General features: G+C 69.7%; 51 protein-coding genes and 3 pseudogenes (2 of these 54 cut by a window edge). 13 read left to right on the top strand and 41 right to left on the bottom strand.

Annotated features, from left to right (window positions below):
* A protein-coding gene (locus IPG61_15565) for a deoxyhypusine synthase (GenBank protein MBK6735466.1) crosses the window boundary here: on the top strand, positions 1 to 523 show its end. It extends 914 nt beyond the left edge of the window; only the last 523 of its 1437 coding nucleotides appear in the window; its start codon lies beyond the left edge, outside the window; its stop codon occupies positions 521 to 523.
* 213 nt (positions 524 to 736) lie between these two features.
* A complete protein-coding gene (locus tag IPG61_15560; GenBank protein ID MBK6735465.1) occupies positions 737 to 2629 on the top strand; it encodes a M2 family metallopeptidase in 1893 nt (630 codons plus the stop codon).
* A gap of 108 nt (positions 2630 to 2737) precedes the next feature.
* On the opposite strand, the gene IPG61_15555 is transcribed toward IPG61_15560, so the two are convergent.
* The 3 genes from IPG61_15555 to IPG61_15545 are packed head-to-tail and all read right to left on the bottom strand — an operon-like array spanning position 2738 to position 4840.
* Positions 2738 to 3706 carry a DUF4097 family beta strand repeat protein gene (locus IPG61_15555; protein MBK6735464.1) on the bottom strand — a complete coding sequence of 323 codons (969 nt, stop codon included), beginning with the start codon at positions 3704 to 3706 and terminating at the stop codon, positions 2738 to 2740.
* A gap of 29 nt (positions 3707 to 3735) precedes the next feature.
* Positions 3736 to 4284 carry a hypothetical protein gene (locus IPG61_15550; protein MBK6735463.1) on the bottom strand — a complete coding sequence of 183 codons (549 nt, stop codon included), beginning with the start codon at positions 4282 to 4284 and terminating at the stop codon, positions 3736 to 3738.
* A complete protein-coding gene (locus IPG61_15545) occupies positions 4274 to 4840 on the bottom strand; it encodes an RNA polymerase sigma factor (protein MBK6735462.1) in 567 nt (188 codons plus the stop codon). The genes IPG61_15550 and IPG61_15545 overlap by 11 nt, the downstream gene beginning before the upstream one ends.
* Before the next feature lie 271 nt (positions 4841 to 5111).
* On the opposite strand from IPG61_15545, the gene IPG61_15540 reads away from it, so the two are divergent.
* Complete coding sequence (locus IPG61_15540; protein MBK6735461.1) at positions 5112 to 5684, top strand: DUF642 domain-containing protein; 573 nt, start codon at positions 5112 to 5114, stop codon at positions 5682 to 5684.
* 77 nt (positions 5685 to 5761) lie between these two features.
* On the opposite strand, the gene IPG61_15535 is transcribed toward IPG61_15540, so the two are convergent.
* The 13 genes from IPG61_15535 to IPG61_15475 all read right to left on the bottom strand — a co-directional run bounded on the left by IPG61_15535 (position 5762) and on the right by IPG61_15475 (position 17173).
* Entirely contained in the window at positions 5762 to 6400 is a 639-nt protein-coding gene (locus IPG61_15535) for a CBS domain-containing protein (protein ID MBK6735460.1), read from the bottom strand.
* Between the two features lie 25 nt (positions 6401 to 6425).
* A complete protein-coding gene (locus IPG61_15530; GenBank protein MBK6735459.1) occupies positions 6426 to 7145 on the bottom strand; it encodes an ABC transporter ATP-binding protein in 720 nt (239 codons plus the stop codon).
* Complete coding sequence (locus tag IPG61_15525; protein ID MBK6735458.1) at positions 7138 to 7866, bottom strand: ABC transporter ATP-binding protein; 729 nt, start codon at positions 7864 to 7866, stop codon at positions 7138 to 7140. Before IPG61_15525 ends, IPG61_15530 begins: the two co-directional genes overlap by 8 nt.
* A complete protein-coding gene (locus tag IPG61_15520; protein MBK6735457.1) occupies positions 7863 to 8822 on the bottom strand; it encodes a branched-chain amino acid ABC transporter permease in 960 nt (319 codons plus the stop codon). Before IPG61_15520 ends, IPG61_15525 begins: the two co-directional genes overlap by 4 nt.
* Positions 8823 to 8875: 53 nt before the next feature.
* Positions 8876 to 9790 carry a branched-chain amino acid ABC transporter permease gene (locus tag IPG61_15515; protein MBK6735456.1) on the bottom strand — a complete coding sequence of 305 codons (915 nt, stop codon included), beginning with the start codon at positions 9788 to 9790 and terminating at the stop codon, positions 8876 to 8878.
* A gap of 96 nt (positions 9791 to 9886) precedes the next feature.
* Positions 9887 to 11074 (bottom strand): ABC transporter substrate-binding protein, encoded by a 1188-nt coding sequence (locus tag IPG61_15510; GenBank protein MBK6735455.1) that lies wholly within the window; start codon positions 11072 to 11074, stop codon positions 9887 to 9889.
* Positions 11075 to 11310: 236 nt separating this feature from the next.
* Entirely contained in the window at positions 11311 to 11907 is a 597-nt protein-coding gene (locus IPG61_15505) for a hypothetical protein (protein ID MBK6735454.1), read from the bottom strand.
* Between the two features lie 148 nt (positions 11908 to 12055).
* A complete protein-coding gene (locus IPG61_15500) occupies positions 12056 to 12913 on the bottom strand; it encodes a hypothetical protein (protein MBK6735453.1) in 858 nt (285 codons plus the stop codon).
* 9 nt (positions 12914 to 12922) lie between these two features.
* Complete coding sequence (locus tag IPG61_15495) at positions 12923 to 14968, bottom strand: peptide MFS transporter (protein ID MBK6735452.1); 2046 nt, start codon at positions 14966 to 14968, stop codon at positions 12923 to 12925.
* 138 nt (positions 14969 to 15106) lie between these two features.
* Complete coding sequence (locus tag IPG61_15490) at positions 15107 to 15892, bottom strand: threonine/serine exporter family protein (protein MBK6735451.1); 786 nt, start codon at positions 15890 to 15892, stop codon at positions 15107 to 15109.
* Positions 15802 to 16320, bottom strand: a complete 519-nt coding sequence (locus IPG61_15485; protein MBK6735450.1) for a threonine/serine exporter family protein — start codon at positions 16318 to 16320, stop codon at positions 15802 to 15804. The genes IPG61_15490 and IPG61_15485 overlap by 91 nt, the downstream gene beginning before the upstream one ends.
* On the bottom strand, positions 16287 to 16799 hold the full coding sequence (locus IPG61_15480) for an HDOD domain-containing protein (GenBank protein ID MBK6735449.1): 513 nt from the start codon (positions 16797 to 16799) through the stop codon (positions 16287 to 16289). The genes IPG61_15485 and IPG61_15480 overlap by 34 nt, the downstream gene beginning before the upstream one ends.
* Complete coding sequence (locus IPG61_15475; GenBank protein ID MBK6735448.1) at positions 16691 to 17173, bottom strand: HDOD domain-containing protein; 483 nt, start codon at positions 17171 to 17173, stop codon at positions 16691 to 16693. Before IPG61_15475 ends, IPG61_15480 begins: the two co-directional genes overlap by 109 nt.
* 153 nt (positions 17174 to 17326) lie before the next feature.
* Here IPG61_15475 and IPG61_15470 point away from each other — a divergent pair, with 153 nt between their 5' ends.
* Both IPG61_15470 and IPG61_15465 read left to right on the top strand, forming a co-directional pair.
* Positions 17327 to 17851 (top strand): hypothetical protein, encoded by a 525-nt coding sequence (locus tag IPG61_15470; GenBank protein MBK6735447.1) that lies wholly within the window; start codon positions 17327 to 17329, stop codon positions 17849 to 17851.
* 82 nt (positions 17852 to 17933) lie between these two features.
* Positions 17934 to 19424 (top strand): DUF342 domain-containing protein, encoded by a 1491-nt coding sequence (locus IPG61_15465; protein ID MBK6735446.1) that lies wholly within the window; start codon positions 17934 to 17936, stop codon positions 19422 to 19424.
* Positions 19425 to 19498: 74 nt separating this feature from the next.
* Here the strand turns inward: IPG61_15465 and IPG61_15460 are convergent, their stop codons facing one another.
* Together IPG61_15460 and IPG61_15455 are read right to left on the bottom strand one after the other, a co-directional pair.
* On the bottom strand, positions 19499 to 19861 hold the full coding sequence (locus IPG61_15460; GenBank protein MBK6735445.1) for a pentapeptide repeat-containing protein: 363 nt from the start codon (positions 19859 to 19861) through the stop codon (positions 19499 to 19501).
* Positions 19862 to 19946: 85 nt separating this feature from the next.
* Positions 19947 to 21590 (bottom strand): MFS transporter, encoded by a 1644-nt coding sequence (locus tag IPG61_15455; protein ID MBK6735444.1) that lies wholly within the window; start codon positions 21588 to 21590, stop codon positions 19947 to 19949.
* A gap of 485 nt (positions 21591 to 22075) precedes the next feature.
* On the opposite strand from IPG61_15455, the gene IPG61_15450 reads away from it, so the two are divergent.
* Both IPG61_15450 and IPG61_15445 read left to right on the top strand, forming a co-directional pair.
* Positions 22076 to 23227: a DUF819 family protein gene (locus IPG61_15450; GenBank protein MBK6735443.1), complete on the top strand. Its 1152-nt coding sequence runs from the start codon at positions 22076 to 22078 to the stop codon at positions 23225 to 23227.
* Complete coding sequence (locus tag IPG61_15445; protein ID MBK6735442.1) at positions 23172 to 23864, top strand: glutathione peroxidase; 693 nt, start codon at positions 23172 to 23174, stop codon at positions 23862 to 23864. Before IPG61_15450 ends, IPG61_15445 begins: the two co-directional genes overlap by 56 nt.
* Positions 23865 to 23932: 68 nt before the next feature.
* On the opposite strand, the gene IPG61_15440 is transcribed toward IPG61_15445, so the two are convergent.
* From IPG61_15440 to IPG61_15390, 11 genes and pseudogenes are all read right to left on the bottom strand, one after another.
* Positions 23933 to 24343, bottom strand: coding sequence for a T9SS type A sorting domain-containing protein (locus tag IPG61_15440; GenBank protein ID MBK6735441.1), 411 nt, complete (start codon positions 24341 to 24343; stop codon positions 23933 to 23935).
* A 102-nt stretch (positions 24344 to 24445) separates the two neighbouring features.
* A pseudogene (locus IPG61_15435) lies at positions 24446 to 24673 on the bottom strand (hypothetical protein).
* A 6-nt stretch (positions 24674 to 24679) separates the two neighbouring features.
* Positions 24680 to 24847 (bottom strand): annotated as a pseudogene (locus IPG61_15430) (cell wall anchor protein).
* 260 nt (positions 24848 to 25107) lie between these two features.
* On the bottom strand, positions 25108 to 25992 hold the full coding sequence (locus IPG61_15425; protein MBK6735440.1) for a hypothetical protein: 885 nt from the start codon (positions 25990 to 25992) through the stop codon (positions 25108 to 25110).
* 298 nt (positions 25993 to 26290) lie between these two features.
* Positions 26291 to 29035, bottom strand: a complete 2745-nt coding sequence (locus tag IPG61_15420) for a vitamin B12-dependent ribonucleotide reductase (GenBank protein ID MBK6735439.1) — start codon at positions 29033 to 29035, stop codon at positions 26291 to 26293.
* A gap of 606 nt (positions 29036 to 29641) precedes the next feature.
* On the bottom strand, positions 29642 to 30055 hold the full coding sequence (locus IPG61_15415; GenBank protein ID MBK6735438.1) for an arsenate reductase ArsC: 414 nt from the start codon (positions 30053 to 30055) through the stop codon (positions 29642 to 29644).
* Complete coding sequence (locus IPG61_15410) at positions 30052 to 30948, bottom strand: HDOD domain-containing protein (GenBank protein MBK6735437.1); 897 nt, start codon at positions 30946 to 30948, stop codon at positions 30052 to 30054. The genes IPG61_15415 and IPG61_15410 overlap by 4 nt, the downstream gene beginning before the upstream one ends.
* 26 nt (positions 30949 to 30974) lie before the next feature.
* Positions 30975 to 31481, bottom strand: coding sequence for a biotin/lipoyl-binding protein (locus IPG61_15405; GenBank protein ID MBK6735436.1), 507 nt, complete (start codon positions 31479 to 31481; stop codon positions 30975 to 30977).
* A gap of 22 nt (positions 31482 to 31503) precedes the next feature.
* Complete coding sequence (locus tag IPG61_15400) at positions 31504 to 33048, bottom strand: acetyl-CoA carboxylase biotin carboxylase subunit (GenBank protein ID MBK6735435.1); 1545 nt, start codon at positions 33046 to 33048, stop codon at positions 31504 to 31506.
* A gap of 765 nt (positions 33049 to 33813) precedes the next feature.
* Positions 33814 to 35559: a methylcrotonoyl-CoA carboxylase gene (locus IPG61_15395; protein ID MBK6735434.1), complete on the bottom strand. Its 1746-nt coding sequence runs from the start codon at positions 35557 to 35559 to the stop codon at positions 33814 to 33816.
* A gap of 17 nt (positions 35560 to 35576) precedes the next feature.
* Complete coding sequence (locus IPG61_15390; GenBank protein ID MBK6735433.1) at positions 35577 to 36245, bottom strand: OmpA family protein; 669 nt, start codon at positions 36243 to 36245, stop codon at positions 35577 to 35579.
* Positions 36246 to 36335: 90 nt separating this feature from the next.
* Here IPG61_15390 and IPG61_15385 point away from each other — a divergent pair, with 90 nt between their 5' ends.
* On the top strand, positions 36336 to 37739 hold the full coding sequence (locus IPG61_15385) for an amidohydrolase family protein (protein MBK6735432.1): 1404 nt from the start codon (positions 36336 to 36338) through the stop codon (positions 37737 to 37739).
* A 2-nt stretch (positions 37740 to 37741) separates the two neighbouring features.
* Positions 37742 to 38242, top strand: a complete 501-nt coding sequence (locus IPG61_15380) for a GAF domain-containing protein (protein MBK6735431.1) — start codon at positions 37742 to 37744, stop codon at positions 38240 to 38242.
* Between the two features lie 38 nt (positions 38243 to 38280).
* Here IPG61_15380 and IPG61_15375 read toward each other — a convergent pair whose 3' ends face one another.
* The 8 genes from IPG61_15375 to IPG61_15340 form a co-directional block, all read right to left on the bottom strand.
* Positions 38281 to 38817 (bottom strand): hypothetical protein, encoded by a 537-nt coding sequence (locus tag IPG61_15375; protein MBK6735430.1) that lies wholly within the window; start codon positions 38815 to 38817, stop codon positions 38281 to 38283.
* A gap of 61 nt (positions 38818 to 38878) precedes the next feature.
* On the bottom strand, positions 38879 to 40594 hold the full coding sequence (locus IPG61_15370; protein ID MBK6735429.1) for an aminotransferase class V-fold PLP-dependent enzyme: 1716 nt from the start codon (positions 40592 to 40594) through the stop codon (positions 38879 to 38881).
* Positions 40595 to 40617: 23 nt separating this feature from the next.
* Positions 40618 to 40983: a cupin gene (locus tag IPG61_15365; protein MBK6735428.1), complete on the bottom strand. Its 366-nt coding sequence runs from the start codon at positions 40981 to 40983 to the stop codon at positions 40618 to 40620.
* 7 nt (positions 40984 to 40990) lie between these two features.
* Complete coding sequence (locus IPG61_15360; protein ID MBK6735427.1) at positions 40991 to 42526, bottom strand: hypothetical protein; 1536 nt, start codon at positions 42524 to 42526, stop codon at positions 40991 to 40993.
* A gap of 4 nt (positions 42527 to 42530) precedes the next feature.
* Positions 42531 to 43100 carry a penicillin-binding protein activator LpoB gene (locus IPG61_15355; GenBank protein ID MBK6735426.1) on the bottom strand — a complete coding sequence of 190 codons (570 nt, stop codon included), beginning with the start codon at positions 43098 to 43100 and terminating at the stop codon, positions 42531 to 42533.
* A gap of 20 nt (positions 43101 to 43120) precedes the next feature.
* Positions 43121 to 45487, bottom strand: a complete 2367-nt coding sequence (locus IPG61_15350) for a molybdopterin-dependent oxidoreductase (GenBank protein MBK6735425.1) — start codon at positions 45485 to 45487, stop codon at positions 43121 to 43123.
* Positions 45484 to 45984, bottom strand: coding sequence for a (2Fe-2S)-binding protein (locus tag IPG61_15345; protein ID MBK6735424.1), 501 nt, complete (start codon positions 45982 to 45984; stop codon positions 45484 to 45486). The genes IPG61_15350 and IPG61_15345 overlap by 4 nt, the downstream gene beginning before the upstream one ends.
* A complete protein-coding gene (locus tag IPG61_15340) occupies positions 45981 to 46865 on the bottom strand; it encodes an FAD binding domain-containing protein (GenBank protein MBK6735423.1) in 885 nt (294 codons plus the stop codon). Before IPG61_15340 ends, IPG61_15345 begins: the two co-directional genes overlap by 4 nt.
* Positions 46866 to 46958: 93 nt before the next feature.
* Here IPG61_15340 and IPG61_15335 point away from each other — a divergent pair, with 93 nt between their 5' ends.
* Positions 46959 to 48275 (top strand): 8-oxoguanine deaminase, encoded by a 1317-nt coding sequence (locus tag IPG61_15335; GenBank protein MBK6735422.1) that lies wholly within the window; start codon positions 46959 to 46961, stop codon positions 48273 to 48275.
* Here the strand turns inward: IPG61_15335 and IPG61_15330 are convergent.
* A complete protein-coding gene (locus IPG61_15330) occupies positions 48257 to 49195 on the bottom strand; it encodes a DMT family transporter (protein ID MBK6735421.1) in 939 nt (312 codons plus the stop codon). The genes IPG61_15335 and IPG61_15330 overlap by 19 nt on opposite strands.
* Positions 49196 to 49433: 238 nt before the next feature.
* Here IPG61_15330 and IPG61_15325 point away from each other — a divergent pair, with 238 nt between their 5' ends.
* Both IPG61_15325 and IPG61_15320 read left to right on the top strand, forming a co-directional pair.
* A complete protein-coding gene (locus tag IPG61_15325; protein ID MBK6735420.1) occupies positions 49434 to 50741 on the top strand; it encodes an amidohydrolase family protein in 1308 nt (435 codons plus the stop codon).
* Between the two features lie 32 nt (positions 50742 to 50773).
* Complete coding sequence (locus IPG61_15320; protein MBK6735419.1) at positions 50774 to 52003, top strand: amidohydrolase family protein; 1230 nt, start codon at positions 50774 to 50776, stop codon at positions 52001 to 52003.
* 41 nt (positions 52004 to 52044) lie between these two features.
* Here the strand turns inward: IPG61_15320 and IPG61_15315 are convergent, their stop codons facing one another.
* From IPG61_15315 to IPG61_15305, 3 genes and pseudogenes are all read right to left on the bottom strand, one after another.
* A complete protein-coding gene (locus tag IPG61_15315; protein ID MBK6735418.1) occupies positions 52045 to 52452 on the bottom strand; it encodes a DUF814 domain-containing protein in 408 nt (135 codons plus the stop codon).
* A 2-nt stretch (positions 52453 to 52454) separates the two neighbouring features.
* Positions 52455 to 53264 carry an arsenite methyltransferase gene (arsM, locus tag IPG61_15310; protein ID MBK6735417.1) on the bottom strand — a complete coding sequence of 270 codons (810 nt, stop codon included), beginning with the start codon at positions 53262 to 53264 and terminating at the stop codon, positions 52455 to 52457.
* Between the two features lies 1 nt (position 53265).
* Positions 53266 to 53600, bottom strand: a pseudogene (locus IPG61_15305) (winged helix-turn-helix transcriptional regulator).
* A gap of 172 nt (positions 53601 to 53772) precedes the next feature.
* On the opposite strand from IPG61_15305, the gene IPG61_15300 reads away from it, so the two are divergent.
* Positions 53773 to 57671, top strand: partial view of a S8 family serine peptidase gene (locus IPG61_15300; protein ID MBK6735416.1) — the 5' portion only. 172 nt of this gene lie beyond the right edge of the window; the window shows 3899 of its 4071 coding nt (coding positions 1–3899); its start codon is at positions 53773 to 53775; its stop codon lies beyond the right edge, outside the window.

Genomic DNA, 57671 nt, shown 5'->3' with positions numbered 1-57671 from the left:
CCTCGGTTGCGAGCACTCGATCGTGCACGCGGCCTGGAAGAAGGACGTGCCCATCTTCTGCCCCGCCTTCAGCGACTGCTCGGCGGGCTTCGGGCTGGTGCACCACCAGTGGCACAGCGAGAAGTACCTGACCATCGACTCGGTGGCCGACTTCCGCGAGCTGACGCGCATCAAGCTCGAGTGCGGCGAAACCGGCATCTTCATGATCGGCGGCGGCGTGCCGAAGAACTTCACCCAGGACGTGGTGGTCGCCACCGACATCCTGGGCGAGGAGAAGCCGATGCACAAGTACGCCCTGCAGATCACGGTGGCCGACGAGCGCGACGGCGCCCTGAGCGGTTCCACGCTGCAGGAGGCCTGCTCGTGGGGCAAGGTCGACACCGCCTTCGAGCAGATGGTGTGGGCCGAGGCCACGCTGGTGCTGCCGCTGATGGTCAGCGACGCCTGGCACCGCGGCGCCTGGAAGCAGCGCGTGGCGCGGCAGTACAACAAGCTGCTGGCCAGCTCCGCTGCCCGGGCCTGAGCCTGATTCACGGTCCTGTTCCCATGAGGGGCTGCGCCACGGCGCGGCCCCTTTTTCCTGCCGGCGGGCGCCCGGCTCGCGGCCCGGCCACACGGGGCTTTCCTCACCGGGGACCCTGTGGCACAGTAGACGCTGTCCCGCCGGGCGGCGGCCCCCCCCGCCGCCTGCCGCCCGGCCGGTCCCTGACCCCACTCCGGCAAAGGAACGCGACCCATGCAACCGCGCACCCTCGCTGGCCTCGGCATGGCCATGCTCGCGGCCGGCGTCATGTCCATCTGGTACCTGAACCGCGGCGACGCTGGGGCCGGGCCGGAGCCCGGCCACGACCTCAAGCCGGCGCCGGCAACCGTGGCGCCGCTGGTGCCCGCGCTGGTGCCCGAGCAGGGCGGGCCCGAGGACGTGGCCGCCTTCCTCACGCACTACAACGACGAGTACCGGCGCCTGTGGACCGCGGCCGAGGGCGCCAAGTTCGCCGCCGAGTCCGACATCGGCGAGGCCAACACGCGTGCCCGCATCGAGGCCGGCCAGGCCCTGGGCGGTTTCGTGGGCAGTGCCGCGGTGATCGAGCAGCTGGAACAGATGCGCGGCCGGGCCGACGCCACGCCGCTGCAGGGACGCCAGCTGGACGCTGCCTGGCGACTGGCCGCCCACTACCCGGCGCCGGTCGGGGAGCGCGTGGGCACGCTGATCACGACCGAGGCCCAGGCTACCGACAGCCTGTACGCGGGCAACTGGATCCTTCGCGTTCCCGGCCGCCCCGAACGCGTGGTGACCCCCAACCAGCTGGACGACCTCGTCGCCGGCAGCCGCGACCTGGCGTTTCGACAGGCCGCCTGGGAATGCAGCAAGGACGTCGGTCCGCGCCTGAAGGACCTGCTCGTGGACCTGCAGGGCCTGCGCAACGGCGTGGCGCGAGAGATGGGTTATTCGTCGTATTTCGCCCTGGAGACCGACAACTACGGGCTGGGCGCCGACGAGATGCTGACCCTGATGGACGAACTGGTGGCCGGCATCATGCCCCTGTACCAGCAGCTGCACTGCTGGACACGCCACGAACTGGCCGCCCGATACGGGGAACCGGTGCCCAAGCGGATCCCGGCGCACTGGCTGGACAACCGCTACGGCCAGGCGTGGCCGGGCATCGTCGAGGGCGTCGACATGGATCGCATGCTGCGCGATGTGCAGCCCAGCTGGCTCGTGGAGCAGGCCGAGCGGTTCTACGTCTCGATGGGATTTCCGAACCTGCCGCCCCGCTTCTGGTCAGCCAGCGACCTCTACGAATTGCCGCCCGATGCAACACGACGCAAGAACACGCATGCCTCGGCCTGGCACGTGGACCTGGACCAGGACGTGCGCGCGCTGATGAGCGTGAAAGCCGACTTCGACTGGTTCAGCACCACGCACCACGAACTGGGCCACGTGTACTACTATCTGGCCTACAGTCGTCCCGAGGTGCCGCCCATCCTGCGCGAGGGCGCCAACCGCGCCTTCCATGAGGGCATCGGCACGCTGATCGAGTTGGCAGCCGGACAGGTCCCCTATCTCGAGCAGGCCGGCCTGCTGGCACCGGGCGAGGCTCCCGACGAGATCCGCTGGCTCCTCAACCAGGCGCTGACCGGACCGGTGACGTTCCTTCCTTTCGCCTGCGGCACGATGACGCACTGGGAATACGACCTCTACGAAAAGGACCTGCCGCGCAACCTGTACAACACCCGCTGGTGGGAATATGCCGCGCGCTACCAGGGCCTGGAGCCGCCGACGCCGCGCGGCGAGCAGTGGTGCGACGCGGCCACGAAGACCCATGTCATCGACGACCCGGCGCAGTACTACGACTACGCGATCAGCGAAGTCATCCTGCACCAGCTGCACCGGTACATCTGCCGCGAGATCCTGGCGCAGGACGTGCACGCGGCGAACTACTACGGCAGCCGGCAGACCGGGCAGTACCTGGACTCGATCCTGCGCCTGGGCGCCACGCGCGACTGGGCGCAGGTCATGCGCGAAGCCACCGGCGAGGACCTCTCCAGCGCCGCCCTTCTGGAATATTTCGCCCCGCTGCAGGCCTGGCTCGAGAAGGAGAACGCGGGCCGCGACGTCACGTTCTAGGGTGGAAGCGAGAGATAGAGAGGTGGGCGGGCAGTCCTCGCGCCTTCGGCGCTGCGGATAGCCCGCCCACCTCTCTATCTCTCGCTTCCGCACTGAACCTGACGTCGTTTATTTCCGGAGGATGCGGATCTTGCCGTTGAGGGTGTTCAGCTTGATGTCGGCGGCGCCGCTGCCGTTGGTGAAGGTCAGTTCCTGGCCCGGCACGTACTGGTCGGTGCGCTCGGGCTTCTGCCCGAAGGCGTTCTCGATGTCGCCGTTGAAGGTCGTGACCTCGAAGGCGGCGCTCACGTCGCCGGGCACCGAAAGGGTCAGGCTGCCGTTGACCGACTCGGCCTCGATGGTCGCGCCCGAAGCGGGCCGGCCCGACATGGAGATGGTCCCGTTAACCGTGTTGGCCTGCAGGCTCCTGAGGCTGGCGCAGTCGACGCTGGCGTCGCCGGTGACGGTATCCACCTGCAGGTCGGAATCGTCGCAGCGGATCCTGAGGCTGCCCGACACGGTCGACACTTCGGACTCGGCTCCCGCGCCGTCCACCTCGACGCTGCCGCTGACGCTGTCGATCTCCAGCCGACGGCACGCTCCGCGCACGTCGACATCGCCACTGACCGACGTCACCTCGATCACGGCGTCCAGGCCCGAGACATCCACGCCGGCCGCGACCACCTCGACCTCGAGGCGGCAGCCCCGCGGCACCTGGATGGTCAGGTCGGCGCCGTCGTTGATCGTGACCGACTCGTGGTGTTCGCCCTTTCGGTTGCCCATCAGGTTGCGCAGTCCCTTGTGCTGGTTCTTGTAGATGACCTCGACCTCGGCCCGCTCGCCGGCCGAGAACTCGAGCCGCTCCACGTCGTCGCCGAGCGTGCCTGTCACGCTGATCTCGGCCTTGTCCCAGCCGATGACCTTCACCATGCCGGCGATGTTGCTGATCGCGACGCGGCCGTCGGCCGGCATGCGGCCGCTTTCGCTGACGGGTCGTTCGGCCGCCGTCGCCAGGCCGGCCGCGACGAGCACGACGACCGCAACGAGCGCAGTCACCGCGCCGTGGCTGCGAAGTCCCGGATTCGAATGGCTGTTCATCTTCGTTCTCCTTCTCGGTTGCACGCGTCTCAGGTCCGGCCGCCCAGGGCGTTCCGGGTCCCGCCGTCCGCCTGCAGGCGAAGCAGCCGACCGCGCGAGTGGTGGATCATCAGGACCAGTCGGGACAGATCGGGGTCGTCGGGCGCCTGTGCCAGGGCGGCCTGCAATTCGTCGAGGGCCGCTTCGACAGCGCGCAGGCCCTGGCGCGTGGCCACCGGTCCGGACATCGGAGCCAGCGCTGTTTCGCTGTTCGCGGCGGTGCCGCCGGCCGTGGGCGCCTCGGGCAGCCGGGCAACGGGTTCACTTCCCGGGCGCACCCCGGTCAGCCCCGCCCCCACCGCCACGATGACGCAGGCGGCCAGGGCCGCTCCCGCCCACAGGGAACCGCTGCGGGCGGCGGTCCGGCGGCCGACAGCGCGACCGGGGGCACCGGCGGCATCCAGCGCGCGGGAAATGTCCGGCCACAGGTCGCGCTCGGGTGCCACGCCTTCGTCGCGCAGGCGGGCCGCCAGCGCGCTCACCTGCCGGTCGAGCGCGGTGGCCCCTACCGCCGGGCCATGGTTCGGGTCATGCTTCATGGCGACGCCTCTCCGGTTCGCTGTACATGGCCCGCAGCAGGGCCCGGGCACGGAACATCTGCGACTTGATGGTGCCTTCGCTGACACCCAGCAGGGTCGCCACCTCGGCCTGGGGATAGCCCTCGACCTCGTGCAGCACGAAGACCGTGCGGGCGCCCTCGGGCAGCCGGGCGATCAGGCGTTCGAGGTCGACGGCCGTCAGCATGGGCACCACGCCGTCCGCCGAAACACCCCGCGACTGCGCGGCCAGGCGCTCGAGACCGTCATCCTCGCCCGCGTCGACCAGCCAGCGCCGCGCGCGCTGCTCGGAACGCCACTGGTCGCGCCAGCAGTTCACCGCGATGCGGCCCAGCCAGGCCCCCAACGGTGCCTGGCCCGACCAGCCGCCGAGCGCCAGCCAGGCCTTCACGAACGTGTCCTGGGTCAGGATCTCCGCCTGCCCCCGGTCGCCCGCCAGCCGCAGGCTCAGGCCGTGGACGCGCGCGGCGTGACGCCGATAGATCTGTTCGAAAGCCCCGCGGTCGCCCGGCGGCCGCCCGGGCTGCCAGGACCGCATCGGCGACCGGCGTGGCGGGCCGGGCGGCAGGATCGGCGCTGGCGCGATCGGCGATCATGCGGGTGGCGCTCCGAGGGACGGGTGGCGGGTTCCTGACCGGGCAACAGGGATAAGACGATGCAGGCGGCCTGAAGGTTGGCAGGAATCCTGGCCGGGGGCCACATCCCAGGGATTGACTATCCGTGCCAATATGATACGATTTCTCTCTGTTTTTTCTCCGATTTAGCCAGGCGTGCTTCATGATGCGTCGATTTGTGAATGTGGTTTCTTCTTGCTGGCCCTGACCTGGCGCTGGCGGCGCCTGCTCCCGCCCAGGTCGGTGAACGGCTCCTTCGAACCGGAGGCCGGGGTCGTCACCTGGATGCTCGTCTCCGGGGGCCTGGGCACCATCCCGGGCTGGACCACGACCGACAACGGCGTGGAGTGGGTCATCGGTTCGAGCGCCGGGGCGCCGGCCCCGGACGGCCTTCACGCCGTGGACCTGGCCTGCTACGTCTACTCGGCGGGCGGTATCCAGCAGACCATCGCCACGACTCCCGGTGAAGTCCAGACGGTCCACTTCCAGCTGGGAACACTGGCGGCCTCGGGTCGCGACGGCACCTGCGAGATCGTCGTCGACGCCGACGGCCAGTCGCAGACGTTCACCCACGCCAATCCCAGCGGGATCGTCAACTACGCCACCAAGACGTTCGCCTTCCTGGCCGACGGCACTGCCGCCACGCTTCGCTTCCGCTGCCTGCAGAACGCCAACCAGCACTTCGCCTACCTCGACGCCGTCGGGCTCGAGGCGGTCGTCGCCACGGAGGAATCCACGTTCGGCGCGGTGAAGTCCCTCTACCGCTGACGACGGTCGACCCGATCGAAGGGCCGCCCTCCCTGTCCGGGAAGGCGGCCCGTTCTCTTGTCGCTACCCGTGCGGCTTCAGCTGATCGAGGCGCTGCCGTAGGTCTTCTCAAGTTCGGCGCGCAACGGTGCGAAATCGGCTTCGTTGGTCGTGCGGATGACGGCGCGTCGCGATCCGGCGGCCACTCCCTCGTAGGAAGTCATGATGCCGCGCAGGTGGAACCCGTGCTTGCGAATGATGTCGGCGACTTCCTTCACGGTGCCCGGCCTGTCGGCGATGATCACGCAGATGCGGTGGCCGCCGTGCCGGACCCCGGAGATGTCCACCAGGGCGCGGAAGATGTCGCGGTCGGAAATGATGCCGGCCAGCGTCTCGCCGGCCACCACCGGCAGGCAGCCGACGTTCTCGTCGAGCATCATCAACGCGGCGTCCTCGACCGGGGCATCGGGTGCGATCGTCAGCAGGCGCGCACCCATCGCCTCGCGCACCGAGGCCTTCGACAGCAGGTAGTTGATCTCGTAGACGTCGAGCGCCGTGGCCTTCGATGGACAGTACGCCTTGATGTCGCGATCCGAGATCACGCCCACCAGCTTGCCGTCCTTGACCACCGGCAGGTGCTTGATGCCGCGATCGCGCATCACATGCATCGCGTGCAGCACGCTCTCCTGCGGGTCGGCCGTGATCACCTGACGGGTCATCCAGTCCGCGACGAACATGTCTTCCTCCCCCGCTCCCGGGCGGCTACAACCCCAGGTAGGCAGCCTTGACGTGAGGGTCGCGCAGGAGGTCCTGCCCCCTGCCTTCCTTCTCCACGCGGCCGGTTTCCAGCACATAGGCGCGGTCCGCGATCGCCAGGGTCTGCCGCACGTTCTGCTCGACGAGCAGGACGGTGGTGCCCTCGTCGCGGATCCGCTTCACGATGTTGAAGATCTCCTGCACCAGGATCGGCGCCAGGCCCAGCGACGGCTCGTCGAACATCATGAGCCGAGGCAGGCCCATGAGCCCGCGGGCGATGGCGACCATCTGCTGCTCACCGCCCGACAAGGTACCGGAGGCCTGCCGCCGCCGCTCCTTCAGGCGCGGGAACAGGGTGAACACCTGCTCCTTGGTCTGCTCACGGCGCTTGCGGGCCTCGCCGCGCAGGGCGCCGAGGTCGAGGTTCTCCTCGACGCTCATCTCCACGAACAGTCGCCTGGCCTCGGGCACGTGCACCAGGCCGAGCTCGACGAGCCGGAACGGCTCGACACCGCCGAGAGACTCGCCACCGTAGAGGATCTCGCCCTTCCGCGGCCGCAGGATGCCGGAGATAGCCTTGAGCGTGGTCGACTTGCCGGCGCCGTTGGCGCCGATCAGCGCCACGATCTCGGCCCGACCGACGGTGAACGACAGGTCCCAAAGCACCTGGACATCGCCGTAGAAGACGTCGATGCCGCGGACTTCGAGCAGGGGCGCATCAGCCATCAGTCGTCCCCCTCCCGAGGTAGGCCTTCACCACTTCCGGATTCGCGCTGATCTCGGCCGGTGTGCCCTCGGCCAGCTTCTGGCCATAGGTCAGGACCACGATGCGGTCGGAAATCGACATGATCACCTTCATGTGGTGCTCGATGATCATGATCGTGATCCCCCGCTCCCTGATCCGGCGGATGATGGCGATCGACTCCTCGAGCTCGGACGGGTTCAGGCCGGCGCAGGCCTCGTCCAGCAGCAGCAGGTCCGGACCGGTGGCCAGCGCCCGCGCGATCTCCAGGCGCTTGCGCAGGCCCAGCGGCAGGCGCTTGGAAACGGTGTCGCGCACGTCCCACAGGTTGGTGATCTTCAGGATCTCCTCGGCGTGCGCCACGGCCTGGTTGCGGCTCGACGAGCGCAGGAACGCCGAGCAGACCACGTTGTCCAGGGTGGTCATGCGCTGAAGCGGCTTCACGACCTGGAACGTACGCGCCAGGCCACGGCCACAGATCTGGTGCGGCTTCAGGCCCGAGATCCGTTCGCCCTTGAACCGGACCTCGCCGCGCGACGGCGCGTAGAAACCGTTGACGACATTGAACATGGTCGTCTTGCCGGCGCCGTTGGGCCCGATCAGGCCCAGCACCTCGCCCTTGTTCACCGTGAAATCGACGTCCGTCAGCGCCGCCAGGCCGCCGAAGAACCGCGAAACACACTTGACCTCGAGCAGCGCGCTCATGACGACCTCCCCGGGCGCAGCAACCGGCGCAGCTTGGCGGCATCGCCGACCACGCCGTTGGGCAGGAAGATGATCACGACGATCAGCAGCACCCCGAACAGCGTGTGGTGCGCCGTGCCCACCTTGGGAATGGTGCGGATGATCTCCGCGAGCAGGATCATGATCACCGCGCCCAGGATCGGTCCCCAGCGCGTGGCCACGCCGCCGACCATGACGACCATGATGGCCATGACCGAGATGTCATGCAGCGCGAACACGACCTTCGGGTCGATGTAGCCCATGTAGTTCGTGTAGAAGGCGCCTGCAAAGCCGCAGAGCACGGCGCTGAGCACAAGTGCGATCGTCTTGTAGCGCGTGGTGTCGATGCCCAGCGACTCGGCGGCATCCTGGTCCTCGCGGATGGCGACGAAATAGTAGCCCAGCCGCGAGGCGATGACGCGATCGACGAACCAGAAGGTGGCCGCCGCGAGCGCCAGGATGATGTAGTAGTACCAGGTCTTCTCCACCCAGGTGCGCTCGCGGATCATGATGCCCATGTCGCCACCGGTCACCCCGACCAGGTTCTCGGCGACGATGCGCAGGATGACGCCCACGGCAATGGTGGCCAGCGCAAAGAACGGGCCGCGCAGCCGCAGGCAGATGAAGCCGATGATCAGCGCGGCCGCGCCCACGACCGGGATCGAGGCCAGCATGCCCCACCAGCCGGAGATGCCCAGCTTGACGTAGAGCATGCCCGACGTGTAGGCGCCGATGCCGAAGAAGGCGGCGTGCCCGAACGACACCTGCCCACAGTAGCCGGAGAGCAGGTTCCACGACATCCCGATGATGGTCCACATCACGACGAGGATGAAGTTGTGCAGCCAGTAGTTGGCATTGACGCCGGGTATCGCCCGGATGAGCGGCAACGCCGCGAGGAGGCCCAGGATCAGGAGCGGGCGGCCGTACTTCGCCTGCATGATGCCGGGTTTCGACTGGACGATCGCGGAATTCGACTGGACGATGCCGGGTTTCACTTGCCGAACCTCCGCCGGCGCAGCAGCGATGCGACGCCCCCGGGTACGAAGATCAGGACGAGCACGAACACGACGAAGCGGCCGACGGGCGCCCAGCCCATGCCCAGGTAGGTGGCGGTCAGCGATTCGAAGATGCCCAGGATGAGCCCACCGAGGATGGCGCCGACGGTCGAGCCCAGCCCTCCCAGGATGGTGATCACGAAGCCGGTCAGCGTGAACTGGCCGCCCACGTCCGGATAGAGGTAGTAGATGGGCAGGAACAGGCAACCGGCGGCGCCGACCAGGGCCGAGCCGAGCCCGAAGGTGAAGACGCGCATGCGCTCGACGTTGACACCCATCAGCAGCGCGGCGTCCTTGTCCTGCGCCGTGGCGCGGATGGACTTGCCCATGTCCGTGCGCGACAGGAAGAACCACAGCGCCGCGGTGATGACCACCGCGAACAGGAACGACACCGTCCACGGGAATGAGAGCGACAACTCGATCGGCGAATCCTTCCAGAGGTCGGTCAGGTACCAGGCCTTCGTGGCGTAGTCGACCGGCGTGGTGCGGTAGTCCGACTTGAAGATGATCGTCGCGAGGTTGGCCAGCACCATGCCGATGCCCACGGTCAGGATGACCTGGTTCTCGGGCAGGATGGCGTCGACCTTCAGCACGGGATTGATCAGGTACTTCTGCAGCGCCACGCCGAGGATGAACAGCAGCGGCACCGCCACGAGGATCGACAGGTAGGGGTCGATGTGGGCCCAGGCGAACAGCAGGTAGGCCACGTACATGCCGACCATCATCAACTCGCCGTGCGCGAGGTTGATGATCTTCATGACGCCCATGATGATCGTCATGCCCAGCCCGATGAGGGCATACAGACCGCCGAGCAGCAGGCCCGAAATGAGGGTCTGCAACAGGACTTCGATTTTCGCGGCGTTCATATCGCCATCCCGGCCGGGGTCAACAGGTCCCGACCGCCGCCCCCCGACCCGGCGGGGGGCGGCGGCACGATCTGAATCCGGTTACCGCCTGTCGCGCCAGCTCGGCACGGGGTAGACATGCGGCGTGCTGGCGTGCGTCTTCGGCCAGATGGTCTGGAAGTCGCCCTTCTGGACCTGGATCGCGAGCGTCTCGACGAAGTTCTGGTTCTGGTAGCCGTCCCTGTCCTCGAACTTCACGGGCCCGAACGCGGTCTGCAGGTCGACCGCCTTCATGCCGTCGCGAATGCCCTCGGTAGTCCAGTCCTTGGCGCCGGTCATGGCGGCCTTCAGCACGAACAGCGAGGCGTAGGCCGAGGCGCCGTGGTACGAGGGATAGTCGCCGTACTTGGCCTTGTACTTCTCGGCGTAGGCCTTCGCTCCCGGGTAGTTCAGCTGGGGCGTCCACAGGGTGGCGCTGACCACGTACTCGGCGGCGTTCTTGGCGTTGTCGATGAACTCGGGAATCGCGAAGCCGGCAGCGCCGCCCGCGAACAGCTTCGCCTCGAGACGAAGCTCCATGATCTGCTTCATCAGCAGCGAGGCGTCCATGACGTACGACACCATGTACACCACGTCCGGCTTCAGCGACTTGACCTTGGAGAGGATCGGCTTGAAGTCGGGCGCGCCGGCCTCGTACTTCTCCTTCAGGACGACGGTGATACCCAGCTTCTTGGCATCATTCTCCATGGCGTCGGCACCGGAGGTGCCGAAGGCAGTCGTCTCGTAGAGGATGGCGATGGTCTTGGGCTTCACGACTTCGCCCATGAAGCTGACGAATGCATCGGCGTAGTGCGCGTTGACCTGGTTCTGCCGGAAGACGTAGCGGTAGTTCTGCTGCGTGATGGCGTCGTCGGCGCTGGCGACGACCAGATACGGCGTCTTGCGTTCCTCGGCCACCGCGGCAACGGCCTTCGCGCAGGCTGAGGTGTACTCGCCGACGATGACGGGCTGCCCGCCCTCGATCAGCTTCTCGACGATGGCGCGCGCCGTCTCCGGCTTGCCGGTCGAGTCCTCGAAGCCCAGCACGATCTGCGAACCCTTGATGCCGCCCGATGCGTTGATCTCCTCGGCGGCCATCTCGAACGACTTCTTCATGATCTCGCCGAACTTCGCCACCTTGCCGGTCAGCGGCAGCGGCACCACGAGCTTGAAATCGGCGGCGAGGGCGCCCAGGGGCAGGGACAGCGCAAGCATGAGGATGGACAAGCCGATCACGAGGGGACGTTTCATGCCGGTCTCCTTCGGGTTCCTTGGTCGGGGACCGCGACCATTCGGTTTGCGGACGCAGCGGCAACGACAGGCGCGAAGCTTGGACTCACTCTGTCGCGATTCCGCCGCGGCTGTCAATCCGAAATTCCTGCATTCCGGCGGGATTTCGCCGGCTGCAACGCGCCGGGACCCGAACGGATATCGACTCTTAGGATCATTGTCAGGATACGGCGGCGCAGCGACCCGAACGTGCCGCGTCAGTGGGCGATGCGCCCCGATGCCCGGAGATCTTCGAGGTCGGCGATGCGCGCCAGCGTCACGGCCTCGCTCGCGTAGTGGCGCACCGGCCAGCGAACGTCGTCCTCCAGGCGTCGCTCCCGGCACATCCGCACCTGGTGGTCGCGATAGAGGCACCAGGCGGCCTGCGCTTCGGCCAGGGCAACCGCTTCGTCGCCGGCGAGCGACCGCTCCAGTTCGGCGAGCAGGCGTTGCATCATGTGCCCGACCTCGATGGCCGTTTCCGCGACGGTGGGAATCACCCGCGATTTGTCGGCGCCGGGCTCGAGGCCAGCCAACCGTGCGCGTGCCAGTTCCTCCATCTCGAACGCCGTGCGGGCCGAGCGCTCCGCGCGCGCGATGAGCGCGCCGGTCTCGGCGTCGACGCCGGGGCAGATGGAGAGTTGCGACCAGAGACGTCCGCGCAGTTCCCGGAAGCGGACGGCCGCAGCCGCCTTGCGCCTGTTCTCGCGCGTTCGCCGGATGGTGCCGCCGATGACGTCGTTCAGCAGGCCGCCCACGGCCAGCGCGAGCACTGCCGCTGCCAGGAAAGCCTCGTCGTGCAGGAGATATTTCATCGGAGATCGTCCCCGGCCGGTGGAATTCGCGAATCGCCGCGCGGTGACGGGCGCAGCGGGCATCACCGAATCATAAGCGCAGACCGGCGGGGGAAACGGCAATCCCGGGGGAAAACGGGGCGGACGGCCGACCGTCCGCCCCCGAGGCTCAGCCGAGGAAGGGTACCGCCCGGCGCAGCAGCGCCTGGATGTGCTCACCCGTGTCGTAGTCGAGAGTCGAGCCGTGGATGCTGTGCGGGATGCCGTAGATGACGAAGATCACCAGCATGGCGGCGAAGGCCCACCAGCGGCCGACGGGTTTGCCGTCGCGCGCGGAACGGCAGCGCCAGGCCGCGGCAAGCCAGACCAGCGCACCCACGGCCAGCTTGTTGTCCGTCCAGTCGGTGCCGAGGGGCCAGCCGGTCCAGTAGGCGTCGAAGGCGTACTTCTGCACCACCGGCCCGAGGATGCAGCCGCCGAGCAGCAGGAACAGGAACGTCAACTGTGACAGCGGGCGAAGGCCGGAACTGCCACCGAGCAGCCCGGTCAGGCCGCAACTGGTCGAGAAGAACATGCCGATGATCATGCAGGTGACGTGGAAGACCAGCACCAGCGCCGGCACATCGCCCTTGTAGCGGGCCACCGCGGCCTCGTGCTCGGGCACCTGAACCGACTGCCCGTCCTTGGTGATGTGGACGTGGTACTCGAGCTTGCCCGCCATCTTCTGCCGCGGCAGCGTGGCGCGCAGCACCGCGCCGTCGCGGGTCATGGGCAGGTGCTCCCAGGCGTCCTGTGTCGGGTACCGGCGCCACTGCACCTCGGCCGTGACGCCCGGGTCGGGCGCCTCCACGGTGACCGGCATGTCGCCGTTGATGCTGTGCGTGCGCAGGAGTTCACCAGAGGCCCGCGCGCCCGCCACCGTCTCGTTGAACCTCACCTCGTAGGTCGGGCCCGAGATCTTCTGCCAGACCAGGAAGCCCAGCGTCATGACGAGGGATACCGACCAGATCGCAATCGTCCGTTTCACCGGTTCTCCTTAATCGCAGGGGCCCGGCTCCCGCCCGTTGCCGGGCGACGGGCGCCGGGCCCGCGTTGCATCCAGCCTTTGCGCCTTGGGTCGCCCTAGGCGCCGTACTTGCGGATCGCCGCATCCGGGCGCGGCAACATGACGAAAATGAAACCTGCAACCCCCGAGAATGGCCACTGCCGGGACCACGAACATGGTGGTGCCCGGTTCCGGGCCGCTGATGAAGCCGCTCATCTTGTTGCCCACGGCCGTGGAAAGGAACCAGCCGCCCATCATCAGGCCCACCCGGTGGGTCGGCGCCAGCTTGGTCACCAGCGACAGGCCCATCGGCGACAGGCACAGCTCGCCGAAGGTGATGATGATGTAGTAGCCGACCAGCCACATCATCGAGGTCTTGGCGGCGCCGTCGTGCCCCATCTTCGCACCCAGGGCCATGACCAGCATGCTGACGGTGGTGATGAGCATGCCGTAGAAGATCTTGCGCGCCGTGCTGACGGGGCGGCCCGCCTTCACCCGCTGCGCGAAGAACCAGACGACGACCGGCGTCAGCACGACGACGAAGAACGGGTTGAGGAAGCCCGTCAGGAGTTCGGCATTGAGCAACCGCACATAGCGCCCGGGTTCCAGGCGCGGCGTGGCGGCGCCGGCGTTGGCGTAGACGGCGTCGTAGGTTTCCCGCGAGACGACGATCAGCGGCACCTGGCGGTCCTGCACGTTGCGCGTGAGCACGACCTGGCCCGTGGGCTCGGCCTTCTCGGGCGTGACCTTCACGCTGGTCGTCGTGACGCCGTGGGCGTCGGCCGCGGTCGACAGCGCGACGTTGTCGTCAGGAAACACGCGGCAGGCCAGCGATCCGTCGATGCCGGGCGTGCCGGGCCATGGGTTGACCGTGACGTCGAGCGACGGATCGCCGCGCAGCGTTTCAATCGTACCCTGGCTGAGGATGCGCGCGCCGAACATCGCCTCGTTCGCCTGCGGCAGCACCACGAGCGTGCGCTCGTCGGGCCGCGGCACAGCCGGTCCGGCGTTGCCGAAGTAGCTGGGCATGGCCTTCTGCGCGTAGAACTCGGTGGCCGTCGGGATCCACTCGGCGCGGCGATCGGTGCTGCGCTCGGCGAATACCGTCAGCAGGCCGCCGCTCAGGTGCAGGATCATGAAGAACGTGCCGCCGGCGACATAGACCGGGATGAGCGCCGCGAGGCCCGGCTTCTCCTCCGCGTTGGCGCGCCGCACCAGCGAGGCGAAGTAGCCCGCCACCGGCAGCATGCCGATCAGGAAGCCGAACGTGATCGGCCCGATGCTGCCCATCACGAACGGGAGCTTCTGGCCCACGAAATAGCCGATGACGCCGAAGCCCACCGCCGGGGCCAGGATGGTCAGGAACATCTGCTTGAGGCCGAAGTCGCCGGCCTTCACCTCGGGCTTGCGGTCGGCCGCCTCGAGCCGCTTCCAGTTCAGCACCAGGATGACCACGCCCACGAGCATGCCGACGCCGGCCGCGGCGAACGCGGTGTTGAAGCTCCACAGGTTGCGCAGGGGCGCCGCCAGCAGCGCCGAGACCGAGGCGCCGATGTTGATGCCCATGTAGAAGATGTTGAAGCCGGCGTCGCGCCGCGGGTCGCCCGGCTTGTAGAGGTTGCCCACCATCGCCGAGATGTTCGGCTTGAACAGGCCGTTGCCCAGGCAGAGCAGCGCCAGGCCGGCGTAGAACGTGGGCATCGACCGGATGCCGAGGCTGAAGTAGCCGGCCGCCAGCAGCAGGCCGCCGATGAGAACGCTCTTGCGGTAGCCGAGGATGCGGTCGGCGATCATGCCGCCGATGAACGGCGTGAAGTACACGAACGCCATGTAGGTGCCGTAGATCTCGCCGGCCAGGGCGTTGGTGAAGCCCAGCCCCCCGCGCTCGGTATCGGTCACGTACAGGAAGAGGATGCCCAGCATCAGGTAGAAGCCCAGGCGCTCCCACATCTCGGTGAAGAAGAGGGGTTTCAGGCCGTGGGGATGGCCCTTGGCGGCGGGGGGCGCCGCGGCGGCGGCGGACGCGGTCGACGACATGCTGGCCTCCGGATGTTCGGTGGACGCGCGGGACGGGGACGCCCCGGAACGGGAACGCGGGGGACGATTCCCGGAGGGTCATTCTAGGGGGCGCCGCCCCGTGCCGTCAACCGGCATGGGCACCATCAGGCGTACTGCCTACAGGGGGTTGCGGGGCGGCAGGAGCACGTTCGCCAGCAGCAGGCCGGCCACCAGCGACACGCCCACCAGGAGTGCGGTGACGGCGCTGTCGATCCCGCCGACCACATTGCGCTCCATCAGGAACGACAGGCTCCGGTAACCGATGGCCCCCGGTACCAGCATGATCAGCGACGGCACCACCATGACTACGGCCGGACGGCGCCACCGCCGCTCGTAGAGGTTGCCGGCCAGCCCCGCCAGCAGCGCGCCGAGGAGCGCGCCGAACGCCGGTCCCAGCAAATGTACGCCCAGGCGGGCGGCGCCGAACGCCGTCACGATGCCGACGAGCATCCACGGCCATTCGCCGCGGCGGGCCCGGAACAGGACCGCCAGTGCGGGCGCCGTGAGCAGCAGGGCCGGCGCCAGTGTCCAGCCCGGGAGCGCGGCGGGCGCCGCTCCCCGGTTGACGGCCAGGGCGGGCAGGAATGTCGCGAGCTGCTGTCCGAGGCCGACGCCGAGGCCCAGCTTGAGCAGCGTCATCAGCGACCCGGTCAGGCGGGCCGTGCCGCGGACCAGGTGCCCGGCCGCCAGTTCGTTCAGGGCCAGGGTGAGCGTCAGCCCCGGCAGGAGCACGATGATGCTCGAGACGATCACGGGAGCGACGGCCAGGCCGGTCCAGATCGATCCGGCGGCCATCGCGAGGACCGTGGCGGTCATGGCCGCGGCGAATTCGTAGATGCGCCCGACGGTCTCCGAACGCTGGGCGGCCACGCCGAGCACGCCCACGATGAGTCCCACCACCACGGAGGCGAGGATCTCCCCGCCCCGGTCCCGAAGACGAGGGCGGCCGTGCCCGAGGCCGTCGCCAGGGCCACGACACTGAGTGCCGGGCCGTACGGCGACGGCGACGTGGCGACATCGCGCAACCGCACGTGCGCCTGTTCGACGCTGATCTCGCCGCGCCAGAGCGCCTCGACGACCTCGTCCAGCGCCACGATGCGGTCGAGCCGCATCTCGCCGGGCGTCACCCGGGCAAGCGAGGTCTGCTGGCTGCCCGGCTCGCCGAACGCGGAGATGAGCGAGGTGGGTGTCGAGAAGAACTCGGCACGCAGGTCCAGGCGACGCGCCGCCACGCTGAGCGTGTCCTCGAGGCGATGCGCAGGAATGCCGTTCTCGTGGAGCGCGCGGCCCAGGGCGATCAGGAAATCGATACGGGGGTCGACGGTTGGCATGGCAGTCCGGCCGGGCGCGTGGCGCGGGCCAGGGTCTCCTCCGGCGCAAGGGTCACCGAATCGACGATCAGGCGCAGACGATCGGCGTCAATGCCCCAGGGCGCAAGATAATCGAGTTCCTCCGGCCAGGCTTCCGCCTGCAGGTGATCGCCCGCCATCTGCGCCACCATGTCGCCCACCAAGACCGCCAGCACCAGGTCCTTGTCGTGCGGGGCCGCCCAGGGCCGGTGATGGTACCTGATCGCTGCCGCGAGTGGCGCCGGGAAGCCCCAGTTCTCGGCCAGCAGCGCGCCGGCGTCGGTATGGTCGAATCCGAGGGTCTCGCGTTCGCGCTCGTTGACGTTGAACAGGGGGAATGCCGGCACCAGCTTCATGCCGTTGGTGGCCAGGTGCGAGTCGAGTGCGAGCATGCCGATGTCGTGCACCAGGCCGGCAGTGAAGGCCTCACACGAGCGCTCCGGCGCACCCAGTTCGCCCATGACCACCTGGCCGTCATCGCCGAGGTCAGGGCGTGCTCCCAATAGCGATCACGGTCGATGCCGTAGCCGGTCAGGTTGCGGCGCATGACCGGCACCATCCCCGTGGCGAAGGCCAGGGTGAGCACGGCCCGGTTGCCGAGCAGCACCAGCGCCTGCCGCGTCGTACCGACGGTTCCGCGCACGCCGTAGAAGGCCGAGTTGGACAGCTTCAGGACATTGGCCGTCATGGCGCCGTCCTGGTCGAGCACCTGCGCGACCTTGTCCGCAGCGCACGTCTGGTCCTTGAGCAGGTCCAGCAGGCGCACGACGGTGGTGGGCAACGCCGCCAGGTCGCCTGTCGTCGAGACCAGGTCACGGAGCACATATTGAGGCAAGGCGCCCTCCACCATCGGGTTCCCGGAGCCGCTGCAGATATCCCGACGGGGATCGGCAACCGACGTCCGCGGGTTGAGCTAAGTTTTTGCGCCCCTGCCCATTGAAAGCGCAAAGCCGGGTTCGGTTGGCACAGGTCGTGCTTTCCCAAGGGCATGGACCGGCACGCACGATTCATCCTGCTGGCGACCCTGGCGTTCGGAACCGTCGTTTTCGGCGGCACCGTGGCTGTGCTCGCCATGTCCCGGCCCGTGGATCCCTGGGCCGCCATGGCCGGGATCCTGGCTGCCGGGGCCCTGACGGTGGCGCTCCTGGCCATGGCCTGGGCCCGCCGGCGCACTTCCGGAGCCCGCCAGCGTCCGAACGGCGCCGAACCGGTCCGTGACCCCGCCAGCGGCCTGGCCGTGGTGCCCCTGGGTGACGGCCAGGCGGCAGTCATCTTCGACGCGGATGCGGCCGGACCTGTGGCTGCCGCGGCCCCGGACCCCGCCGTCGCCGCCCGCGAGGCGGCCGTCGACGCCGATACCATCTGGGCGGCCATCACCGACGCGGTCGCCGACGCCGGGCGCCCGCCGGCGCCGCCCAGGAACCTGACCGGTCCCGGCCATGGACCCCTCGACTGGGCCCGCCGGCTCACCCGCCGCCCGCCCCCGCCGGCCGACAGCGACGATTGCCGTTAAACCCCCGCCTCCGTTCGCCGAAAATCAGAGCGAGTTGTAGTGTCATTGCGGGCTCGCGACGCAGAGTGGAGTCGGGATCCTCATGGCCGGTGCACGCGCATCACAGAAACCTGCTTCGGGCGGCACGGCCACCGCCGAACCCGCCGGCATGCGCGCCGGCGCCGGCGACGTCAGCGTCTATGTCACGGACGACAAGCTCGGCGTGCTGCTGGATTGCCCCGACCCGCTTCCGGTGCTGGACGAAACCGTGGCCACCGTCATGGAAGCGTTCCGCAAGCTGAAGATCCCCGAATACCCCGATGCCGAGTTGCTCACGCAGATGCTCGCCGTCTGTGCGCATAACGGGCAGGCGCTGGTCGCGCAACCGCTCATCCAGGGCTACGACGCCGAACCGAGCCGTGACGGGCGCCTGGAATGGGCGCGCGATTTCTTTGTCGAGGGATGGGAAGTCGACGCCGAGACGGGCGCCATCGATTTCTGGGCAAGGCTCGACAACCGCGCCGTCACCGCCGGCGAATGGCTGCTGAAGCTGCATCCGCCGGTAACGGGCGAACCGGGACTCAACGTCTTCGGCCAGAAGATCGCGGTCGGACGACCGCAAAAGGAGCGAATGCGCTGCGCCAAGGGCGTGACGCAACGCGACGACGAACAGGGCATCACCTGGTTCGAGGCCGAGGTCTCCGGGCGCGTGCGTCTGAACAACGGCACGCTGGCCGTCGACGACGTCTACGTGGTCAAGGGCAACCTCGGGCTGGCGACCGGCAACATCCGCCACACCGGGACCCTGCAGATCGAGGGCGACATCGAACAGGGCGTGACCATCGAGGTCAACGGTGACGTTGTCGTGCGCGGCATGATCGAGCCGTGCAACATCACGACCGGCGGTTGCCTGCAGGTCGGTGGCGGCATTGTCGGGCAGGAAGAATTCCGCATCTGCGTCGGCGGCAGCGTGCAGGCACGATACATCCGTGACGCCAACCTCGATGCGATCGGCGACGTGACCGTGGGCAACGAGGTGTCCCACGCCGTGATCCGCACGCTCGGGCGCGTCCTGGTGGCCAACGGGCGCATCGGTGGCGGCACGACGATCGCGCGCGCGGGAATCACCGTGGGCCAGGCCGGTGCGGCCGGCGCCACGGGCACGGTGCTGGTGGCGGGCGTCGACTACCTGGTCGAGCCGACCGTGGCCAGGATGGAGGCTGAGCTCGCCGAATTCGAGAAGCGTCGCGGGTTCCTGACCGCCGAGATGGCCCGGCTCCGCGAGATGCCGAGCGGAGAATCCAAGGAGGCCGTCGCCGCCGCGCTGGGCGAACTGGTACGGGAAGCGGCAGCGCTACCGGGCGCAATCACCCAGGCGACCGCGGCGATCAAGCGCTATATCGACGAAGCCGAGGCGGCCTGTCATCCCGAGATCGCAGCACTCAAGGAAGTGTGGTCCGGCACGTCGATCCAGCTGGGCGAGGAACGCATGCCCGTGCGCGCGTCCGTGCGCAAGCCTCGCCTGGCGCGCCTGCTCAACGGCCGCGTCAGGCTGCTGCCGCTCGGCGAGGGCAACATGCCCGACACCGAGTGACGGCGGCAATTCCCCCCGGATCATCCTGACCGCACAATGCCCGACACGGCGCCGGCATTTGCGGCACCTTGCCTCTAGCGGCCGCGCAGGAGCGGGTTGTAGCGCATGCGCGTGCCGAGGTCGACCGAGAGACGGATCTCCTCGGCGGAAAGCTCGGCAGGGAACATGACGCCGGAAACGCGGGCGTTCCGCAGGCTGACGCCCTCCATGCGGGTGTTCGAGAAGTCGATGCCGCGCAGGTCGGCTTCCCGCAGGTAGGCGTCCGACATGTCGAGCCCGTCGGCGTTCATCCCGCGCAGGTCCAGCGACCGCAGGTCGACGCCACGCAGGTCACAGGTGGCGCCCGTTGCGCGCTTGGCGTTGAAGCCCGTGACGTCGTCCGAGCGCAGCAGCTGGTACAGCGGATCCTTCGAGAATGCGGGCCGGGAACTCGGCATGCTGGTCACCTTTCCGGGTATGCCGCCCGCTCCGCGCAGGACGGCTGGGGGTCAGCTTACACCACGATCGGGATCTCTGCGACCATCAGGTCGACACCGGCCAACCCGCCTGCCGCTCGGCTCGACGCGCCGCCGCGTTGCCCGCCGCCGGGTCGACCCGCCACAGCAGCAGGCCGCCGGCCACGAAGAACACCACCAGCGAAGCGACGCCAACCCGGCTGGTGCCGGCCGCCTGGGCCGTCAGCCCGAAGACCAGCGGCCCCACCACGCCGGCCAGCCGCCCGCTGGCGCCGAAGAACCCGAAGAACTCGGCGGCGCGGTGCCGCGGCACCATGGCCGCGAAGAGCGAGCGGCTCAGTGCCTGCGCGCCGCCCTGCACCACGCCGACGGCTGCCGCCAGCAGGTAGAAGTGCAGGGCCGTGCGCAGGAACAGCGCGCCGACGGCGATCAGCGTGTAGCCGGCCAGGGCGCCCAGGACCAGGGTGCGCGCGCCGTGCCGTTTCGCGGCAGCGGCAAAGGCGTACGAGCAGGGCACGCCCACCGCCTGGGTGACCACCAGCGCCCCGATCAGGTGCGTCAGGCCGATGCCCTGCTCGGCGCCGAAGGCCGTGGCCATCTTGACGATGGTGCCGATCCCGTCGTTGTAGACCCAGTAGGCGACGAGCAGCAGGCTGAGGTCGGGATAGCTGCGGATCTCGTTGAAGGTGCCGCGCAGGCGTCGCAACGTCGCCAGCACGCCGGCCGGCGCGCCCGACGATGGAGGCTCGGGCACGCGCCTCAGCAGCGGGATCGTGAACAACATCCACCACACACCCACGCTGATGAAGGACAGGCGCACGGCCTGCCCGGCGTCGGCGAGCCCGAACCAGCCCGGCTTGAGCACCCAGGCCAGGTTCACGACGAGCAGGAGCCCGCCGCCCGCGTAGCCGAGGCCGTAGGCGCGGGCCGAAAGGGCGTCGAGCCCGGCCCCCGTCGCCAGGTGGGGCAGCAGCGCCTCGTAGAACACGATGGACAGGGAAAACGCGAGGCTCGCGGCCGTGAACAGCAGCGCCGCGGCCTGCCACTGCGCGCCGCCCAGGGTAGCCATCAACATGGTCAGGACGGCGCCGGCGCCCGCGAACCACGCCAGGCGGCGCTTGCGATCACCGCGCGCATCGGCGGCCGCGCCGAGCGGTGGCGACAGGAGGGCCGTCAGGAGCAGGCCACCTGCCGTCACGTAGCCCCACAGGGCGGTGGCCTCGGACTCGCCGCGCCCGCCGGCAATGGCCAACTGCCGGAAGAAGGGCGGGAACAGGGCGGCCATGATCGAGGTGGCGAACGCCGAGTTGGCCCAGTCATAGAAGCACCAGGCGGTGCGCGCGGTGTCGTCGACTTCGGTAACGGCTTTCACCAGTAGTACGAGATGCCGGCCTGGGGCGACACCGTCGTGTTGCCGGTCCGCTCTTCGTGTACGAAGTCGAGTTCCACCAGCCACGCCCAGCGCGCGCCCTGGAGCACCTCGACGCCGACACCGGCGCCGTAGTTCCAGTCGGTACCGGCCGCGTAGATGTCGCCGTCCGGACCCACGCCCGTCTTCTCGCGGTGGTAGTAGAAGGCGGTACCGACGGCCGTGAACAGGCGCAGCTGCGAGTCCTGGCGCAGCAGGTAGTGCAGCTGGATGCCGAGATTGTGGCGCTGGTCGTCGCCGGTGTGCCAGATGCCGCCGGCGGCCTGCGCATACAGGAACCATTGCAGCGGCAACCGGAACGACAGGCCCGTGCCGCCGATCTTGCCGTAGTGCATGCCGACCGCACCGGTCAACGTGTCGCCGCCCCGGTTCCAGTCGCGACCGTCGCCGCGGGACACCGCCTGCGCCGGCAGCGCCGCCAGGGTCGTCACCAGCATCGCCAACAGCGCGAGCGCCACCGCAGACGCACGGTGGCCGGATTGCAGGGCGCAGGATCTCATCGACATCGCTCCATCCTCGGTTGGGACCGTCGCAGGCCCGGTGGCCTGGTCGGGGCCGTTGGTCCATCCATCGCCATACTGGCAAAACAGCGCGGGTTCTGCCACCCCGAACCGTCGGCGGTCGTCCCGCGGCCGTCCGTCGACTGCATCCGGGCCCGCGCCATGGGTTGTCGCCGGGGCCGGCCGCTGCTAACCTGCGCCGACCCGTCGACCGTGCGGCGGCGGGCGACTGTCGTGGCTCCCGGTTTCGAAAGGACCCGCACCGTGCTGGCTACCCTGATTCCCGCCGACAGTTCCTGGGCGATCTGGGCGGTGCTGCTGACGGCGGCCGCCTTCGGCCTGCATGTCGAGAACACCCGCGTGGGCCGGCGGCTCAGCGGCGCCATCCTGACCATGGGCTTCACGTTCCTGCTCTCGAATCTCGGCGTGATCCCGGCCGACGGCGTTCCGGCCTACGACGTGGTCTGGGGCCGCCTGGTGCCGCTGGCGATCCCACTGCTGCTCCTGCGCGCCGACCTGCGGCGCATTCTCCGCGAGGCGGGCCCCACCCTGCTGGCGTTCGGCATCGGTGCCGTCGGCAGCGTCCTGGGGACGATCGTCGCCTTCCTCGTGGTGCCGCTCGGCGCGGAGGGCTGGCAGCTGGCGGCCGTGTTCTGCGCCACCTGCATCGGCGGTTCCATGAACTACGCCGCCGTCTCGGAGATCGTCGGGTTGCGCTCGGGCGACCTGCTGAGCGCCGGTGTCGCCGCCGACAACCTCGTGATGGCGATCTACTTCCTGATCCTGTTTGCGCTGCCCTCGTTCGGCTGGCTGGCACGACGCTACCCGCGCCGACTGGTGGAGGCAACGCCGGGCTCCTCCGCGCTCGACTCCGGCCGGAAGGCCGTCAACACGATGCCCGACCTGCGCGGCACGACCACGGCGGTGGCCCTGGGGCTCGTGCTTTGCGCCATCAGCTATGGACTGGCGGCGCTGACCGGCTGGAAGGGCAGCGGTGTGCTGATCCTCACGGCGTTGACCGTGACGCTGGCGACCGCGGCGCCGGGCGCCTGCGCCAGGCTGGCCGGCAGTGACGTGATCGGCACCTTCCTGATGCAGATCTTCTTCGCCGTGATCGGGGCCAGCGCCAACATCGGCATGGTTCTCAAGGTGGGACCGGTGCTTTTCGTCTTTGCCGCGGTGATCCTCGCCATCCACCTGCTGGTGCTGCTGCTGGGTGGCATGCTGATGCGGCTGGACCTGTTCGAGCTTATCATCGCTTCGAACGCGAACGTGGGCGGCCCGACGACCGCCGCGGCCATGGCCGTGGCGCGGCGCTGGGACACACTGGTGCTGCCGGCCATCCTCTGCGGCACGCTGGGCTATGCCGTGGCCAACTTCATCGGCGTGGCGGTCGGGCACTGGCTCAAGGGACTATAGACGGACGCGGCGGCAGGCGCCGCGCCGGGGAACGGGGATCCGCTTGAAGAACGTCATCCTGATTTTCGCGGGCGCACTCGTGGTGGCGGTCGGCATCGTCGTCATCGTCCTGCGCGGCGCGCTGGCCGGCGGCGCGCAAGCGGCGACCGGCGAGGCGCCCGGCACGCTTTGGGCCTTCACGCCGAACTCGCTGGAAGGGAAGCCTGCGGCGCTCTCCCAGTGGAAGGGGCAGGTCGCACTGGTGGTCAACACGGCCAGCAAGTGCGGGCTGACGCCGCAGTACAAGGGCCTCGAGTCGCTGTATCGCGAGTTGAAGGACCAGGGCTTCGTCGTGCTGGGCTTCCCCAGCAACGACTTCATGGGCCAGGAGCCCGGCACCGCCGAGGAGATCCGTTCGTTCTGCGACACCAACTACCAGGTCAGCTTTCCGCTGTTCGCCAAGGTGAAGGTGAAGGGCGACGGCAGGAGACGGCCTCTACTCGTGGCTGACGGGCGGCGGCCTCGAGAGCCCACCTGGAACTTCACGAAGTACCTGGTGGGCCGCGACGGCAAGGTCATCGCCCGCTTCGGGCCCAAGACCGCGCCCGACGATGCCGAGCTTCGCGCGGCGATCACGAAGGCTCTCGGCGGGGCCTAGGCGCCTCCAGCTGCCGGTCTCCTGCCTCGATCCTGCGCCCGGCCCGCGAACTGCAGGCCGGGCGCCGTCTATTTGAGGAGCGTCAACGAACGGAAGTCGTGCCCGTCCCCGGTCTCCAGCCGGCCCAGGTAGAGGCCGGCGGGCAGCAGGCGACCGTCGTTCGCGGTCCCGTCCCAGGTGACATGGTGGCGGCCCGCCGCATACCGGCCGCGGACCAGTTCGCGCACGAGGCGACCGCGGAGATCGTGGATGCGCAGGCGCACGTCGGCGGCCGCCGGCAGTTCCCAGGTGATCGTGGTGCCCGCATTGAACGGGTTGGGGAAGCAGGGCAGCAGGCGCGGGCGCGCCGGCAGCGGCAGTTCGGGATCGTAGCCTTCCTGCAGGCGCTCGCTCTGCGCCGCCAGGGCGTGGTTGTAGCCGGCGGAGATGGACTTGAGGCGGACGTTGGCGTGCGGCAGCGCCTGCCCGCCGGCGCCCATGTTCCCCCAGGCCGCCACCGTCGCATCGTCCCGCAAGGCGAGGCTGAAGCGCCCCCCGGCGCTGACGGCGGTCCAGGCCGGGTCGGGTGGCGGCACATCGCATTGCCCGTCGTCGTTGTTGCCCCAGGCCACCAGCGTGCCGTCGGCCCGGAGGCCGACGCTGTGCGCCCAGCCGGCCGCGATCGCCACAAAGCCGCTGTTGGGCGCCGGCACCGCGCACTGGCCCTCTGCGTTGCTGCCCCACGCCGCGATCGAGCCGTCGGCGCGCAGGCCCAGGCTGTGGGCGCCGCCCGCGGCGATCGCGACGAAGCCCGCGTTGGGAGCGGGCACCGCGGTCTGGCCCTGGGTTGCCTGGCCCCAGGCGAGGATGATCCCCCCGGCAGCCAGCCCGAGGCTGTGCGAGCCGCCCGCCGCGATCGCCGTGTAGGGGAACGGCAGCGCCGGCACGGTGCACTGCCCGTCGGCATTGTTGCCCCAGGCGGCGACGGTGCCGTCGCTGCGCAGGCCGAGGCTGTGCGACTGGCCGGCAGCGAGGCTCGTGAAGCCCGCGTTCGGAAACGGCACCTCGCACTGGCGCAGGTCATTGTCGCCCCAGGCCAGCACGAAACCGTCAATACGCAGCGCCAGGCTGTGCGCGAAGCCGGCGGCGACGACGACGAACTCGCGGTTGGGCACCGGCAGGCCGCACTGGGCGTCGTCGTTCAGGCCCCAGGCATCGGCGCCGCCGCCCTTGAGCAGGCCCACCGTGTGGCCGAAGCCGCCGGTCACCGCCGTGTAGAACGCGTTGGAAGAAAGCGGCACGCCCTGCCCGTGGTCGTTGCGCCCCCAGGCCGCGAGCGAACCGTCGGCCCGCAGCGCCAGGCCGTGGTCGAAGCCCGAGGCGATGGCGACGAAGCCCGCGTTCGGCGACGGCACGACGAGCTGTCCGACATCGGAGCGCCCCAGGCGGCGACGCTGCCGTCGGCGCGCAGCGCCAGCGAGTGCTTCCAGCCGGCGGCGATCGCGACGAAGCCGGTGTTGGGCACGGGCACGTCACACTGCCCGTCATCGTTGCGTCCCCACGCAGCGATCGTGCCGTCCGCGCGCAGAGCCAGGCTGTGGAAGCCGCCGGCCGCTACCGCGCTGAAGCCACCTTCGGCCGGCGCGCTTGAGCACTGCGCGAAATCGTCGCGTCCCCAGGCCGTGACCCCGCCTGCGGCGCCGAGCACCAGGTTGTGGTAACCGCCGGCGGCGATCGCGGTGTGGCCGGTGTTCGCGCCCTGACCGTTGCTCACCTGCGGCGCCGTGCCCTGCCCGTGTTCGTTGGCGCCCCAGGCGTGGACGGTGCCGGCGGCGTCCAGGGCCAGGCTGTGCAGGTAGCCGGCCGAGACAGCCACGAGGCCGCGCACGGCGACCGGCGGTGTCGCCTGGCCGAACCAGTTGTAGCCGGTGGCGACGAGGGTGCTGTCCGGTCGCAGGCCCAGCGTGTGGTAGCCGCCCGCCGAGACGGCGCGCAGGTCGGCCAGTTCCTCGCGACCGGCCACCACGGCGGCGCCCCAGCTGACGACCGTGGCCCCGGCCGGGGGCGTGCCTCCCAGCAGCACGCCCAGCGCCAGGGCGCAGAGGAGCGGCGTGAACCGGAGCCGGTGCTGCGCGCCCATCGTCTGCATCAGCCGGCAACTCCTGGTGTGTGTCCTGCCGCCCACGACATACCCTGTGTGCCCCTCGGAGTCCATCGATCCTGCCGACGCCGGCCCGCCGGCCCGTTGGCCGCGCGTTTCAAGATACGGTGAAATGCAGGACCGTCGCCCGTGCGCGTCGGCGACGGCACTTCTCCCCCTGCGGCAGGCCCCCAAAGCCAGGAACCCGGCAGGGATCCTTCCCCGCCGGGTTCCGGCAGCCATCCTGGCCGCGGTTCGCTCCGTCTTCACGGAGGCGCCCAAAGGCACCCGCCGTGATCGCTGGCTGCTAGGAGCAGCCGGTGGTCGTCCCGCAGTTGATGCACTTGTAGCAGGAGCCGCTGCGCACGGTCAGCGAATCGCAATTCGGGCACGGCGGGCTGTCGGTCTGCGCCTGGATCGTCATGCGCGGCTGCTGCATGGTGATGCGCGCAGGGCCGCCCGCCGACGCAGCCATGGCCTTCTGCGCCTGGTCGACGGCGCGGGCCTCGACCGGAATGGTCGCCTCGGTGCCGTCGTCATCGCCGGCGTGCTCGCCGAACTTCAGGTCCATCCAGCGGAAGATGTAGTCCATCACCGATTTGGCGATGGGGATCTCCGGGTTGCTGGTGAAGCCGCTCGGCTCGAAGCGCGCGTGGGTGAACTTGTTGATGAGCACCTTCAGCGGCACGCCGTACTGCAGCATGATCGACACGCTGGTGGCGAAGCTGTCCATCAGGCCGCTGACCACGGAGCCTTCCTTGGCCATCGAGATGAACATCTCGCCCGGCTTGCCGTTCGGGTACAGGCCGACGGTGATGTAGCCCTCGTGCCCGCCGATGTCGAACTTGTGCGTGATGGCGCGCCGCTCGTCCGGCAGCCGCACGCGCTGGGGCTTGGGCGGGGCCAGCGGCGCCTCGGCCACGACCTCGTCCTTCTTCTTGCCCGTGTTCAGCGGCTGCAGGCGCTTGCTGCCGTCGCGATAGATGGCCACCGCCTTGAGCCCCATCTTCCAGGCCTCGAGGTACGTGGTCATGATCTCGTCGACGGTCGCCTCGGGCGGCAGGTTGACGGTCTTGCTGATGGCGCCCGACAGGAACGGCTGCACGGCGGCCATCATGCGCAGGTGCCCCATGTAGTGGATCGAGCGCTGGCCGTTCGCGGGCCGGAACGCGCAGTCGAAGACCGGCAGGTGCTCTTCCTTCAGGCCCGGCGCGCCCTCGATCGTCTCGTTCTCGGCGATGAACTCGATGATGGCCTCGACGGCCTCCTCGTCATAGCCCAGCTTCTCGAGCGCCTCGGGCACCGAGTTGTTGATGATCTTCATCATGCCGCCGTCGACCAGCTTCTTGTACTTCACCAGGGCGATGTCGGGTTCGACGCCGGTGGTGTCGCAGTCCATCATGAAGCCGATCGTGCCGGTCGGCGCCAACACCGTGACCTGGCTGTTGCGGTAGCCGTAGTCGTGGCCCAGGGCGTAGGCGTCGCGCCACACCTTCTCGGCCTCTTCCAGCAGGCCTTCGGGCACGCGATTGGCGTTGATGCCGTTGACCGCCGCGCGGTGCTTGCGGATGACCTCGAGCATGGGCTCGCGGTTCTCGGCGTAGCCGTCGAACGGGCCCATCTCGCGGGCCAGCTCGGCCGACGTCAGGTAGGCCTGGCCGCACATGAGCGCGGTGAGGGCCGCCGCGTAGTCGCGACCGGTGTCGCTGTCGTAGGGCAGCCCGCGGTTCATCAGCAGCGCGCCCAGGTTGGCGTAACCGAGGCCCAGCGGCCGGAAGCGGTGGCTGTTGGCGGCGATCTCGGCGCGCGGGTAGCTGCTGTTGCCGACGACGATCTCCATGGCCGTGATCATCACGCGCACCGCATAGCGGAACGCGTCGATGTCGAACTCGCCGTCGGCCTGGCGGAACTTCATCAGGTTCAGCGAGGCCAGGTTGCAGGCCGAGTCGTCGAGGAACATGTACTCGCTGCACGGGTTCGACGCCCGGATGCGGTCGGTGTTGGGGCAGGTGTGCCAGTCGTTGATCGTCGTGTCGAACTGCACGCCCGGGTCGCCGCACAGGTGGGTACCCTCGGCGATCTTCCGCATCAGGGTGCGGGCCTTGACGATGCCCATCGGGCGGCCGTCGGTGACCGCGCGCATCGTCCAGTCACCGTCCTCCTCCACCGCGCGCATGAACTCGTTCGTGGCGCGGACGGAGTTGTTGCTGTTCTGGAAGAACACCGAGTTGTAGGCCTCGCCGCCGAACGATCCGTCGTAGCCGGAGTCGATCAGCGCCCAGGCCTTCTTCTCCTCGTTCACCTTGCAGTCGATGAACTCCTCGATGTCGGGATGGTCGGCGTTGAGGATGACCATCTTCGCGGCGCGGCGCGTCTTGCCGCCGCTCTTGATGACGCCGGCAAAGGCGTCGAAGCCGCGCATGAACGAGACCGGGCCGCTGGCCTGGCCGCCGGTCGACAGCTGCTCACGGCTGGAACGCAGCGCCGACAGGTTGCTGCCGGTGCCCGAGCCGTACTTGAACAGCAGGCCCTCGGTCTTGGCCAGGTCGAGGATGCTCGTCATCGAGTCCTGCACGGAATTGATGAAGCAGGCCGAACACTGCGGCGTCTTCTCGACGCCGACGTTGAACCACACCGGCGAGTTGAACGACACCAGCTGGTTGACCAGCATGTGGGTCAGCTCGGCGCGGAAGATCTCGCCGTCCTGCGCCGTGACGAACGTGCCGTCCTTCAGGCCCCAGTCGGCGATGGTGTTGGCCACGCGGCCCACGAGCTGGCGCACCGAATGCTCGCGGTCGGGGCTGCCGAGGCCGCCGCGAAAATACTTGGAGACGACCACGTTGGCCGCCATCTGGGTCCACTCGGCCGGGATCTCGCAGTTGTCCTGCCGGAACAGGACCTCGCCCTTGTCGGTGGCGATGACCGCCGTGCGCAGCGTCCACTCGACGGCATCGAACGGGTTGACGCCGTCGCGCGTGTAGTGCCGGTTGAAGGCCACCCCGCGCGGACGGCGACGAACGGCGTTGCCTTCGGGGTCCGCCCCGGACTCCATGGGCAAGGTCGTCCTCTCGGTGGTACGGGCGCCGAAAAGCGAACCGTCGATCGGTGCTTCGTGTCTGGGAAATCCATCGGGATTGGTCTTGTCCGTCATGCTCCTCCGCTCCTTGTGTTCAGGTCCTCTGAACGTTGCTGGCCGCGATGTTTCCTGCCGCGGATGCGCTGGCTCCGCCAGCGCTGCCGACAGGAATCTGCTGCCCCTGTCGCGCTCCGGTTCCTGAGGAAAAATCAGGTCGCGCTTGATGTTCTATCAGTCGGTCTGCCCCCAACATGTGGGGGCTCTGAGGTTCGTTTACCACACCACTTAGTGGCGTGAGCGGCACATTAAGAAAGAACCGGGTCACGTTTCAAAACAAAATCTTCACATACCGTCGAGCGAAGCCCCAGGCGGCCCCGCAACCGCGCCAAAGGCCCGCCGGCGGGCCGATTCGACGCGGTCCCGAGGCGGGAAAAAAAATCTGCTGTGCCCCCGCGGACGCGCGTGCCAACCCTCCGGGCGGCCCACGATCATATTCATCCTGTATTACGGATTTAACGTATATATTCACAACCCAAAGACTGCGAACGAGTTCGCGGTGCGGAGCGGGCCGCAGGCGCCCCGTCAGCGGGAAAACTCTGCCACGAGGCCTGAAACCAGCCCCCGCAGGTGATCCCGGCCGGCTCGGTAGGCGGCGCGCAGTTCGGCGGCCGTCCCGCGGGCGGACATCGGGTCGGGCATCGGGCTGGGGCGGTGCCGCGAAGGGTCGGCCAGGGCCGGCAGGAAGCGGCCGGCCTCATCGCTGAGGGTGACCACGAGGTCGAAGGCGTCCAGGTCGTGCACGTCGATGGACTTGGAATACTGGCCGTCCATGGCGACGCCCGCCTCGGCCATGATCGCGCGCGTGCGCTCGTGGATCGGGTGCGTGATCAACCCGGCACTGGCGGCGGTCCAGCCAGCGGGAAACAGCTGGCGCGCCCAGGCCTCGGCCATCTGGCTGCGGCAGGCGTTCGCGGTGCAGATGAACAGGACCTTCACGGACGACCTTTCAGCGCGTCGGCCAGCGACGCGACATCACCGGGCAGGCGGGCCAGCACCTCGCGCGCGTCGACCTCGGCTACGCCCAGCGCGTCGAGCGCCTCGAGCCAGGGGGCGTCGTCGGTGCACAGGTCGCCGGCGCCGAGGCCCGCGCGGCTGGCGGTCAGGTTGGCGCCCGCCACGGCGCGCAGCAGGTCGGCGGCCGCGGGTTCGGGCCCCAGGTCGGCCAGGCAGCCGGCGGTGTACGGAACATGGTGCGCGCCGATGACGGTGGCCAGCCCGGTCGGGGAATTCCAGGACTCGGCCAGCGCCTGCCCGGCTTCGGCGTGGTCGAAGCCGAGGATCTCGCGCTCACCGCGCACCAGCACGTCGAAGCCGGCGGTCTGGGGCAACTGCTGAAGCTTCGCCTTGAGGGCGCCGTTGAGCACCAGCTTGCCGATGTCGTGGACGAGACCGGCGGTGAAGGCGCGGTCCCGCGAAACACGGGCACTGTCGGGGGCGCCGGCGGCGCCCGTGCCGGCCAGGTGGGCCGCCCCCACGGCGACGGCCAGCGAATGCCGCCAAAGGACATCGCGCTCCAGGCGGTAGCCGGCCAGCGGCCCCCGCAACACGTCGCCCAGGCTGGTGGCGAACGCCAGCGAGACGACGGTGCGGCTGCCCAGCATCATCAGCGCCTCGTTGACGGTGCCCACCTGGCGACGCAATCCGTAATAGGCGCTGTTGCTCAGCTTCAGAAGGTTGGCGGTCAGCGAGGCATCGGTGCCGATCACCTCGAGCACGGCGTCGGCCCCGGCACTCTCGTCGTCCAGCAGCGCCAGCAGACGCGAGGTCGTCGACGGCAATGCCGGAAGCTCGCCGGTGGCGGCGATGATCTCCTGCAGGCGGTGGTCCATCTCATCTCCCGGAATAGTGCCGCCGCTCAAGCGATGGGCGAGGCCTCGACGGCAATCAGCAGGTCGCCCTGGGCGACGACCTGTCCTTCGCCGACCGCAAGGCGCTCGACGATCCCGGCGCACGGCGCCGACAACTCGGTTTCCATCTTCATCGATTCCATGATCACGAGCGGTTGGCCGGCGGACACCTGCTGGCCGGCGGACACCAGCAGGCGCACCACCTTGCCCGGCATGCGCGCGTGCAGGTTCGGCCCCTCGGCCACGTCGGCCACGGCTTCGCCGGCGTGGACCGGGTCGGGCCGGCGCAACCGGTGGACGCGACCGTCGCAGAACACCAGGCGCTCGTCGCGCTGCGCCACGACCCAGGCCCGGCGCCGGCTGCCGTCAGGAAGCGTCACGAGCCAGGCACCGTCGGCGGCAGCGATGACTGACGCTCCCGTCGTTTCACCCTCGGGCGTCACGAGCCAACCGCCCTCCTGGTGACGGACGGCGAGGGCGTGTTCACCGTTGTCGTCGCGGAATTTCAGCTGCACGGCCGCTCCCTGCGCATGGTTCTCAACCCAGTCCCGGGTGGCGATAGCGCCCCAGGCGGTCCCACGGCGAGGCTGCCGCTACGGGCTCGCCGTCGGCGGCGTTCGCGCTGCCGGTCAATGACGTGGCGCCACCGCGTGCGCGCCCGCCCGTCTCGGCCGCCGCGGTCGCCAGCAGCGCCACCCCGGCATCGACGGCCCGACCGCTGCGCCAGTGCGGCAGGTGCTCCTCGAGGAATCCGGTGTGCAGGCGGCCGGCGGCGAACGCGGGCTCGGCCAGCACGGCCAGGAGGTACTCGTGGTTCGTGGTCACGCCGAGGATCGGGTAGTCGCGCAGGGCCGCCGCCATGCGCGCGATGGCCGCCGGGCGATCGGGCGCGTGCACGCTCAGCTTGGCGATCATCGGATCGTAGTAGAGACTCACTTCGTCGCCCTGCCGGACGCCCGAGTCGACGCGCACGCCGGGACCCGACGGCTCCCGCAGCAGCAGCAGCGTTCCCAGCGAGGGCATGAACCCGTTCTCGGGATCCTCCGCGTAGACGCGGCACTCGATGGCGTGGCCGCGGGCCGTCAGGTCCGACTGCTTCCAGGGCAGCGGGGCGCCGCCGGCAACCAGGATCTGCGCGCAGACCAGGTCCTGGCCGGTGACCAGCTCGGTGACGGGGTGCTCCACCTGCAGGCGGGTGTTCATCTCCAGGAAGTAGAAGTTCCCGGACGGGTCGACAAGGAACTCGACGGTGCCGGCGCCCTCGTAGCCAACGGCGCGGGCGGCGGCCACCGCGGCGGCGCCCATCGCGGCGCGGCGCGCCTCGTCCAGCGCGGGCGACGGGGTCTCCTCGATGATCTTCTGGTGGCGACGCTGGATCGAACACTCGCGCTCGAACAGGTGCACGACGTTGCCATGGCTGTCGCCGAAGACCTGGAACTCGATGTGTCGCGGCTGGGCGATGAAGCGCTCGACGTAGACGGTACCGTCGCCGAAGGCGCCGCGCGCCTCGCGGGCCGCCGCCTCGCAGGCAGCCACCACCTGTGCGCGGTCCTGCACCAGCCGCATGCCCTTGCCGCCGCCGCCGAACGCGGCCTTGACCATCAACGGATAGCCGACGCCGTCGCAGACCGCGTGCACGGCGTTGGCGTCGAAGGCGCCGTCGGCAGTCGGCTCCGGCAGGCGCGCGCCCGGCACGACCGGGACGCCCGCCTTTTCCATCACGGCGCGCGCAGCGGTCTTCTCGCCCATGGCGCGGATGACGGCCGGCGACGGCCCGATGAAGACCAGCCCCGCGGCGGCGCACGCCTCGGCGAAGGCCGCGTTCTCGGCCAGGAAGCCGTAGCCGGGGTGCACCGCGTCGGCGCCCGTCTGCACGGCGGCGGCGATGATCAGGTCGGCCCGCAGGTACGAGGCAGACGGCTCGGGCGGACCGAGCACCACCGCAACGTCGGCCAGCTCGGCGTGCAGCGCGCGCCGGTCGGCCTCCGAGCACACGGCCACGGTGCGCAGCCCCAGTTCCCGGCAGGCACGGATCACGCGCACGGCGATCTCGCCGCGGTTGGCCACCAGTACGGTGCGGATCTCGCGTCGCGGAGCGGTCACGCGCGGGCCTCCCCGTCGCAGGGTTCGAGTCGCCAGCCTGCAGCCGGCGTCCAGGGCGCGGGTCGGCGCCCGAGGAAGGAAGCCAGGGCCGCCTGTGCTTCCGGCGTGGCGCGCGCCTCGGCAATGCGTTGCGCGCAAACGGCGGCGCTGCCTGCGTACCCGGCGGCCACCACGTCACGCAACAGCTGCTTGGCCGCGCCGAGGGCCGCCGGCCCCGCGCGCAGCAGGTCGTCGACCACGGCCTCGACGGCCCGGTCCAGTTCGCCGGGCGGCGCCAGCCGGTCGGCCAGGCCCAGCCGGTGCGCCTCGGCGGCGTCGACGGTGCGGGCGGTCAGGAAGAGGTCGCGCGCCCGCGCCTCGCCCAGGCGCGACACCACGAGCGGGCTGATCACGCCGGGCACCAGGCCCAGGCGCACCTCGGTGAAGCAGAACTTCGCCGCCGGCCCCGCCACGACCAGGTCGCAGGCGGCAGCCAGCCCGGCGCCGCCGCCGAAGGCACCACCCTGCACGCGCGCCACGACCGGGGCCGGGCAGTCGCGCACCGCGCGGAACATTTCCCCCAGCCGTGTGGCCGCCGCCAGGTTGGCCTCCAGCTCGGCACGCCCGGCCTCGGCCATCTCGCCCAGGTGGGCGCCGGCGCAGAAGACGCTGCCCGTCGAACGCAGGACCACGGCCTGAGGCCGGTGGCGGCCGCCGGGCCCGATGTCGGGCGCGGATTCCGCGGTTTCCGACGGTGGCAACGACTCACGCGCGGCCAACCCCGTGAACAGCGCGTGCAGCGTGGCCACCACGCCGGCCGACAGGGCGTGGCGCGTGTCCGGCTCGTCGAGCGTGACGACCAGGACCGGGCCGGCGTTGTGCTGCCAGACGGGCATCGGGACTCCTCATGCGGAAGATGCCGTAGCGCACGGGCGTGATCGGCGCATTGAGCGACATGGCCAGGCCGAGGCCCAGCACATCGCGCGTGGAAACGGGATCGATGACGCCGTCGTCCCACAGGCGTGCACTGCTGTAATAGGCGTGCCCCTCCTGCTCGTACTTGGCGAGGATGGGCCCGGTGATGGCCTGTTCACCGGCGGCATCGAGGGCCTGCCCGGACCGGGCCAGCTGTTCCTTCTTCACCGTGAGCAAAACGCCGGCCGCCTGCTCGCCGCCCATCACCGAGATCTTCGCCTGCGGCCACATGAACAGCAGGCGCGGCTGGAACGCCCGCCCGCACATGCCGTAGTTGCCGGCGCCGTAGCTGCCGCCGACCACGACCGTGAACTTCGGCACCGTGCTGTTGCTGACGGCGTTGACCATCTTGGCGCCGTCCTTGGCGATGCCGCCGTGCTCGTATTGCCGCCCGATCATGAAACCGCTGATGTTCTGCAGGAAGACCAGCGGGATGTTGCGCGCATTGCACAGCTCGATGAAATGCGTGGCCTTGAGGGCCTCGGCGCTGAAGAGGATCCCGTTGTTGGCGATGATGCCCACCGTGTAGCCGTGCAGGTGGGCGAAGCCGCAGACAAGGGTGGTCCCGTAGCGCGGCTTGAATTCGTGCATGCGGCTGCCGTCGACCAGTCGCGCAATGACCTCGCGGATGTCGAACGGGATGCGCGGGTCGTGGCTGACGGCGCCGTACAGTTCGTCGGGATCGTAGTGTGGGTCTTCGGGCGTGGCACAGGGTGTGCGCGCCAGTTGCACCGGGCCCAGGTTCTCGATCGCGTCGCGCAGGATCTGCAGCGCGTGCGCGTCGTCGTTGGCCAGATGGTCGGCCACGCCGCTGATGCGCGTGTGGACATCGCCCCCGCCCAGTTCCTCGGCCGTGACTTCCTCGCCGGTCGCCGCCTTGACCAGCGGCGGGCCGCCCAGGAAGATCGTGCCCTGCTCCTTGACGATGACGACCTCGTCGCTCATCGCCGGCACATAGGCGCCGCCGGCGGTGCACGACCCGAGCACCGCGCTGAGCTGCGGGATGCCGAGGGCGCTCATCTGGGCCTGGTTGTAGAAGATGCGCCCGAAGTGCTCGCGGTCGGGGAACACCTCGGCCTGCAGCGGCAGGAAGGCGCCGCCCGAATCCACGAGGTAGACGCAGGGCAGGCGGTTCTCGCGGGCGATCTCCTGCGCTCGCAGGTGCTTCTTCACCGTGACCGGGTAGTAGGTGCCGCCCTTCACGGTGGCGTCGTTCGCCACGATCATGACCTGGCGGCCGTGCACGCGCCCCACGCCCGTGACCAGCCCCGCTGCCGGCGCTTCGCCCTCGTAGAGGCCGTGCGCCGCCAGCGGCGACAGCTCCAGGAACGGCGTACCCGGGTCCAGCAGCGCCTCGATGCGGTCGCGCACGAGCATCTTCTTCTGCTCGAGGTGCCGCTGGCGCGCACGCGCGCCGCCGCCCTCGCTCACCTGCGCATGCAGGGCGGCGAGGTCGGCGGCGCGCTGGCGATTGACACGGTCGTTTTCGCGGAATGCCGCATCGCTGCGGCTGAGTCTGCTCGCGATGCGCTTCATCCGTCTCCGGGTCCGGCTTAGTTGCCGGCCTTCTGCTCGGCGACCTTCTTGAGTTTGTCGTTGGCCATGATCGCCAGTTCGACGCGGCGGTTTGCCTGACGGCCCGACTCGGACTCGTTGTCCGCGATCGGCTGCGATTCGCCGTAGCCCATGGTGGTGAAACGCGTGGGAGACACCGACAGGCCCTCGAGGTAGTTCGCGACCGAACCCGAGCGATTGCGCGACAGCGTGAGGTTGGACTCGTCGCTGCCGGTGGCGTCGGTGTGGCCCTCGATCAGGATCTCGGTGTCGGGATACTTGTTGAGGATCGTCGCGAGATTCGTCAGGTTCGTGCGCGCCGCCGACTGCAACTCACTCTTGCCGACGGCGAACAGGATGCCGGAGTCGAAGGTGATCTTGATGCCTTCGCCCACACGCTCGACCGTGGCGCCGTCCAGGTCGCGCTCGATCTCCTCGGCCTGGTTGTCCATGTAGTTGCCGATGTAGGCGCCGGCAGCGCCGCCGACCGCAGCGCCGAGGATGGCGCCGAGGGCCGTGTTGCCGGCCTGCTTGCCGATGATGCCGCCGAGAACCGCGCCGGATCCGGCACCGATGACGGCACCCTTTTCCTTGCGGCTCATGCTGGCGCAACCGGCCAATCCGGCCAGCAGCGTGGCGATGACGATGAGTGCCAGGATTCTCTTCATGGCGGATTTCCTTTCCCTGCCAGGATCCGGCCACGGGCGAGCCGGTGAATTTTGTGGTCGTTCAGTCATCAAGAGAGTATTCATGAACGCATGAGAATTCAAGGCGGCAAAATACTTACCGCCGGCGGGCCGGTGCCTGCCGACGTGGTCGTGGAAGACGGGCTCATCATTATGATCGAGCCGCCGCGGGGCGGCGAACCGGCTGCCGGCGACACCGATGCCGCCGGACGCTGGGTCCTGCCGGGCGGCGTTGACGCCCATACGCATTTCGGCATGCCGCTGGGCGGCGGCCTGTCCAGCCTCGGCTGGCGCGAGAGCTCTGCTGCGGCCCTGCTCGGTGGAACGACGACCATCATCGACTTCGCCAACCCTGACCACGACGAACCGCTGGCGGCGGCCGTGGCCCGGTGGCGGGTCATGGCCGATGGGCACATCCTCTGCGACTACGGCCTGCACGTGACGGTGGTCGATGCGTCGCCGGAACGCCTGGCGGAGTTGCCGGCGCTCCTGCGGGCCGGGTTACCGACGTTCAAGGGATTCCTCGCCTACAAGGGCCGGCTCATGCTGACCCCGGTGGCTATGTCGTCGCTCATGGACGCTGTCGCCGAAGCCGGCGGCCTGCTCCTGGTCCACGCCGAGGACGGCGAGTTGAACGCGCAGGTCGAAGCCGAACTTCTCGCGGCGGGACGCACCGCCCCGCGCTGGCACCCTGATGCGCACCCGGTCGAGTCGGAGGTCCAGGCAGCCGTCCTGGCGCTGGACCTGGCGCGACAGGCGGACTGTCCGCTGCTGGTGGTGCACATGAGCGCGGCGGGCACGCTGGCGGCCCTGCGCCGCGCACAGAGCGACCGCGAAGGCGGTGGCCCGGCCGCCCTCGGCGAGGTTTGTGTCCACCATCTGTTCGCCGACGATGCGGCTTATCGTGCCGACGAGGATGCCGCTCTCGCCGCCATCTGCTCGCCACCGCTGCGCCCGGCCGGCCACGGCGCGGCCCTGCTCGCGGGCCTGGCCGACGGCGCCATCGACCTGCTCTCGACCGACCACTGCGAGTTCGCCCTGGCCACGAAGCGCAGCGCCGCTCCAGGCGGTTTCATGAAGGTGCCCAACGGCTGCGGCGGTGTCGGCGAGCGCCTGGTGCTCAGCCACACGATGGCGGTCTGCGAGGGCCGCCTCGATCCCTGGCGCTGGCAGCAGGCCTTCGCCGAGCTTCCGGCCGCACTCATGGGCCTCGGCGCGCGCAAGGGCCGGTTGGCCCCCGGTTTTGATGCGGACATCGTCCTGTTCGACCCCGAAGAGCGCTACACCTGGCAGCCTGCCGCCGGCAGCGATGTGGCGGGTTCGCTCTGGGACGGCAGGCCGGCGGTCGGCCGGGTCACCGATGTCTGGTTGCGGGGCATCCGCGTCGTGCGCGACGGCGCCCTGTGTCCCGATCAGCCCGGCGGCGTCTTCCTGCCGCGCGCCCTCGACACTGCGCTGCTTCGGAAGGACACCTGAGCATGAACGCACCCGACAAGCCCACCGCCGCGGAGGCGGCCCTGGCCGGCCGCTATCGCCGCCTGCGCGAGCAGTTGCTCGAACTCTACCGGAAGACGGATGACCCCGTGGCGCGCATGGCCACCGCGTGTGCCGTGCTGCACCACAAACAGCCCCACTTCTTCTGGACGGGGTTCTACCGGCTGCAGGACGGCAAGCTGGTCGTGGGCCCGTACCAGGGGCCGCTGGCGTGTTCCGAGCTGGCGGGGCCGCAGGGGGTCTGTTGGGCTGCCGTGACGAGCGGCGCCGCGTTGGTGGTCGCCGATGTGCACGCCTTCCCCGGCCACGTCGCCTGTGACTCCCGGTCGCAGAGCGAGATCGTGGTGCCGGTGCGCGACGCACACGGCAACATCGTCGCCGTGCTCGACGTGGACTCCGACCGTCCGGCTGCGTTCAGCGATGTGGATCGCGAAGGTCTCGAGGCGATCGTGGCGCTGATCCATGCGCCGGAGCCGCGCGACTGATTGCTCATCGCCGCCTATCGCCACCCTTCGGCCGCGCTTCAGCGACGCCGCTCCCCGCCCGACCAGCCCAGGATAATGCCCAGCACCAGCCCCCACACCGCGGCCAGCCCGATCTGGTAGTCGCGCGGCAGACTGAACGTGATGGTATGCGCGGGGATCCAGAACCACGCGAGGGTGAGCCAGGCCCTGGTCAGCCCGGACCAGTCGCGACGACCGAGGATGAGGTTGTCCTCCCAGCGGTGGAACGCCATCATCTGCGGCCCGAAGAAGACGTTGGTCAGCACCGACAGCGCCAGCGCGTGCCCGAACCCGGCCGCGCACCACGCCGGCAGGACGCCGTGCTCCAGGAGCGCCGCCGTAAAGCCTTTCATCCCCGTGAAACCGGCCTTGATCACCAGTCCCAGCACCGCCCAGGCGATGACCTTGGCCGCCAGTTGCAGCGGCGAACAGGGCAGGGCCGGCATCCGGCGACGGAGGCTGGCGGCGACAATCTCGCCGAGCGTGCCGAGCAGCGCGAACTGCAACGCTGCCGACAGCCAGGGATTCGCGGCGACCCAGGCGGCGTAGGCGGTCATGCGGCTCCTTCACCCGCCCGGCGGGCGTCCAGTGGAGGCCGGCCCGCGGCCGGCCCCGGGTTCAGTCGGTGTCGCCCGGCAACGGGAACCAGCGCAGGCTCTCGAACTCGCTCGGCAGCGGCGGAAGGGCTGCAGCGGTCACGTTCGCACCGGTTGCGCCAGCGCCGGCGGCGGCTCGTACGGCAGCCAGACGCACCGCCTCGAGCAGGTAGCCGTCGAGCGCGCCTTCGGGCGCCACCCGGTGATGCGTGTGCCACGCCATCCGGCCGGTGCGGTAGGTGACGTCGTCGAGGCTCAGCGTATCGCCGCGCCTCGCTTCGCGATGCCGCCAAATGCCCGTGTGCGCATCGAAGTCGTAGTCGGGCAGGAATCGCCAGCCGTCACGCGCGACAAAGCGGACCGCGGCGATGACGAAGTCGAACACGGCCTCACTGATGAAGTAGTTGAAATTCACGCGGACCCAGCCGGGCTTGATGCCCTCGCTGCCGCCGTTGATGGCCGCGTGGAACCGTTCGCTGTGCGCCAGGTCGATGCCGAGCAGCCGGTGACCGTAGGGACCGGCGCAGGAACAGCCGCCCCGCGCCTGGATGCCGAACAGGTCGTTCAGCAGCGCCACGACGAAATTGTGATGCAGCAGGCGGTCGCCGCGACGGATGACGAACGACACGATCGACAGCCGCTTCGCCTTCAGGTTGCCCAGGATGCGGATGTCCGGGTCGGCGGACCAGGCGGTGATGGCGCGGTCGACGAAGCACTTCTCCAGTTGCTCGATGTTCGCGGCGCCCACTGCGTCCTTGAGGTGGAAGACCAGGCCGGCGCGAATCGCCTCGATGATCGCCGGGGTGCCGCCTTCCTCGCGGTGCGCAGGGTCGGTCAGGTAGGTGTGCCCGGCCGGGCTCACGTACGAGACCGTGCCACCGCCCGGCACCGTGGGCACCGTGTTGGTCAGCAACTGCCGCTTGGCCACCAGCACGCCGGGCGTACCCGGCCCGCCGATGAACTTGTGCGGCGAGATGAAGACCGCATCCTTGTACGCCAGGGCACCTGATTCGCCCTCGACGCGCAGGTTCATCTCCATCCTGACGTAGGGTGCCGCCGCCGCGAAATCCCAGAAGGCCAGGGCGCCGTGCATGTGCAGCAGCGTCGAGATGCCGGCCGTGTCCGACACGATGCCGGTCACGTTGCTGGCGGCCGAGAAGCTGCCGATCTTCAGCGGCCGCGCCGCGTACCGCTCCAGTTCCCGCGCCAGGTGGGCCTGGTCGATGCGCCCGTCCTGGTCCTCGGCGATGGTCACCACATCGGCAATGGTCTCGCGCCATGGCAATTCGTTCGAGTGGTGTTCGTAGGGCCCGATGAACACGACCGGGCGCTGGTCGGCCGGGATGCGCGCCGACAGCCCGTGGCGCAGGTCGAGGTCACGCGGCAACCGCAGGTTCATGATCTCGACGAGCTTGTTGATGGCGCTGGTGGCGCCGGAGCCGCAGAAGATGACGATGTCGTCGTCGTTGCCGCCCACCGCATCGTGGACCAGGCGCCGCGCGTCCTCGCGGAAGCGCGTGGTCTGCAGGCCGGTGCTCGAGGTCTCGGTATGGGTATTGGCGTAGAGCGGCAGCACTTCCTCGCGCAGGAAATCCTCGATGAACGAAAGGGAGCGCCCGCTGGCCGTGTAGTCGGCGTAGGTCAGGCGCCGCGGCCCGTAGGGGCCGTCGAGCGCGCGGTCATCGCCGATGATGCCGTCGCGGATCCGCTCGATGAGCGACTTCACGTGGGGTTCCAAGCCGGGCCTTTCGCTGAGCCGCGCTAGGACGGATCGCGGCGCACGGTGTCGGGTGAGAAGGCGGGCAGGCACACGGCCACGTACTGCGCGCCGCCCGCTTCGGGCGACGAGTAGCGCACCCACTGCCCGGCCGGGCAGTGCACGGCCTGGCCGGGTCCCACGTCGAGGGAGCCCGCAGCGGTCTCCACGCGGAGCATTCCCGACAGGACCAGCGTGTACTCGTCGAACATCGGCGTCTGTCCGGGCTCGACCCAGCCCGGCGGGCTGGTCATGCGCGCGATGCTGACGTCCGCGGTCGACGAATTCACGCGACCGACGAACTCCTCGATCTTCTTGGGGAGGTTGCCGGCCGCCTCGATGATGGTGGGCGCGGGAATCAACTTGGCCATGATCGCCTCACTGCGGCAGCGCGAAGACGCGCCGCGATTCGAAGGTCCATTCGCCGGGCTTCACGACGATCCCGGCCAGTGTCTGCTCCGCCACCACGCGCCCGGTGGCGCCCAGCAGTTCCAGCTTCACGTCGTGCCGGCCCGGCGGCAGGTGCAGGCGCAGCACGTGGACCTGCCCCGGCAACGTCAGCCAGCTGCGCGTGTCGGCCTTCTCCGTGACGGCCCCGAGGATGTTGGCCAGCACGCCCAGTCCCTTGCCGCCCACCTTCTCTGCCCCGCGCGAGGCGAGGTACTTGGTCAGGCCGCGCACGATGGACCGGAAGAAGATGGTCGGCTTCTCGGCGTCGAACGACACGCGCGCCGCGCGCCCGAGATGGGCCGCCCGCGTCCCCACTGCGTGGCCCCCGATCGTGCCCGCGCTGGCGCGCACGGCGCTGCAGGGCAGGGGCGCCTCGTCGTGCAGCTCGGGTGCGGCGATCGAGAGCCAGTACTCCACGTCGCCGCTCGAGGCCCGGGCCCGGCCGTAGCCGTATCCGTCATAGAGCGACCAGCCCCAGCGGTCGCGATCGGCGTGGTCCTCGCCCTTGAAAATGGGGAAATCGAGGCGGACCTGCCCCAGTTGCGGCACCTGGCCGGTCTCCACAAGTAGCACCAGTTCGCCGTTTCCCGGCACCCAGCGCGCATCGGCGCGCAGGACCGCCAGATCCGGCGTCGTGTCGCCGGCCGCCGCGAACACCGACGGGCTGGCCTGGGCCGCCTGCTCCAGCTCGGCCCTGAAGCCCAGCCGGTCGGCAGTCCGCGCCAGGTCGCCGGCCAGGTCCGCCGGCGCCTCCAGGCCCAGCAGTCCGGCATTCTGCTCGAAGGCCACGGCCGCGTTGCGGTAGGCGATGAACGCGTCGTTGAGCTCACCGTCGGCCTCGTAGAGCATGCCACTGAACCAGAGCAGGAAGGCGTCGTTGCGCACGCGCTCGAGTTCGCCGCGATCCTGCTCGCGAACGGCGCCCAGCGAAGCGTCGACGTACTTCGCCAGCATCTGGCTCGCGCTGCGCGCTTCGACCGCCGCCTCGGACGGTTGCCCGAGCCAGGCGTAGTTGAGCGCCTTGTAGTAGGGAACGAGCGCCATCTCGAACGGGCGCGGCCGGTAGGCCACGTTGGCGTCTGAGGTCAACAGCGAGATGGCGCCCTCGGCCAGCGAGCGGTCGAACCGCTCGGCCGCCGTGCGTTCGGCCGCCGCAAAGGCCTCGTTGCTCTCCGCATAGCGATCGGCATAGTGCAGGACAAGACCGCGCTCCAGCCAGGAGAGCAGCTGGTCGGTGCCGCCGCCGTGCTCGTCGATCGTGCGCAGGGCACCGTCGAAATCGCCGGCTGCCAGCCGCGGCCGCAGGTCGGCCATCTGCGCGCTGTAGGTGGCGCAGCCGGGCAGCGCCAGCGCCCACGCCAGGCACAGCAATGCCGCGACGGCGGCGCGCGCCGCCTGTCGCCCGGGCGACCGGCCGGCGATCCCCGTGGACCGCCGGCCGTCCGGTACGATGTCGGTGGTCACCGCGTCATCCCTTGACGAGCTTCTTGATCTTCTCGAAGCCCGCCCAGAGCTTGGTGTTGTCCTGCAGGTCGATGAGGTAGCAGTCCACCTGGTAGTAGCGGACCGACTGCTTGCCCTCGCTGTCGACGATCTGGTTGATCTCGCCGATCAGCATCACGTCGGCGCCCTTCTCGAGGCCCCACTTCTTCATCGTTTCCGGCGAGGAGAATTCCTGCTGGTCGGCGCGCTCCTCGCGCACCTGCTCGCGCTCCTCGGCCGAGGCCACGACGCGCACGCGGCCGCCGTTGATGAAGTCGCGCTCGAGCTGGTCCACCAGCGTCTTCGTGGCGATGTGCTCGGCCGTCTTGTTGCGGACCGGGGCAACGATCAACGTCGGCTTCTTGCCCTTCTCGGCCAGGAAGTTCTCGATCCACGGGCCGCTGGAGATCTGGGCGGCCAGGGCAGCCGACACCTTCTGGGCGTCGGTGTCGTTCCAGTTGCCCGACAGGTCGATCTGCTCGCCCGCGTCGGTCCGGATGACTTCCTTCTGGCCGCCGCAGCCGGCCAGCGCCAGCAGCGCGCCGGCCACCAGCATGATACGCACGATATTCCGGGTCATTCGCCTGCCTCCTTGATCTGGCGCCAAACGCGTTCAGAAGTGGCTGGAATCCTGTACATCCGGACCCCCACCGCATCGCAAATGGCATTGACGATGGCCGGCGCCGGCCCGTCGATGGGCACCTCGCCGGCCGCCTTGGCCCCGAAGGGGCCGCTCGGTTCCTCGGTTGGAACCAGTATCGTGACCATCTCCGGCATGTCCAGCGCCGAAGCGATCTTGTAGTCGAGGAAGTTCGCGTTCTTCACGCGCCCGGCCCGGTCGATGATGACCTCCTCGAAGAGGCCGTAACCAATTGCCTGCGCCACGGCGCCCTCGATCTGGCCCTCGACCAGGTCGGGATGGATGGGCGTGCCGCAATCGACGGCCGAGACGAACCTGCGCAGGAACACCTCGCCGGTCTCGGGATCCACCTCCACATCGGCGAACTGCGCCGCGAACGGCGGCGGCGACTCGTTCGACATGTGGCTGGCCGTCGCCATGGGCTGCATCTTCGTGTGGTACAGCGCGAAGCTGGCCAGTTCGGCCATCGGCAGCGTCCTGGCGCCGCCGTCGCCCACCGTGCCGTTCGAGAAGGTGACATCTTCCGGGGCGCAGTCCCACTTCTTCGCGGCCACCAGCGCCAGCTGGTCGCGCACGAGCCGCGCCGCCTTGACCACCGCGCCGCCCGACACGTAGGTCGTGCTCGAGGCGTAGGCCCCGACATCGAACGGCGTCAGGTCGGTGTCGGAACTCAGCACGCGCACGTCCTCGTAGGCAATGCCCAGTTCCTGGGCGCACATCTGCGCCAGCACCGTGTCCGAACCCTGGCCGATATCGGTGGCGCCCACCATCAGGTTCACCGACCCGTCCTCGTTCAGCTTGACCGTGGCCGCGCCCCAATCGACGCCCGCGATGCCCGAGCCCTGCATGGCCAGCGCCATGCCCAGTCCGCGCCGCAGGTGCGGCGCCGTGGGCTCCAGCTTCCGGTCCCAGCCGATGGCCTCGCAACCCAGCTCGATGGCCTTCTCGAGGCCCGTGCTGCGGATGATCCGCACGAGCCCCTCCTTGCCCTCGCCGAGCTTGGCCGACAGCGGGTCGGTATCGCCCAGTCGAATGTGATTGCGGCGCCGGAGTTCCAGCCTTTCGATGCCGACGACCTTGGCCACCTCGTCGATGTGGCTCTCCAGCGCAAAGCACCCCTGCGGCGCGCCGTAGCCGCGGAAGGCGCCGCTGACCGGGTTGTTCGTGTACAGGCAGGTGACCTGGAAGTGGATGTTGGCGCACGGGTACATGGGCAGCACCTTCTGCCCGGTGTTGCCCTGCACCGTCAATGCGTGGCTCCCGTAGGCGCCCGTGTCCGCGGTCACGTGCATGCGGTTGGCGATGATGGTGCCGTCGTTCATCACGCCGGTCGTCATCACGATGCGCTGCGGGTGGCGATAGCGCGCGCAGATCAGTTCCTCGGCGCGCGTGAACTCGAGTCGCACCGGCCGCCGCGTGCGCAGCGTCATCAGGGCGACCAGGTCCTCCATCACCATTTCCTGCTTGTCGCCGAAGCCGCCGCCGACACGTGGCTTGATGATGCGGACATCCGCTTCCTTCAGCTCCAGGATGCGCGCCAGGATGCGCCGCAGGTGGAACGGCACCTGCGTGCTGGTCTTCACGACAAGGCGTCCGTCCTCATCCAGCCACGAGATGGCCACGTGCGGCTCGATGTGGCTGGCCTGCACCCGCGGCAGCCAGTAGGTGCGCTCGACCACGTGGTCGCAGGTCTTCAGCGCCTCGTCGACGTTGCCCACCTGCTTGTCGATGCGCGCCGCCACGTTGGTGCGACCGCCCTCGGCGATGCCGCGCGGGTCGGGAACCTCGTGCACCAGCACGTCCGTGCGCGCCAGCGCCTCGTCCATGTCGGTCAGCGCGGGCAGCACCTCGTACTGCACGTCGATCAGGCCCAGGGCCTGTTCGGCAGCCTCCAGCGTCTCGGCCACGACGACGGCGACACGGTCGCCGATGAAGCGCGCCTTCTCGGGCATGATCACCGTGTCCCAAGGCGACGGCTCCGGGTGGCTCTGGCCGGCACGCGTGTGCGGGATGGCCTTGACCTGGGCGTGCCAGGCCACGTCGACCACGCCGTCCAGGAGCAGGGCGCGCGAGGCATCCACCTTCACGATGCGCGCATGCGCATGCGGCGACGGCAGCACCTTCGCCCAGAGCATGCCCGTCGGGTGGATGTCGTCGGTGAACACCGGCTCGCCGCGGGCGAGCTTGAAGGCGTCGATCTTGGCGACGTTGCGGCCGACCTGCCCGCCAGACGCCGGCGCACCGACAACAAGTGCGCCGCCGGCCAGGCCGGTCCCCGTACCCTGCGATCCGTCGTGGCTCATGAGGCCTCCGTGCCGCTGGCAGGAATGGTCGACAGCGCCGCTGCGACTGCCGCCGCGGCCGCCACCGGCTTGACGTAGCCCGTGCACCGGCAGAGGTTGCCGCTGAGCGCCTCGCGGATCGCGTGGTCGTCGGGCTGCGCTCCCGTGGCGCGGCTCTCGCGCATCAGGTGGAGCAGGCTGACCAGCATTCCCGGCGTGCAGTAGCCGCACTGGATGCCGGCGTGCTCGACCAGCGCCTCCTGCAACTGCTTCAACAGCGGATCCCCCGCCAATCCCTCGAGTGTCGTCACCTGGCGGCCGTGAGCGCGCGCGGCAGCGACGACACAACTGTTCACCGGCTGACCGTCCAGCAGCACCGTGCAGGCGCCGCAGTCGCCGGTCTCGCAGCCGCGCTTGGCGGCAGTGAGGCCTTCGCCCCGCAGCACCGCGAGCAGGGTGGCGCCGGGCAGCGCTTCCCACTCGGTGTTCCGACCGTTGAGCACCAGGGCGATCTTCACGCGGCGCCTCCCTCGTTGCCCTCGCCGGGCATCTCGGCCAGCAGCCCGGCCAGCAGGCGGCGCGTCAGGACGCCCACCATCTCGCGGCGGTAATCGGCGCTGGCGCGGTGGTCATCGATCGGTTCGCATTCGCCGGCGGCGATCGCCGCCGCATTGGCCAGGTGGTCCGGGGTCAGGTGGGCCACCAGCTCGCCTTCCAGTTGCGCCTCGGCCAGCATGGCCCTCATGGGCGTGGGCGCCACCGAGCCCAGGGCGATGCGTACGGCGCCGACACGCCCCTCGTTCACCTCGAGCGCGACCGCGACCTGCACCAGTGCGATGTCCTCGGCCGAGCGCGTCAGGCGCCTGGCGGCCGCGCGTCGGCCGGCGGAGTCTCCCGGCAGGGCAATGCCCACGAGCAGGCGGCCTTCGAGGACCGTCTGTCGGGGACCGACGAAGAAGTCCTCCAGCGGCAGGCTCTCCTGGCTCTCTTCGTCGGCCACGTAACAGACGGCATCGAGCGCCAGCAGCGCCGGCGCCAGGTCGGCCGAAGGCAGGGCGTTGCAGAGGTTGCCGCCGAGCGTGGCGGTCGAGCGCACCGGCCGGTTGCCGCAATGCGACGAGGCCTGGGCCAGGAGCCCACAGGCATAGGCGGCCACGAAGGGATTGGTGGCCACGTCGTGCAGCGTGGCGGCAGCGCCGATGAACACATCCCCGCCGGGCGTGCGCGCGATGCTCGAGATGCCGGCGTGGCTGATGTCGACGACGTAGTCGCATTGCGGGGGGAACAGGAACAGGTCGGTGCCGCCGGCAATGTACACGCCCTTGCCCGGGCCACGGCCCATCATCGCCACCGCTTCGCCGACGCTGCCGGCGATCCGGTACTCCTTCAGGTCCCACATGGCGTTCTCCCTTGGCCTTGGGTCCGGCTCGACGGCCAAGTATACTGTAACGTGCGCGGCGATCAACCGCCGTGCGCCACCGCGGGGAAAGCCATGAACGGAACCGGGGAATTCCTGCTGACGAGCGCCACCACGCTGGTGACCATGAACGGGTCCCGCGAGGTGCTCACCAATGCCTGGGTGGCCGCCCGTGACGGCCTCGTCACGGAGGTCGGCACCGGGCCCGTGCCCGAGTTCCCGGACGGCCGGCCAAGCGCCGGCCGGGAGCGGTTCGACGCCACGGGCTGCGTGGTGCTGCCGGGCCTCGTGAATACGCACCACCACCTCTACCAGACGCGGACGCGGGCCTGGCGCACCGCCGTCGACAGCGAGTTGTTCCCGTGGCTGCGCACCCTCTACCCGGTGTGGGCCCGGCTCGATGACGATGACTTCCACCGCGCCGCCGTGGTCGGCTGCCAGGAACTGCTGCGCTCGGGCTGCACCCTGACCACCGACCACCACTACCTGTTCCCCCGCGCGGCCTCGGCGCACCTGCTGGACATCATCATCGACGCCGCGCTGCAGACCGGCATCCGCTTCCATCCCACGCGCGGTTCGATGAGCCGCTCGGTGAAGGACGGCGGCCTGCCTCCCGACGATGTGGTGCAGGACCCCGACACGATCCTCGCCGATTGCGAACGCGTCATCGACCGCTGGCACGACCCGCGCCCCGGCGCCGCGGTGCGCGTGGCGCTGGCGCCGTGCTCTCCGTTCTCGGTGGACCCCGACCTGATGCGGCGCACGGCCGAACTGGCGCGCCGCCATTCAGTACGCCTGCACACGCACCTGGCCGAGACGCGTGACGAGAACGACTACTGCACGCGGATCTACGGCTGCCGCCCGCTCGACTTCCTGGAGTCGGTCGGATGGGTGGGACCCGACGTGTGGCTGGCGCACGGCATCTGGTTCGAGGACGACGAGATCGCGCGGCTGGGCCGCGCCGGGACCGGCATCGCCCACTGCCCCTCGTCGAACATGCGGCTGGGTTCGGGCATCTGCCGCGTGCGCGAGCTGAGGCGTGCGGGCAGCCCGGTCGGCCTGGCGGTCGACGGTTCGGCGAGCAACGACAGCTCGAACCTCCTGGCCGAACTGAGGCAGACGCTGCTGCTGCACCGCGTGCTGGGCGGCGCTGCGGCAATGACGGTCAACGAAGTGCTGGAGATGGCGACGCTCGACGGCGCGCGCTGCCTGGGCCGCGAGGACGCCGGCGCGGTCGAGCCGGGCCGTGCCTGCGACCTGGCCGTGTTCGACCTCGAGGCGATCGGCTATGACGGCGCCGACGATCCGGTGGCGGCGCTGCTGCTCTGCCACCCGGAGCCGGCGCGCGCAACCATCGTCGGCGGGCGCGTGGTCTACGATCGCGACGCCTGAGCATCCCGGGCCGGCCGGCGACCGAGGCCCAGCGTACCGGCGTAGATCGCCCCCAGCGTCAACAGCGCGCCGACCAGTTGCAGCGGCGCCAGCCTTTCACCGAACAGCAGCCAGCCCCACACCGTGGCCAGCAGCGGCTGCAGCAGCAGCACCAGCCCGCCGGTGGCCCCGCGCACGCGCGGCAGCGCCGTGGCGATGGCCCACCAGCCGCCGGCCTGCACCGCGATGCCAAGCGCCAGCAGCGCCGACCAGGCCGTGGCCGTTGCCGGCAGGAACGGGTCGTTCTCGAACAGGCAGATGAGCCCGCTGCTCGCGGCCCCGCCCAGCGACAGCCAGGCGACGATCGTGATCGGCGACAGCGGCGGCTCCCGGCGACCCAGGTGGCGCGTGGTCAGCAGGTAGGAACCGTAGGCCAGCCCGGTGGCCAGGCCCAGCAGCACGCCGCGCAGGTAGTCGCCCGTCAGCGCGATATCGCTGCCGACGCCCGCCAGCAACGCCACGCCGAACAGCCCCACCGCCGCGGCGAAGAAGAACCGCCCGCGCGGCTTCTCGCCCACGAAAATCCAGTTGAGGATGGCCGTGTTGAAGACCTGCGTGCTCGCGAGGATGGTCGCCAGGCCCGCTCCGACCAGGTTGATCGAGCGGTGCCACAGGAAGAGGTCGGCCGTGAAGATGGTCCCGCCCAGGCAGGCCAGCAGCGCCAGCCGCGGCGGCAGCAGCAGCGGACGGCCGGTCAGCGCCGCCGCCGCGAACAACGTGACGGCCCCCGTCAGGAGCCGCCAGAACGCGATCGAAGTGGGCCCCAGTTCCTGCCGGACGGCCACCTTGACCAGGATGGCAGCCCACGAAATGCAGACCCCGCCGAAGATCAGCAGGGCCAGCGTGGGCAGCAGGTGTCGTCGCGGTGCAAAGTCGGTCAAGGTCACCTCCGGCGGCGCACCATAGCATTCGCGCCGGGTGGCGGCAACGCACCCGTCCCCGCGCAGGGACGGCCGCGGGCCGTGAAGCTCATCAAACTGGCATTGATACTCATTTTCTGATAGACTGCGCCGTCCCGTGCCCGCAATCCCCCCGCGAAGGGAGTTCGCCTTGACGCGAACCGATCCGATGACGCCCCGGCTGAGGGCGGTTGCGCTGGCAATCGCGCTGGCGCCGGCAATGGCTCTGGCGCTGGCGACGGCCGGCGCGGCCCAGGCCGCCACGACCGTCTTCCAGCATGCCCACCTGATCCCCATCGACGCCCCGGAAACGGCCGACGGCCTGCTGGCCGTCGTCGACGGCCGCATCGCGTACGCCGGCCCGGCCGCCGGCTACACGATTCCCGCGGACGCGGTCGTGGTCGACGCCACAGGCCGCTGGATCATGCCCGGCCTGGTCGACACCCACAGCCATGTCGGCGGCTTCGCCGCCGCCGACGACAGCGGGCCCATCCAGCCGGGTGTTCGCGTGCTGGACGACGTCAACGTGCTGGACGCCGGTTACCGCCGCGTCGTCGCGGGAGGGCTGACCACGCTCAACGTCATGCCGGGCTCCGGCTTCCTCAGCAGCGGCCAGACCGTCTACCTCAAGATGCGCAAGGTGGGTCGCGGCGAGGTGCTCGACGCCGAGGGACTGGCCTACACGACCGACGACGGCCGCGGCGGCCGTCGCGTGCTCGGCGGACTCAAGATGGCCAACGGCACCAACCCCCAGCGCAAGCCGCCGTTTCCGGGCACGCGCGGCAAGTCGGCGCAGCTGGTGCGTTCGACGTTCATCAAGGCGCAGGAGTACCGCGCCAAGGTGGCCGCGGCGAATGGCGATGCGGCCAAGCTGCCGGCGCGCGACCTGGATCTCGAGACGCTGGTCGAGGTGCTCGATCGAAAACGTGTTGTGCACCACCACACCCATCGTGCCGACGACATCGTCACCGTCCTGCGCCTGCAGCAGGAGTTCGGCTTCCGCCTCGTGCTCCAGCACGTGAGCGAGGGCTGGAAGGTGGCCGACCAGATCGCCGCGGCCGGGGTGCCGTGCTCGGTCATCGTCATCGACGCGCCGGGCGGCAAGCTCGAGGCGCGCGAATTGCGCTTCGAGACCGGCGCCATCCTGGCGGAAGCCGGCGTGAAGGTGGCCTTCCACACCGACGACTGGATCACCGACAGCCGCCTCTTCCTCCGCTCGGCGGCACTTGGCGTGCGCGGCGGCATGCAGCGCGCCGACGCGCTGCGCGCGCTCACGCTCGCCGGCGCCGAGATGCTCGACCTGCAGGACCGCATCGGTTCGCTGACGGCGGGCAAGGATGCCGACTTCATCGTGTTGGACGGTGACCCGTTCAGTGTCTACACGCGCGTACGGCAAACCTGGGTCGAGGGACGTCAGGTGTTCGACCTGGAGGATCCGGACGATCGCCTGCACGCGGACGGCGGCCAGGGAGCCGGCGCCAACCAGACCCCGTACCTGTGCTGCGCGGATGACGGAGGCGAGTCATGAAGATGCAGGCATTGTTGAAGACGTTGTCCGTGATGCTCGTGCTTTCGACATCGGTCGCCGCCGCGGTCGACCCGGCGGCGGCACCGCGCGACGGCGGCACCCTGGCCGTGCGCGGAGCCCTGCTCCACACCGGCAGCGGGGACCCGATCGTGGACGGCGGGGTGCTCGTCGAGGACGGCCGGATCACGCAGGTCGGCCCGTTCGCCTCGTTGTCATTGCCCGCGGGCGTGACCGTCCTGCGCGCGGCCGTGGTCACGCCCGGCTTGATCGACGCGCGCAGCACCGCGGGCCTGACCGGGATGCTCAACGTCCCGCACGACCAGGACATGCTCGACCATACGGCGTCCGTGCAGCCCGAGCTGCGGGCCCTGGACGCCTACAACCCGCAGGACGAACTGGTGGCCTACCTGCGCTCGCTCGGCGTGACCGCGCTGCACACGGGCTTCGCTCCCGGTCCGCCGCTCTCGGGCCAGACGATGATCGTCAAGACCCGGGGCACGACCGCCGACGAGGCCGCGCTGGTGCCCTCGGCCGCGGTCGCGGTCACCCTGTCGCCGCCGAAGGGCTTCGGTGGCGCGACGGAACTGTTCACCACGCGCGCCAAGACCGTGGCGGTGCTGCGGCAGGACCTGATCAAGGCCCGTGAATACCGCGACAAGCTTGCAGCGGCAGGCCGCGACAGGAAAGTGACGGCGCCCGACCGCGACCTGCACCTGGAAACCCTGGCGCGCGTGCTGGACGGCGAGTTGGCGCTCCTGGTGACGGCCCACCGCGTGCGCGACATCGCGAACGCGCTGCGCCTGAAGCAGGAGTTCGGCCTGCGCCTGTGGCTGGACGGCGCCGCCGAGGCGCACCAGTTGCTGCCCGAGCTGAAGGCCGCCGGAGTGCCGGTGCTGCTGCACCCCCCGATGGCGCGTTCGACCGGCGAACTGGAGAACGCCGCCTTCACCACGGCGGGCCTGTTGCGGCAGGCCGGTGTGCCGTTCGCCTTCACGTCGGGCTACGAATCCTATGTGCCCAAGGTGAGGGTTGTGCTCTTCGAGGCCGCGATCGCGGCCGGGCACGGCCTCGATCGCCTGGCGACGCTGGAGGCCTTGACGATCGGCGCCGCGCGCCTGCTGGGCGTGGCCGACCGCATCGGCTCGCTCGAGGTCGGCAAGGACGGCGACCTGGCGCTCTACGACGGCGACCCGTTCGAGTATACGACGCACTGCGTCGGCACCGTCATCGAGGGTCGGGTCGTCTCGGACATCGTTCGTTGAGGGGAACCGGGTAGCGCCGGCGGCCGGTCATCCTTCGATGACTAGTCTTCCGCCGGCGCTGCCGGAACCGCCGGCCGCACCACGAACGTCTTCTCCTTGCGGATCTCGACGGTGCCGGGCGGCGCGCCCTTCGGCTTGGTGACGAAGCGCGCCCGGGTGCCGCTGACCGAAACCTGGTTCGACTCGCGCTTGCGGCTGTGCCAGGCGGCGATCGCCGCAGCGGCCTTCACCGTCTCGTTGTCCGGCTCCTCGCCGGCCGGCACCTGCAGCACCACGTGGCTGCCCGGCAGGCCGCGCACGTGGAACCACCAGTCGTTGGCCTTGGCGACCTTGATCGACAGGCGGTCGTTGTCCTGGTCGGTCTTGCCGGCCAGCACGGTCCAGCCGCCGGGCAGCGTGTAGCGCCAGGCGCGGACCGGGGCCCGCTCCGGCTTTTCGGGGCGGGGCACGGTCACGCCCCGGCCGACGCGCGCTTGCGCCCGCTCACCGACAGGCTCCAGACCGCCGCGCCGCTGCCGCGGAACTCCTGCACCGTCGACGCCGGCAGCGACTGAAGCAGCAGTTCATCGGGCAGGTCGATCTGCCGCCGCCTGAGCACCGCCACGTCGGCGAAGCCGGCCCCGGCGATGGTCGCGAGATACTCGTCCTCCTGCTGCGCCCCGGCCACGCAGCCGACATAGAGCATCGCGGCGCCGCGGATCGCGTCGGGCAACTCGCCCGTCAGCACGATGTCCGAGACCGAGAAGCGGCCGCCGGGCTTCAGCACGCGGTACATCTCGGCGAACGCGCGCGACTTGTCGGGCACCAGGTTGAGCACGCAGTTGCTGATCACCACGTCGACGGTGGCCGACTCGAGCGGCAGCCGCTCGATCTCGCCGAGGTGGAACGTGACGTTCGTTGCACCCAGCCGCTCGGCGTTGGCGCGCGCCTTCGCCACCATCTCCGGGACCATGTCCACGCCGATCACGTGTCCCTGCGGCCCGACCAGCGCGCGGGCGACGAACACGTCGTTGCCCGCGCCGCTGCCCAGGTCCAGGACGGTCTCTCCGGAACGGATGAAGGCGCCCTCGGTGGGCAGGCCGCAGCCCAGCCCCAGGTCCGCCTCGGGCACATAGCCGTCGAGCTTCTCGTAGCTGTCGGCGAAGCTGCCGCCGGCCAGCGGGTCGCAGGTGCCGCCGGCGCCGCAGCAGCCTCCCCCGCCGGGCCCGCGTGCGATCTCGCCGTACTTGTCCTTCACGACCTGCTTGATGTCGCTGTTCATGTCAGTCCTCCTTCGGCGATCCGCAACACCCCAGGCCCGCGAACAGGCGGGCGAAGCCCTGGCGGACCGCCTCCAGGGTTTCCGGGTCCACACAGTAGCAGGTGCGCGGCCCCTCGATCTCGCCGCGGACCAGCCCTGCCTCCTTCAGTTCCTTGAGGTGCTGGGAGACGGTCGACTGCGCCAGGGCAGCGCCTCGACGAGGTCGCCGCAGACACAGCCGTGGCGCGCCGCCAGGATCGCCAGGATCTGCAGGCGCCCGGGGTGGGCCAGCGCGCGCGCCGCGCCCGCCAGGTCCACCAGTTCCGCCGGAAAAGCCGTGAATTTCGCCTGCGCCATGCCGCCTCCTCGTCCTTCATCGTAGATCGTAAATATACGATCAAATCGACCCTCCGCAAGGGCCGCTCGACAATCTGTTGGACAAATTTTCTATCAATATGGTAAAATATGAGCTGATGTCGGGGGACGACCAGCCTGCCGGCGCCCTGGGCGCGGGCCGGGAGCGTGGACCATGCGGACCTTGAGAACCGTCAACGGCCTGATCGGGCTGGCGCTGGCTGTGGTGTGCCTGGGCGGCGCCGCTCCCCGCAACTCCCTGCAGGTCTTGCCCTTGCCGGCAGCCTCACGGCTCCCTGCCAAGGCCGGGGGTGCGCCGGCAGTCGCCGGGCGCCTGCCCGCGCCGGCCCTCATGCAGGCTGTCCCGCACCGTGAACGGGCCACCGGCCGTCACGACGAGGATCCCGGCCGGCAGCGCGTGTTCGCCGAGACCGACCTGACCGATCGCACGAAGTCGTCCGCGCATCCGGATACCACAGGCACGACGTTCACGCCTGAGATGCGCGCCATGCTCACCCGGCTGACCGCGCCCCATTTCCTGCGGCCCGCAGGCGCCGCGCCGGTTTCGCCCGCCGGCGCGCGCCGCCCCGCGACCGCCGACAAGGACGCGCCGTGGTCGGCCAACACGCTGCTGGCCAACCCGACGAGCATGAACGACGACCATGTCACGCTCGCCTGCAGTCCCGATGGTTCGGTCCTCTACGCCGCGTTCTCCGCCATGGACCTCGGCAGCACCGACCGCGACATCCATGTGGCGCGTTCGTTGAACGCAGGCCTGACCTGGCAGGTGTGGGAACTGCCCTCGTTCACGACGGACGAATACCAGCCCGAGCTCGCCGTCGACGGCGGCGGCTACCTGCACGTGGTCTGGGTCCGCGACGACGGCGTCATCCTGCGTTCGCGCAGCAGCAACCCGGGCGACCCTTCGGCCTGGGCCTGGGTCAAGGGCCTGACCGTGGGCGAGCCATGTGCCGTGCCGTCGATCGCCGTCACCGGCGCCGGCGACTTCGCCAAGGTCTTCATCGCCGCGAACTGGCTGACGGTCAACTACGACTACTACCAGTACGAGTGGACGCTGATCTTCATGTACTCGAGCAACGGCGGCAACACCGTCACCTACGACTACTTCCTGCCCGACGGCTACCCCGACTACTGGCCCGACGTGGCGATGGAAGCCGGCACCGTGCACTTCGTGAACGCCGAGCAGGACGGCGAGACCGGCGAGATGGAAATCCTCATTGCCACCGACGCCTACACCGGCAGCTTCGCCAGCCCGGCCAACTTCACGGGTTGGACGGCCAGCAACGGCGGCTACCCGCGCGTGGCCTGCCAGGGAACCGACGTCTACGCGGTCTACCAGCTCGACTACACAGACGGCATCTCGAGCGACGGCGACATCATCTATACCTACAGTTCGGACAACGGTTCGTCGTTCTACGGCCCCTACGGCCTGGTGGCCGACGAATACGACAGCGTCGGGCCCTGCCTCTTCCTGCGCGGCGGCGTGGTCGGCTGCGCCTGGCTCGATGCGCCGGCCGGCGGCGACGAGTTCCAGCTGGCGACGCGCCTGGCTTCCGCGGGCGGCGCGGCAGACTTCTTCGGCGACGTCGAGATCATCACCGACGCGCCGCGCGTCGAGCCCGTGTTCCACGCCGCCGACGCGGTGTTCACGGGGTTGCGCGCCCACGCGGCCTGGAGCGACCGTCGCGACTTCCCCACGCAGGGTCGCAACATCTACACCAGCCGCCGCGACCTGAAGCCCAACCTGGCGGCGTTCACGCCCTCCGGCTGGGACAGTTCGCTGGTCGTGAACATGATTGCCGGGCAGCGCGTCGACGGCTTCACTGCGGCGGGCGACACCAACCGCGTGAGCTTCGCGTTCCTCAACGACGGGCTGCGCGACATCACCGGCAACTTCCACATCGACCTCGAGGTCGATGGCGACCCCGTGGCTTCGTGGCAGCTGTCGGGCGGGTTGCCCGCCGGCACCTATGTGCCGCTCGAGGACTTCGCGCTGCTGGGCCCGAGTGGCACACACGCGATCGCGGTGCGCCTGGATCCCGATGGCCTCGTGGCCGAGGACAACGAATCCGACAATGCCTTCAGTCGCTCCTACGACTTCATCCACGGCGATCCCGTGCTGCGGTTCAGGCCGACGGGACTGGTCTCGATCATCAATCCGTACCTCAAGCGCGCCGACGCCCTGGAACTGGCGAAGTCGCCGCCGTTGCGCCGCGAGGCCTGGCTCGATCCCGTCGATGATCGCCTGCGGGAAGCGGCCGCCAAGGCTGCGGGCGACGCGTTGGTGCCGGTGATGATCGTCCCCGCCGAGCGCGTGGATCCCACGGGGCTCGGCGAGGCCCTGAAGGATGCCGCCCGATCCACCCGGCGCGAGGCTATTGCCCTCGCCGCGCGCAACCAGACCGACCGGAATCTCGCCGCCCTGCAGCCGACGCTTACGGCCCTGGCCAAGTCCGGCCAGGCCGGCACGCCGCGCGCCCTGTGGCTTTCGGGCACGATTGCCGTCGAGCTGGCGCCGGGCGCCGTGGCCGCACTGTCCGGCGACCCGCGCATCGCACGACTCTGGCTGGACGACATGCCCAGCCGCACGTTCGGCGAACCCGCCGCGGCCGCGACCGACGGCACCACGACCACCGGCGAGGACGCCGCCGACAAGGCGCTGGCCTGGCATCTGGCCGCCATCGGCGCCGACCAGGCCTGGGCGGGCGGCAACACCGGCGCCGGCGTCCTGGTCGGCCACCTCGACAGCGGCATCGCCTATGACCACCCCGACATCACCGCCCACCTGTGGGACGGCGGCGCGGCGTTCCCCCACCACGGCTGGGACGCCGTCGACAACGACAACGACCCCTACGACGGCGACGCGAGCTGGCACCACGGTTCGCATACGGCCGGCCTCATTGCGGGCGACGGCGCCTCGGGCACGAAGACGGGCGCGGCGCCCGGCGCGCGGCTGATGGCATTGCGCGTGGTGCCGGGCTACCTCGCCGACCTGGTCGAGGGCATGCAGTTCGGCCTGGACCACGGCGTGCAGATGTTCTCGATGAGCGCCGGCTGGTCGCAGGCGACGGTCGACGTGCGCGGAGCCAACCGTTACAACGCCGAGATGCTGCTGGCGATCGATGTGCCGTGGGTCGCGGCGGCCGGCAACGGCAGCGCTACCGGTCACTACGCGCTGCCCACCGACATCGCCAGTCCCGGCGATTGCCCGAGCCCGTGGTACGCGCCCAACGGCGGCCGTACCGCGATGATCACCGTGGGCGGCCTGACCAGCGCGGGCGCCGTCGAGTCCACATCCAGCTACGGGCCCACCGCCTGGAACCTGGCCAATCCCGTCGGCACGACCGACTACCACGACTATCCGTACCCGCCCGGCCTGATGAAGCCGGACCTGGCGGCCCCGGGCAACAACGTCACCAGCCTGGCCGGGGCTTCGGGCTACGTGTCGTACACCGGCACCAGCATGGCCTGTCCGCAGGTGGCAGGCGCGGTGGCGATCCTGCTGGGCGCCTCGCCCGGGCTGACGCCGGCACAGGTGGCCGAAGCGCTGGAGACCACGGCAACCGACATCACCGCAGCCCCCGCGACTGCCGGCCGTGACCGGTTCAGCGGCGCCGGGAAGCTCAACATACCTGCAGCCCTGGCCGGCGTGCAGACAGGCACCTCGCTCGAGTTCACGATCCAGAATGCGGGCAACCTGCCGCTTGTCTTCTCGGGCATGTGGGAAGGCGCGAACTGGGTCGACTCGGACCAGCCGCCCGCGTTCCTGGATCCCGGCGCGACGGCGCGCCTGACCGCGCGCCTCGACCCGGCCGGACTGCTCGAAGGCGTGCACAACACCACGATCTCGTTCGCCAGCAACGCGCCGGGTTCGCCGCACCAACTGGGCGTGCAGCTGATCTACGGCGACTACGCGACCGGTGTCGACCCCGAGGTGCCCTCGCCGGGCGCCATCGACCTGGCGGGCTACCCGAACCCGTTCAACCCGCGTACGACGTTGCGCTTCGCGCTGCCGGCCGCGACGAAGGTCAAGCTGGAGATCCACGACCTGGC

Source organism: bacterium, from assembly GCA_016703265.1.
Lineage (GTDB): Bacteria > Krumholzibacteriota > Krumholzibacteriia > LZORAL124-64-63 > LZORAL124-64-63 > CAINDZ01.
The sequence above is the reverse complement of the archived record's forward strand: the minus strand, read 5'-3'. Positions and strand labels throughout refer to the sequence as shown.

Bases quoted from the DNA above. Each gene is read 5' to 3' on its own strand.
- IPG61_15340 (MBK6735423.1), bottom strand. From the start codon at position 46,865: ATGTGGGACCTGAAGGAGTACCGGATCGCCGGCAGCGTCGGCGAAGCG.
- IPG61_15375 (MBK6735430.1), bottom strand. From the start codon at position 38,817: ATGACCGCCTACGCCGCCTGGGTCGCCGCGAATCCCTGGCTGTCGGCA.
- IPG61_15380 (MBK6735431.1), top strand. From the start codon at position 37,742: ATGAACGCACCCGACAAGCCCACCGCCGCGGAGGCGGCCCTGGCCGGC.
- IPG61_15485 (MBK6735450.1), bottom strand. From the start codon at position 16,320: ATGCCAACCGTCGACCCCCGTATCGATTTCCTGATCGCCCTGGGCCGC.
- arsM (MBK6735417.1), bottom strand. From the start codon at position 53,264: ATGAACAGCGACATCAAGCAGGTCGTGAAGGACAAGTACGGCGAGATC.
- IPG61_15385 (MBK6735432.1), top strand. From the start codon at position 36,336: ATGAGAATTCAAGGCGGCAAAATACTTACCGCCGGCGGGCCGGTGCCT.
- IPG61_15550 (MBK6735463.1), bottom strand. From the start codon at position 4,284: ATGAAGCATGACCCGAACCATGGCCCGGCGGTAGGGGCCACCGCGCTC.
- IPG61_15560 (MBK6735465.1), top strand. From the start codon at position 737: ATGCAACCGCGCACCCTCGCTGGCCTCGGCATGGCCATGCTCGCGGCC.
- IPG61_15355 (MBK6735426.1), bottom strand. From the start codon at position 43,100: ATGCTGGTGGCCGGCGCGCTGCTGGCGCTGGCCGGCTGCGGCGGCCAG.
- IPG61_15445 (MBK6735442.1), top strand. From the start codon at position 23,172: ATGCCGTGGCCAACTTCATCGGCGTGGCGGTCGGGCACTGGCTCAAGG.
- IPG61_15505 (MBK6735454.1), bottom strand. From the start codon at position 11,907: ATGAAATATCTCCTGCACGACGAGGCTTTCCTGGCAGCGGCAGTGCTC.
- IPG61_15555 (MBK6735464.1), bottom strand. From the start codon at position 3,706: ATGAACAGCCATTCGAATCCGGGACTTCGCAGCCACGGCGCGGTGACT.
- IPG61_15350 (MBK6735425.1), bottom strand. From the start codon at position 45,487: ATGAGCCACGACGGATCGCAGGGTACGGGGACCGGCCTGGCCGGCGGC.
- IPG61_15390 (MBK6735433.1), bottom strand. From the start codon at position 36,245: ATGAAGAGAATCCTGGCACTCATCGTCATCGCCACGCTGCTGGCCGGA.
- IPG61_15425 (MBK6735440.1), bottom strand. From the start codon at position 25,992: ATGCAGACGATGGGCGCGCAGCACCGGCTCCGGTTCACGCCGCTCCTC.
- IPG61_15335 (MBK6735422.1), top strand. From the start codon at position 46,959: ATGAACGGAACCGGGGAATTCCTGCTGACGAGCGCCACCACGCTGGTG.
- IPG61_15480 (MBK6735449.1), bottom strand. From the start codon at position 16,799: ATGGGCGAACTGGGTGCGCCGGAGCGCTCGTGTGAGGCCTTCACTGCC.
- IPG61_15440 (MBK6735441.1), bottom strand. From the start codon at position 24,343: ATGGGCGCCGGCGGGCAGGCGCTGCCGCACGCCAACGTCCGCCTCAAG.
- IPG61_15325 (MBK6735420.1), top strand. From the start codon at position 49,434: ATGGCTCTGGCGCTGGCGACGGCCGGCGCGGCCCAGGCCGCCACGACC.
- IPG61_15465 (MBK6735446.1), top strand. From the start codon at position 17,934: ATGGCCGGTGCACGCGCATCACAGAAACCTGCTTCGGGCGGCACGGCC.
- IPG61_15470 (MBK6735447.1), top strand. From the start codon at position 17,327: ATGGACCGGCACGCACGATTCATCCTGCTGGCGACCCTGGCGTTCGGA.
- IPG61_15525 (MBK6735458.1), bottom strand. From the start codon at position 7,866: ATGAGCGCGCTGCTCGAGGTCAAGTGTGTTTCGCGGTTCTTCGGCGGC.
- IPG61_15530 (MBK6735459.1), bottom strand. From the start codon at position 7,145: ATGGCTGATGCGCCCCTGCTCGAAGTCCGCGGCATCGACGTCTTCTAC.
- IPG61_15365 (MBK6735428.1), bottom strand. From the start codon at position 40,983: ATGGCCAAGTTGATTCCCGCGCCCACCATCATCGAGGCGGCCGGCAAC.
- IPG61_15495 (MBK6735452.1), bottom strand. From the start codon at position 14,968: ATGTCGTCGACCGCGTCCGCCGCCGCCGCGGCGCCCCCCGCCGCCAAG.
- IPG61_15320 (MBK6735419.1), top strand. From the start codon at position 50,774: ATGCTCGTGCTTTCGACATCGGTCGCCGCCGCGGTCGACCCGGCGGCG.
- IPG61_15410 (MBK6735437.1), bottom strand. From the start codon at position 30,948: ATGGACCACCGCCTGCAGGAGATCATCGCCGCCACCGGCGAGCTTCCG.
- IPG61_15535 (MBK6735460.1), bottom strand. From the start codon at position 6,400: ATGTTCGTCGCGGACTGGATGACCCGTCAGGTGATCACGGCCGACCCG.
- IPG61_15455 (MBK6735444.1), bottom strand. From the start codon at position 21,590: ATGGTTCCTGTATGCGCAGGCCGCCGGCGGCATCTGGCACACCGGCGA.
- IPG61_15460 (MBK6735445.1), bottom strand. From the start codon at position 19,861: ATGCCGAGTTCCCGGCCCGCATTCTCGAAGGATCCGCTGTACCAGCTG.
- IPG61_15510 (MBK6735455.1), bottom strand. From the start codon at position 11,074: ATGAAACGTCCCCTCGTGATCGGCTTGTCCATCCTCATGCTTGCGCTG.
- IPG61_15545 (MBK6735462.1), bottom strand. From the start codon at position 4,840: ATGCGGTCCTGGCAGCCCGGGCGGCCGCCGGGCGACCGCGGGGCTTTC.
- IPG61_15520 (MBK6735457.1), bottom strand. From the start codon at position 8,822: ATGCAGGCGAAGTACGGCCGCCCGCTCCTGATCCTGGGCCTCCTCGCG.
- IPG61_15420 (MBK6735439.1), bottom strand. From the start codon at position 29,035: ATGGAGTCCGGGGCGGACCCCGAAGGCAACGCCGTTCGTCGCCGTCCG.
- IPG61_15395 (MBK6735434.1), bottom strand. From the start codon at position 35,559: ATGAAGCGCATCGCGAGCAGACTCAGCCGCAGCGATGCGGCATTCCGC.